A 57,671-nucleotide genomic window follows, 5' to 3' on the forward strand; every position below is an offset into this window, starting at 1 on the left:
GGTTGAGTCATGATCGTCTCCTTGTCTGTTAGTTTTGTCAAAACCATCAAAACAAAGAGCGGGATCTGGCTCAACCTTTTTCTTCATCTGGCGTTACCTATTTTACACCAACCTTTGAGACGCTACCAATATCAATACGGTATCAATACGGAATCAATACGGATTTAATCCGTATTGATTCCGTATTGATACCGTATTGATATTGGGAGCCAAGCAGGGCGTACCGCGCAAAATTTAGGCCATAACGCATATCTGATCTTGCTTTGGGGTGACCTGGGCTGGTGGCTTGGGAAAATCCGGACTTGACACAAAGCGCCCCGCGCGCGAAGGTGAAAAGAAAAAGCGAGCAGTGGGAAGCAAAGGATGAACAGAGCGATAGTTTTGGTGAGCGGGGGCATGGACAGTCTGGTAAGCGCCGCAGTGGCCGCGCGGGACTGCAGGGAACTGAGTTTCCTGCACGCGAGTTACGGCCAGCGGACCCAGGCGCGGGAACTGCAGTGCTTTAAGGCGATCAGCGCGCACTACCGGCCCCGCCGCAGCGAGGTGCTGAACTGGGACTGGCTGGCCCGCATCGGCGGCTCGGCTTTGACCGATCCGAACCAAGAGATACCCACCCAGGGTCCGGGCACGGAGATCCCCACAACTTATGTTCCTTTCCGCAACGCCAATCTGCTCTGCGCGGCCGTGGCCTGGGCCGAAGTGATCGGCGCGGACGCCATCTACATCGGAGCCGTGGAGGAAGACAGCAGCGGCTATCCAGATTGCCGGGAAGTGTTTTTCGAAGCTTTTGAAAAAGTGGTCGCCAGCGGAGGGAAAAATGCCTGGCCGATCCGGATCGTCACGCCGGTGCTGCACCACAGCAAAGCGCAGATCGTGAAGCTGGGGCTGGAGCTGAAAGCGCCGTTCGAACTGAGTTGGAGCTGTTACGCGGACAACATCGCGGCCTGCGGAGTTTGCGCCAGCTGCCGCCTGCGCCTGAAAGCTTTCGCGGAAGCCGGACACAGAGATCCCATCACCTATCGGGAACAATGATGCAACAAGACATGAATAAAAAGAACATCCTGATCATCCTCACCGGAGGCACGATCTCGATGACCTCCAAGGGCTCGCTGGGAGTGGTTCCCAGCTCTGAATTGGCGGACTTGCTGCGCGAGTTTCCGCAGCTGGACAGCGTGGCCAAAGTGGCCGTGAGTGAACACCTGAATTTACCCAGCCCCTACATCACCCCGCAGATGATGCTGGAACTGGCCAAGCTGATCGACCTGAAGATCATAGACTACGACGGAGTGGTGATCACGCACGGCACGGACACGCTGGAGGAAACAGCCTTTCTTTGCGATCTGGTGCTCACCACGCGCAAACCGGTGGTGTTCACCGCCGCCATGCGCAGCGGCAGCGACATCGGCCTGGACGGTCCGCGCAACATCATCGGGGCCGTGAGAGTGGCATCCCATCACGATTCTGCCGACAAGGGGGTGTTGGTGGTGATGAACGACGAGATCCACACCGCCCGGGACGTGGTGAAATCCGATACTGGAAAGGTGGACGCCTTTCGCAGTGTGGGTTACGGCCCGCTGGGCAGCGTGGATCCGGACGCGATCGTTTACCACCGCAGCGCGCTGTTTCGGGAAAACGTGTGGACGGACAAGCTGGACACCGCGGTGGACCTGATCAAGGCGGTGGCCGGAATGGATGGAAAACACATCCACAGCTCGATCGAGGGCGGCGCCAAGGCCATCGTGATCGAGGCTTTCGGACGCGGAAACCTGCCCCAGAGCCTGATCCCGGACATCCAGGCCGCGCTGGACAATAACATCCTGGTGGTGATCAGTTCGCGCACTTACACTGGCAGAGTGCTTTCGGAATACGGCTATGAAGGCGGGGGCAAACACCTGGCCGACCTTGGCTGCATCCTGGCCGGAGACCTCAAAGGCGTGAAAGTGCGGCTGAAACTGATGACACTTTTCGGCAAGTACAACGATCCGGACGTGGTGAAACGCTTTTTCATGCAGAGCAGGAATTAGATGAAGAGGATCGCGCTGCTGGGGCCGGCGCCGCCTTTCCGGGGCGGGATCTCGCAGTTCGCGCTGATGCTGGCGGGGGAGTTTCTGCAGGAGGGGTATGACGTGCGGATGTACACTTTTGACCGGCAGTATCCCAAGCTGTTGTTTCCGGGCGGGGAGCAGACCACCAGTTTTGCCGATCTGCCGGAAATCCCGGTGGAAAGAGTGTTCACACCCTATCTGCCCCAAACCTGGACCAAGGCGGTGGAGCGCATCCGGGAATTTCAACCCGATCTGCTGATCACATCATATTTCCTGCCCTGGTTCGCGCCCTCCTTTGCCTGGATCTGCAAGCGTTTGCCGAACACGCGCAGGATCTGCCTGGCCCACAACATCGATTTCCACGAAAAATGGCCCGGGGCTGATCTGCTTTCCGGAAAATTCTTTCAGCACTGCGAGCGGATCGTGCTGCTTTCCGAGGCCTGTCTCAACGATCTGAAGCGGAAAATGCCCGAAAGTATCTCTCGCAAAGCCCTGCTGGGCTTTCACCCCATCTACGGCTGTTACGGCACCAGCGAAGGAATGACCACAGCCGAAGAGCCCAAGCAGCCGACCGCCCTGTTTTTTGGACTGATCAAGGCCTACAAGGGTTTGGATGTACTGCTGGCGGCGCTCAAACAGGCGCGCAGACGCGTTCCGGACCTGAAGCTGATCGTGGCCGGCGAGGTTTACGGCAAGGCGGCCAAGTATGAACACCTGATCCGCGAATTGGGGCTGAGCGAGGCGGTGGAGGCGCGTTTCCACTATATAACCGATGACGAGATAGCGGAAGTTTTCGGTAAGGCGCAGGTTTGCGTGCTACCCTATAAAAGCGCCACCCAGAGCGGCGTGATCGCCACCGCCTACAGTTTTCAGATGCCGGTGATCGCCTCGGATGTGGGCGGTTTGAGCGAATACATCAGCGAGGGAGACACCGGTTTGCTGGTGCCGCCGAACAACCCGGAAGCCCTGGCCGCAGCTTTGATCCGCTTTTTCGAAGAAGAGGATTTGCGCGCGCGCATGAGCGCAAGCATTCCTTCCTACATAGAGAAGTTTTCCTGGCCGAAACTGGCCGCCCTGATCCTGGAAGCCTGATGCGGATATTGCTGATCAGCTACTACTTTCCGCCCTGCGGCGGCGCGGCCGTGCAGAGATGGCACAAATGGCTGCCCGTGCTGGTGGAAAGCGGATTTGAGGTAACCGTGCTGACCACCGCGAACGGAGACTATCCGGTGCTGGACCCCAGCCTGGAACAGGAGATCCCGCCCCAGGTGAAAGTGTTGCGCAGCGGCGCGCCCAGCCCAGCCAAGCTCTGGAAAGCGATCTTCGGGCAGCGGAGTTCCGTGCCCTACGGCGATCTCAGCAGCGGCAGGAACGCGGGTTTTTTGCAAAAGGCGTTGATCTGGGCGAGGCTGAACCTGATCATCCCGGACGCCCGTAAATACTGGAATACCTCCGCGCTAAAGGCCGCGATGGCTTTTTTGCGCGAGCATCCCGTCGATGCCGTGATCACCACCGGCCCGCCCCACTCCACGCATTTGACCGGTCTGGAGCTGAAAAAGCGGCACCGGATCAGATGGATCGCCGACTGGCGTGACCCCTGGAGCACGGTGTACTATCTGAAACTGAATCCCCCAGCCGGCTGGAGCAGACGCCGGCACCGCGCCCTGGAACGCAAGGTGGCGCAGTCGGCGGATTTGAACATCGTGATCTCCAACCATCTGGCAGAGCAGCTTCCGAGCTCCAACACCGTGGTGATCCGCAACGGCTACGACGCCGGCAAATTCGTTACCAAAGGCCCGGACGAGAAAACAGGGTTTAAGAAGTTCAGGATCAAGTATGTGGGCAACCTCACCGCGGGCCAGAAACTGGCGGAAGCGGCCAGCATGATCGGGAAAGCCTTTCCGGACGGAGATTTCGAGCTGATCTGCGTGGGCGGCAAGGTGGACGCAGAACAGCAGAGGCGCCTGGATGAAGATATACCCGGAAGCTTTTTCCGCAAAGATTTTGTGCCGCATCAGCAGGCTTTGGAGGAAATGGCGGACTGCGAGCTGCTGCTGCTGCTGATCAACTACTATGAGGGTTTCGAGGGCATGCTCACCACCAAGCTCTATGAATACATCGCCTCCGGCACGATGATCTTCTGCCTGGGTCCGCACGGCGGCGAAGCCGAGGAGCTGATCAAGCTTTACAGGGCCGGGGTCTGTTTCGACCTCCGCGAAGATGCCGCCGCGGTGAAATTTCTGGCCGCTCAGCGGGACGCCTGGAAAGCCGGCAAGAGCCTTAAGAACCAGACAGATACAAGCGAACTGAGCGCGCAGAACCAGGCCGCGAAACTGATATCGGCCCTAAAGGCAGAGAAAAAGAGTTGACAGAAAAAGGCCTCATTTATTTTGGATTCATACGATTAACAAAACCAGAGGTTTAAAATGCCCCAACACAAGTCCCCCATTAAAAGAATGAAGACCGACGCCAAGCGTCAGGCCCGCAACAACTATGTGAAACGCACCCTGAGGACCCTGGACAAGCAGATCCGCACAGACATGACCCCGGAAGAAAAGGAAAATCTGCTGAACAAAGTCTATTCCCAGCTGGACAAAGCCGCCAAGAAAGGCGTGATCCACAAACGCACCGCCTCCCGCCGCAAAGCGCGCGTGGCCGCCCTCGTCAGCAAGGACAATTCCAAAGACTGATCCGGCCGCGATCCAGGCCGGAAAGCCCGGCCGCCAGCCGGGCTTTGAACATCAGGGGAGGGAGTTTCCCTCCCGCAAATCCGCATAACAGATGAAGCGCAAGCGTAACTGGCTGGTCCGCCTCCTGCGCGTCATCCTCTTTGCCCACCTGGGTTTCTGGGCGATCATCGCCATTTTCTGCCTACTCTACAGCTTCATCAACCCACCCCTCACCCCGCTGATGCTGCAGCGCCTGCTGGTGCGCGGATACGACTGGCACAAGCGTGAATACATCGAGCTGGAGGACATTCCCCAGCGCACGGTGAAGATGACCATTTCCCTGGAAGACGCCAATTATTACGAGCATTTCGGTTTCGAGTGGGACATGATCCAAAAAGCGTGGAAGCGCAACCAGCAAGACGGTGAGATCCGCTTCGGGGCAAGCACCATCAGCAACCAGGTGGCCAGAACCATCTTCCTGACCACAGACCGCAACTATCTGCGCAAGTATCTGGAGGCGCAGGTGACGCTGCTGATGGAAGCGCTGATGAGCAAGGACAGGATGCTGGAACTGTATCTGAACTATGTGGAATGGGGCCAGGGCATCTACGGCATCGAGACTGCCGCGCTTCACTATTACGGCAGAAGTTGCCCGGAGCTGAGCAAAGACCAGGCGATGCGGCTGATCAGCATTCTCAGCAATCCGGTGGACTTCAGCCCCCAAACCTACAGCAGCTCGCGCTCCGCGCGGCAGCGTTACCGGATGCTGCAAAGATACTATTAAAAGGCATTCGTGGAAGAGAAATTCCTCTATCACATCTGGGACGCGGGGCATCTGCTGACACCGCTGAAAACAGTGAGCGGCAAAAACGTTCAGGTGAGCTACCAGGGACAATTCAACACAGCCAGGGGCCCGGATTTCCGCAACGTGATCGTGAACCTGGACGGCGAGATCCTGCGCGGAGACGTGGAGATCCAAGTGAACAGCTACGACTGGACCGCGCACGAGCACCACGAGGATGTTTATTACAACAACGTGATCCTGCACGTGGTGATGAACGCCGGCCTGCAAAAATACACGATCAAGGAAAACGGCGAGGCGATCGAGATCCTGGAACTGAAAAGCCAGGTGAGCGACGAGATCCGCAAGCTGCTTCAAACGCCGGAAACCGCTTCCGAGGAAGAACGCAGCACCTACTGTGACCTGCTCTCCGCGGTGGATAATGACACTTTGGAAAGCATCCTCAGCGCCTGGGGCCTGCGGCGCTTCAAAAACAAGGCCCGGCGTTTCAGCGCGGCCCTGTTGCTGAGCGATTTTGACCAAGTGCTGTACGAAGGCATGATGGAAGCGCTGGGCTACGACAAGAACAAGCACAACCTGCTCAGCCTGGCGCAGGCGATCCCTCTGAACGACATCCGCGCCTGGCAGCGCGAAGGCCTCAGCGCTTTGGAACTGGTGGCGATCCTGTGCTGCAGCAGCGGCCTGCTCGAGCGTTGCGCCAAGCAACTGGACGCAAGGCTGGCCCAGCTTCTCACCCAGGCTTACGAGCGGCAATCCTTCTTCGCGCGGCGGCTGCAGATCGACTGGCAGCTGTTCCGCATCCGTCCGCTCAGCCATCCGCTTTACCGCATTTTCGCCATGGCCAGTTTGATCCATAAAACCTCGGAACAGGGGCTGATGGAGTTTTTCAGGGAAAGGGTGCTGGCGGACAAGACGGACGGCAAAAAAATTTTTCAGGCCTTTGCCGGGATCTTTGCCGACGCCGCTTTACCGGGCACTGAAAGACTGCCCCGGCCGGGAAAAGGACTGGTGGGCAACATCTATGTGAACATCTTCCTGCCGGTGAGCTACATGTATTGTGAAAAGCACTCCGACACCGAGACCCGGGAACGGATCATCCGCTACTACAGTGAATTCCCCGCCTTGCAGGAAAACCACGTGACCCGCTTCATGTGCCGCTACCTAAGCCCCGCGCATATGCGGGCCGTGAACCGCAAAACCTTGCTGCAGCAAGGACTGATGGAGATCTTTCATCGCTACTGCCGCCATCATCTCTGCGCCGAATGCCAGGCGGCCAAGCCTTGAGGCCGTAAAATGCGACAGCATGAATTTTTGATTGACATTCAGGCGGCGCGCGCCAAGGGTGGAACCACCCTCCGTGAACCCCAGAAAGCCATGCCGGACAAGCGACAAGCCGGCAACAACCATAATTGAATCGAGGAACTTGAGATGAAGAAACTGCTGATCGTTTTGCTGGCCTTCGTGGCCGCGCTAACCGGAGTTTCCTGCAACAGGGAAAAGAACAAACTGCCCGACGGCACGGATAAAGTATCGGAATACAACGCCATCCCGTCGTTCAAGGCCGTGTTTTTGGCTCTGGACAAAGTGGAGCCGGGCGATCTGGACTCGCTCAAGCCAACCGAGTACAACCTGACCCAGCAAGACACTCTGCTTTCCGCCTTCGTTTGGGGCTCTCTGGTGGCAGACGCCCAGCTGGCCGTGTCCGGCAGAAATTCGGCCTGGCTGAATTCCATCCTGGCCCAGCTGAAATCCCTGGCGCCGGAGATGCACAGGCAGACGGATTTGGTGGCCAAACTTGAGCAAAGCGTGAAGCCGCTGCTGGCCTCAGGCGATTGGGAGCAGACGGAACAGCTTTTTTATGACCTGCAAACAACCACGGACCAAACCCTGATGGATCAAAACCGCTGGAACGCCTACACGCTGGCTGCCCTGGGCAGTTGGACCCAGTCCGTGAACCAGATCGGCGGCCTGATCGCCAAAAACTACAGCACCGAGAAATCCCTGGTGCTGAAATCCCCCGCCTGGGAAAGCCTGGCCGACAATCTGCTGCTGCTGGATTCACCCCGGCTAACGCCAGCCTTCACCCAGGCCCAGGAACTGCGGGACATGATGAATTCCGCGGGGCAAAATGCCTTCACTCCAGAGCAGGTGGCAGCCATCGTTGCGGCCACGGACTCCATCCGGCTGAGTTTGAGCACTCCCTGAAAAGGAAACTGATATGAAAAAAACACTCACGGGCCTGCTGCTGGCGCTGCTGGCCTGCGTGCTGACCGCGGCCGCGGAGCAGCCCGCTTTTTCCGTGCAAGACAATCCCTGGGATGACGGGACGTCGGTGCTGGTGAAATGGGACCTGGCTACTGGCGCGGATTCCCTGAGCCTGCAAAAAGCCGATTCCCTGGGCGTCTTTCAAGAGATATTCAAAGAGTTCGCGCAGACCGGCCAGTACACCGATTCCAGCCTGGAGATCGGCAAGGATTTTCGCTATCGCCTTGTTGCCTACAACCAGGCACGTGGCGACAGCCTGGTTTATCAAGGTTCCGCGCGCACCAAGGCCCAGTGGTTCGACATGAACAAGCTTTCGTTGCTGATCCTGCTGGTGCTGATCTGCGGCGCCATCCTCTATTACATCTTTTCCGCCCGGCGGGGCAAAGACCTGTTCATCCGCCGCATCAGCGGCCTGGACAGCATGGACGAGGCGATCGGCCGCGCCACTGAAAAGGGCAGGCCAATCCTCTTTGTGCCCGGCATCAGCGATCTGGGCGACATCCAAACCATCGCCGCGCTGAACATCCTCAGCCACCTGGCCTATAAATCCGCGGAATACGGAACCGAACTGCTGGTGCCCTGCCGTTTCTCGATGGTGCTTTCCGCCGCCCGCGAAACGGTGAAAGAGGCCTACCTGAAAGCGGGAAAACCGGATGCCTACCGCGAGGACAAGGTTTTTTACGTTACCGACGACCAGTTTGGCTTTGTGGCCGGCGTGGACGGCATCATGCTGCGCGAACAGCCCGCGGCGAACTTCTTCCTGGGCGCTTTTTGGGCTGAATCGCTGATCCTCACAGAGACCGGTTTTGGCACCGGGGCCATCCAGACAGCCGGGACCGGCCAGCCGCACCAGATCCCGTTCTTCGTGGTCTCCTGCGACTACACGCTGATCGGCGAGGAACTTTACGCCGCCTCGGCCTACATTTCCCGCGACCCCCAGCAACTCGGCAGCCTCAAGGGCCACGATTTTGGCAAGCTGCTGGTGATCCTGCTGGTGTTGGCCGGAGTGGTGATGGAGATCATCGGGGCAGGCTGGTTCAAGCAATTCTTTGAAGGAGGCAGTTGAACATGAAACGCAACCTACCCCTGATCGTGGCTTTCGTCTCCGGAGTGGTGATCCTCATAGCCGGATTCATCCCGCGGGATCCCTTTCCCAGAATAGAATCCACCCTCATCGACTGGTTCATGATCATCTCCAGCTTCGCCATCCTGTTGGGACAGGCCAGCCTGCTGCGCATGAACGTGATCCGGGTGGCGGAAAAAGCACCCAACTGGCAGTACTACCTGGCAGGAATAATCAGCTTCGGGCTGATGCTGGCCTTCGGCCTGCTCTGGGGCATGGAAAAGACGCCCGGACTGCTGGGTCAGGGGCAGGGCATCGTGAGCCAGCTGGGGGTGAAACCCTTCGACTACCTCTTCGAAAACGCCTTCATCCCGCTTTCCTCGACCATGTTTTCACTTCTGGCCTTTTACATCGCCTCCGCGGCCTACCGCGCCTTCATCATCCGCAACTTCGAATCCAATCTGCTGATGCTCACAGCCGTGATCGTGATGCTGGGCCGCACCAGCTTCGCCCCCATGCTCACAGGCTGGATCCCGGATTCCTTGGGTTGGCTGCGCCTGCCGGAACTAACCAATTTCATCATGCAATATCCCAACACCGCGGCGCAGAGGGCGATCCTGATCAGTGCCGCGCTGGGCATTGTGGGAGCTTCGCTGCGCATCATCCTGGGCATTGAACGCTCCTATCTGGGAGGCGGCAAATGAAGATGCCCGAAAGATCCGTGGTGGAGCGCAGGATAGTGTTTCTGCTGCTGGTGCTGGCCGTGGCGCTGCCGATCATCTTTCCCCTGGGCCTCAAAACCCAGAGCACGCCGCTCACAGAACAGGTTTACGATCTGGTGAATTCCCTGCCCGCCGGCGTTCCCGTGATCATATCCTTCGATTATGACCCTTCCACCATCACCGAACTTCAGCCCATGGCCGAGGCCGTGATCGAACACGCTTGGAAAAAGGGACACAAGATCATCGCCACCGCGATGTGGCCACAGGGCCCGCAGGTGGCGGAAATGGCCTTCAAGGATGTGCAGGCCAGAATGGAAAAGCAAAACCCCTCAGTGAAAAAGCACATCTACGGCGAGGATTTTATCAACCTTGGCTACAAACCCGGCGGCCTGGTGACGATCCAAGGCATGGGGCGCAGCATGGAAGCCATCTTCCCCACCGACACCTCGGGCCTCAAATATGCCGAGATCCCAATGCTGAAGCCGGTTCGGACCCTGAAAGACATCCGCTATGTGATCTCGCTCTCCGCGGGCGATCCAGGCCTGCGGGACTGGATAATGACCGCCAACGGCAAATTCAACGTTCCGGTAGCCGGCGGCACCACAGCCGTGAGCGCGCCCGGATTTTTACCCTATGTGAATGACCAGAAACAGCTGCACGGGCTGATGGGCGGCCTTAAAGCGGCCGCGGAGTACGAACTGCTGCTGGGCTATGAAGGAACCGCGAGCCTGGGCATGAACCCTCAATCCGTGGCCCACATTCTGATCCTGGCCTTCATCCTTTTCGGCAATATCCGGGCCTGGAAAAAACGCAAGGCCGACAAACTCGCGCAGGAGGCCAGGCATGGCTGATATCATGACCACGGTTGGAATCTGGCTGGCGGCTTTCTTCACGCTCAGCATCTTCAGTTTCCTCTATAAGGACAACCCCTTCTACAAATTCGCGGAACAGGTCTTCGTGGGCCTCTCCGCCGCTTACTGGCTGGTTTACACCATCTACAACATCCTCATCCCCAATCTCTTCGACAAGTTGTTCACTGATTTTGCCGGCAACTGGGTGCTGCTGATCCCGATGCTGCTGGGCATCATGATGCTGCTGAGGATGTTTACAAAACTGCAGTGGCTCAGCCGCTATCCGCTGGCGCTGATGGTTGGCACCTCCGCGGCGATGTCGATGCTGCTGAGCTTTAAATCCGACTTTGTGGAGCAGATGGCGGCCACGATGATCAATCCTTTCAAGTTCGCCTCCGCTGTGGACGTGGTGGGCAGCATCATGGTGATCGCCGGCACCCTCTGCGGCGTCTTTTTCTTCTATTTCAGCAAGAAGCAGGAAGGCTTTTACAAGGTTCCTTCCAAGATCGGGATCTGGTTTTTGATGGTAAGTTTCGGAGCCTCTTTTGGCTACACCGTCATGGCCCGTATCTCTCTGCTGATCGGCCGGCTGGATTTTCTGCTGCGCGATTGGCTGCACATCATCAAATAGCAAGGAGTTCATATGCTGCAACTGCATCACCGCTTTATACAAACGGCCAGGAAGCAGGGCAAAAAGATCGCGGTCCACGACCAGGCCACAGGGAAGGATTTCTCCTATGGCAGAATGCTCATCGCCTCTCTGATCCTGAAAGAAAGCCTGGCCAAGATCAGAGGCCGCTACGTGGGCATCCTGCTGCCCACTTCCGTGGGCTGCATGCTGGGCGTTCTGGGCACACTGATGAACGGCAAGATCCCCGTGATGATCAACTATTCCACCGGCGCGATCGAAAACTGCCTCTACGCCCGGGAAAAATGCAGCTTCAAGACCATCCTCACCAGCCGTAAGCTTCTGGACAAGCTCAATCTGGAGCCGATCGACCACATGATCTTCGTGGAGGATATCCTCTCCGAAGTTACGATCGTAGACAAGCTCAAGGCCGCGGCGCTTGCCAAACTGCCCTTCGCCATTCTGAAAACACTTGTGCACAGCGGCCCCGAGAGCGAAGTCTGCGTGATCCTCTTCACCAGCGGCAGCGAGAAAGAGCCCAAAGCCGTGCAGCTGACCCACCTCAATATCAGCAGCAACGTGGAGGGCGCTTGCCAGGTTTTCGATTTGCACCCGGAAGACGTCTGCATCAGCATGCTGCCCCTGTTCCACGTGTTTGGGCTCACCATCAATCTGTGGCTGCCTGTGATTTTGGGCAACACCATGGTCGCCCACCCCAATCCACTGGAATATCAGACCATCAGTTCCCTGGTGCGCAAATACAAGGTAACCTACATGGCGGCAACGCCTTCCTTCTTCTACGGTTATCTGCAGAAATCCGAGCCTGGCGATTTCGCCAGCATCCGCTTCGCCATAGCCGGTGCGGACAAGCTGCAGGATAAGGTCTACGAGGGCTTTCTGAAGAAGCACGGCATCGCCATTTTTGAGGGTTACGGCACCACGGAAACCTCTCCCGTGATCTCTGTGAACCGGCCTGGCGCCCACAAACTGGGCAGCATCGGCAAACCCCTGCCCGGGGTGAGGGTGCGCATCGAAGACATCAACACCGGCGAGACCCTTGGTCCCAACCTGGAAGGCAAGATCCTGGTGAAAGGCGAGCTGGTGATGGAAGGTTATCTGAACGATATTGAGGAAACCTCCCTGCGCATTCGCAACGGCTGGTATGACACCGGCGACATCGGCATCATCGATTCCGACGGCTTCCTCTGGCACCGGGGCCGGCTCAAACGCTTTGTGAAAGTTGGCGGGGAAATGGTTTCACTGGTAAAAGTGGAGGATGTGCTCAGCCATCTGCTGCCGGAAGACGTGATCTGCTGCGTGGTGGACATTCCCAATCCCACCAAGGGCGCGGATGTGGTGGCCGCGGTCGCCAATGGCAATTTCGACATGCACAAAGTGCTGAAACAGCTGAAGAAAGAGCTGCCCAGCATCGCCGTGCCACGCCAATTCTACGTGATAGACGATATCCCAATGATGTCCAGCGGCAAAGTGAACTTCCGCGAAGTGGAAAAGATCTGCCGCACACGCAGCGCGGAAGGGGAGAAAAAATAGCCCGGCAAGCTGATCTGTCCGCCATGGCCAGCCGGATGCCAGAGCTTCTGGAAGAACTGCGCGCCGTGGCGGAGCAGATAAATCTGCGCGGCTGGGCCGAAGCCAACGCGGGCAATGTCTCCGTGAACGTGAGCGCCGAGGCCACCGAACTGTTCGGAGGCGATTTCGCTTGGTATCTTGTCTCCCGCGGAGGCAGCCGCTATCGCCAGATGGCCAGCGACCCACTCTCTCAGATGCTGCTGGTGCGTGTGGACAGAACGGGTGAAAAACACTTTCCCGTGGAAGCCAGGCCAACCTCGGAATGGGGTTGCCACAAACTGCTGCAGAGGCATTTTTTGGATACCGGCCGACCCGACAAAGTTGTGTTGCACGCCCATCCCAGCAGCATCGTGCTGCTCAGCCAGTTGGATGTGTACCAGGATGAATCGGCCCTGAACTCTTTGCTGAGAGATGCTTTGGCCGAACTTGAACTTTTCCTGCCGGAGGGGATCGCCACACCCGCCTCAGCCCCTCCCGGCTCACAAGAATTGGCGGAAAAAAGCCTCGGGACCATCAAACAACACAAAGCCCTCATTTGGCAGGGACACGGACTGGTATGCACCGGGATTTCACCCAACGCCGCGCTCGACCATCTGGAAGTGGTGGAAAAGGCCGCCACCATTGCGCTGTACAAATTTTTCTTGACGAAAACGGCCCCCTGAGAAGAGTTTCTTCTCAACCTTATTAGGAGGTTCCTCATGCGTAATATATTACTTACTCTGCTGTGCCTGATGCTCTCAGCGCTCCTGCTTGGACAGGTTACATACAGCGAAGCCATACTTGCCGCGGCGAACAGTGGCAACCCTGAAGGCCAGTTTCAGCTTGGCATGTGCTATCAGGACGGCCTGGGCGTGGAAAAAGACCTTGCCGAAGCCGTTAAATGGTACACCTTGGCTGCCGGACAAGGCCATCCCGGCGCCCAAACCAATCTGGCATACTGCCATTACAACGGTATCGGAACCGAAATCGACAAACAACAGGCCGTGGAATGGTTCCGCCGCGCGGCAAACCAGAATGTGAATGCCGCCCAATACGGCTTGGGCGTTTGCTATTTCAACGGTGAGGGGGTAACCCAAAACCAGCGTGAAGCCGTTAAATGGTACGATCTGGCCGCCGCAGGGGGCAACGTGAACGCCATTTACAGCCTCGCCCGCTGCTACTATGACGGCACCGGGGTCACTCAGGACAAAGCCGCCGCCGTGAGCTTTTTCCGTCAGGCTGCCGACAAAAATCACATCCCCGCCATCAACGACCTCGCCTATTGCTATAAATTCGGCGAAGGGGTGGAAGCCAATGCCAATGAAGCCGCGGCCTGGTATGCCAAAGCCGCCGCCGCGGGTGACGCGTTCGCCCAATACAACCTGGCCCAGGCCTACGCCACTGGCGAAGGGATGACCCAGAACACGGAAAATGCCCTCAAGTGGTACCGCAGCGCGGCGGACCAGAATTATCCCGAAGCGCATTATCAGCTTGCCCTGAACTATATGAGCGGACCCGACCGCAATGCCGGGGAAGCCATCAAGTGGCTCACCAGCGCTGCCGAACTGGGGCACCGCGAAGCCCAGTTCATGCTTGGCCAGATCTATTTCAGCGGTGAAATGATCCCCAAGGACATGACCGAAGGCGCCAAATGGTATCTCCGCGCCGCTGACCAGGGACATCCCGGCGCCCAGTATGAGATCGGCAACTGTTATGCCTTTGGCGAAGGCGTTACCGAAAATGCCTACGAAGCCTTCTTCTGGTATTCCCTGGCTGCCGCCAACGGCGAAACCGACGCCGAACAGGCCCGTGGACTGCTTTCCTCGATGTTCACCCCCCAGGATATCGACAATCTGCTCCTCCGGGCGGAATCTTGGTACAGCCAACACTATTCTGAATGATTCCCTGAACCACGCGGACCAGATGCCTGGTCCCGCTTGGGAAGACATTAACACCGGCGCGCCTGCCGGTGTTTTTTTGTCTGAACGCAAGGTGAACTGAATTCGATTTTCCGACTCTCCGCCCTGAGCCCCTGCCCCTCCGCCCCCTGTTCGCCTCCCGCACACTTCCCGCCTGAGATATGGGAAGTGTGCGGGAGGCGAAGGGGAGGTGAATGGGAAGTGTGATAAGGGCGATACACCCATTTTCCGGCGATAAAGTCCGTAACCTGGTTACGCGCGCGAACAGCTTTGCTATTGACAATTTGCCGCAGTTTTGAGATTGGTGCTCCAAACCTACAAGAAGGAAAACGTGATGAGCAAGAAAGAACGCACGGCGATAGAGCCGACGCGCGCTGATAACTACGCGGAGTGGTATCAGCAGGTGATCAGGGCAGCCGACCTGGCTGAAAACAGCGAGGTGCGCGGCTGCATGGTGATCAAGCCCTGGGGCTACGCGATCTGGGAAAACATCCAGAAGTTTCTGGACGAAATGTTCCGGGAAACGGGACACCGCAATGCCTATTTTCCGATCTTCATTCCCAAGAGTTATTTTGAAAAGGAAGCCGAGCACGTGGAAGGCTTTGCCAAAGAGTGCGCGGTGGTTACCCACAGCCGGTTGGAAGACGACGGCAAAGGCGGCTTGAAGCCAGCCGGAGAGCTCGCGGAGCCTTATATCGTTCGTCCCACCAGCGAAACGATCATTGGCGCTTCCTTCGCCAAATGGGTCAATTCCTACCGCGATCTGCCTCTGCTGATCAACCAGTGGGCAAACATCGTGCGCTGGGAAATGCGCACCCGCCTCTTTCTGCGCACAACGGAATTTCTCTGGCAGGAAGGCCACACCGTGCATGAATCCGAAGCTGAAGCGATGGACGAGACCCTTAAGATGCTGGATGTTTATGCCAAATTCGCGCAGGATTATCTGGCCATTCCGGTGATCAAGGGCGAAAAAACCGAAGGCGAGAAGTTTCCCGGCGCTGTGAACACCTATTGCATCGAAGCCATGATGCAGGACCGGAAAGCCCTGCAATCCGGCACGTCCCACTTTCTGGGGCAGAATTTCGCCCAAGCCTCAAACATCCGTTTTCAAAACAGGGAGGGCGAATTCCAGCACGCCTGGACAACCTCCTGGGGCGTGTCCACCCGGCTGATCGGTGCTTTGATCATGGCCCACAGCGATGACAACGGCCTGGTGCTGCCACCCAAGATCGCCCCTTCACACATCGCCATCATCCCCATCTACCGGGATGAAGAGGAACACGCCGCCGTGATGGCCCTGGCCAGCAGCATCAACGAAGCTTTCAAGCATACAGATTTTGAAGGAGTGCGGGTTTACACCGAACTCGACGACCGCGAACTCACTTCCAGCGAGCGCAACTGGCACTGGATCAAGAAAGGGATCCCGCTGCGGATCGAGATCGGACCCCGTGATGTGGCCTCCAACACTGTCATGGTGGCCCGCCGCGACCAGGGACCCCGCGAAAAGCAATCCGTGGCCGTGGAAAATGTGGTAGAATACTGTCTGCAAGCGCTCAGCACCATGCAGCGGAACATTTTGGAACGAGCCCTGCGCTTCCGCGAGGAAAACACCGTCAGCATCGACGGCAAGGACGCCTTTTACGCCTGGTTCACCCCGAAAAACAGCGCGCAGCCTGAGATCCACGGCGGCTTCGCCCTGGCCCACTGGTGCGGAAACAGCGCTTGCGAGGAAAAGATCAAGGATGACCTGAAGGTAACGATCCGCTGCATTCCCTTCGACACCGAGCCGGAAACCGGCAACTGCGTCTGCTGCGGTGAGCCTTCCGAACGCCGGGTGATCTTTGCCAAGTCCTATTAAGATGCACAAAAGCGCCATCATCACCATCGGCAACGAGATCCTGCTGGGCAAGACCCTCAACACCAATCTGGCCTGGCTGGCCGGCGAACTTGCCCTGCTGGGCCTGCCGGTGGAGTTTTCCCTCACGGTGAAAGACGAGCCAGAGGCCATCCGCCAGGCCCTCCAACAAGCTTGGGGAAGCTGCGACGTCGTTGTCACCACCGGCGGTTTGGGTCCCACGAATGACGATATCACCAAGCGCGAGATCGCCGCTTTCTTTGGGGCCGAACTGCGTTTCGATCCTGAAATCTGGGACAAGGTGCAACAGCTTTTCGCGGCCAGAAACCTGGCCACACCGCAGATCAACCGCAACCAGGCCCTGGTGCCGGAAGGTTTCACGGCCCTCCCCAATTTGCGGGGAACAGCGCCGGGACTCTTCCATGAACAGAGCGAAAAGAGCTTTTTCGCCTTTGCCGGCGTACCGCTGGAAATGAGGCATGTCTTTTCGACCCAGGCCAAACCGTTGTTGAGACAAAAATACGGCAGTGCAGAGGCCATCCACCAGGAAACCCTGCACACCTTCGGCATCTCCGAATCAGCTTTGGCAGAGCTTTTATCGGGCTTCGCGCCGCTGGCTGAAGTCAGCATGGCCTGGCTGCCCCAGACCGGCCGGGTGGACCTGAGATTTTACGGTGGCGACCTGAGCAAGGTAACGGCAAGCGCGGACAATTGCCTCAGGCTGGTTGGCGAACACGTTTGGGGCCGCAACGCAGATACGCCCGTGAGTGTTCTACACGGTCTGCTCCGGCTTCACAAGCTCACCCTTACCGCCGCGGAATCCTGCACCGGAGGCCTGTTGCAGAAAATGGTGACCGATCAGGCCGGGGCGTCCGATGTTTTCCTTGGTGGCGTGATCAGCTACTCCAACGCACTCAAGCAGAGCCTGCTGCGGGTGAAGCCTGAAACCCTGGCCGAAAACGGCGCGGTGAGCGAAACCTGCGCCCGGGAAATGGCTGAGGGAATAAAACACTTGACAGAATCCCAAACCGCCATTTCCATAACCGGAGTGGCTGGTCCGGATGGTGGCACCCCCCAAAAGCCGGTCGGGACCGTTTGTTTTGGTTTTTCAGTTTTAAACAGGGCGTGGAGCCTGACCCAAACCTTCAACGGAGACCGGGAATCCATCCGGCACAAGGCAGCGGAATTCGCTCTGCTTCACCTGATCAAACATTTGCAAGGAACCAGGATTTGAAAGTTCTGATCATCGGCAGCGGCGGCCGCGAACACGCGCTGGCCGCGGCCTTGGCCAAAGATAGTCACGATATATCCGTCGCCCCGGGCAACGCCGGGATCGCGCGGGAGTTTGACTGCCTTCCCCTTCACTCGATCAACGAGGTGCTGGATTGGTGTAAAGAGGCCCAGCCCTCATTTGTGCTGTTTGGGCCCGAGCAACCTCTTGCCGCGGGTTGGGCGGATATTCTGGAAGAAGCGGGGATTCCCTGCGTGGGACCCGGCCAGGCTGCCGCCAGGATCGAGAGCAGCAAGATCTTCGCCAAGGACCTGATGGCCAGACACCACATCCCAACCGCTTCCTGCCGCTGTTTCGCCAATCCCGGCGCAGCCCGGGAATACATCACGGGCAAACAGAAATTTCCATTGGTGATCAAGGCGGACGGCCTGGCAGCGGGAAAAGGGGTGACCGTCGCGCAGACAAAAGAAGAGGCTGTGCAAGCTTTGGCGGCTTTTGACAGCAGAATCGTGGTGGAGGAGTTTCTCAAAGGTTGGGAAGTGTCGCTGTTCGCGGTGACCGACGGCGAAAGCTTCAAGACCACCCTGTTCGCGCAGGACCACAAACAACTGCTGGACGGCGATGCCGGGCCAAACACAGGCGGAATGGGAGCATATTGCCCGGTAAGCGAAGCGGAACCCTACCGCGCGCGGATCGAGGATACCATTGTCGGCCCCATTCTTAAAGCCATGCGGGATGAGGGCTGCACTTACCGTGGCTTTCTCTACTGCGGGTTGATGATCACATCCGAGGGACCCAAGGTGCTGGAATTCAACTGCCGCCTGGGCGATCCCGAAACCCAAGCCCTTCTACCCTTGCTGAAAACATCTTTTACCAAGGTTTGCCAAGCCGTTCTCACGAACCGGGTGAATGATCTGAACTTGGTTTGGAGCGGACAGAGCAGCGTGTGCGTCGTGCTGGCCTCAAAAGGCTATCCCGGCAGCTATCAGAAAGGTTTTCCCATCTCTTTACCCCAAAACCTTAACAGCCTCGCGCGTTTCAACGGTGTCGATTCCTCCTCTGCCGGACTGGTCACATCCGGGGGCAGGGTGATGGCGTTGGTGGGTTTGGGGACCGACGTGGCGGAAGCGCGCCGCGAAGTTTATCAGGACATCGAAACAGTCAACTTTGAAGGCAAACAATACCGTGGGGACATAGCCCTGCGCGAGAACGTTCTCTAAGGATGGAGAGTACATGAAATTTTACCTTGTCTTGGCCTTGCTGCTGCTTCCCCTGGTTTTTTTGGGAGCGCAGGTAAGCGTCGTCAGCCAGTCCGCCGACGAATTGGTCCTGGAATTCAACCTGCCGGAGTACAAGATCGGCCGTCAGAGCCTGAACGGGGTGACTTGGGACAGGATCGAAACCGACTCGGGCAACGTGCACGCCGTGGAGGGGTTTCCAGAGCTGAGAGCATTCGGCGAAGCCATAGCCATACCCATCGACGGAGACATCTCGGTGCAGGTTCTGAACGTGAAAAGCAGCATAATTAAAAACGTCAGCCTCAAATCCGTAGCCAGGATGACCGTGGTGAACGAAGAGGTTGAGTACGAGCATTTTCAGGATCCCAGGGCCTACCGGAGCGCGCAGCTCTACCCGGCCAGCATCACCAGCGCCGGGGAAAGCGCGTTTGTGGGGGACCGCAGATTCGTGCCGCTGCAGATCTTTCCCTTCCAATACCGCGCCACAACCAAAGAATTGGTTGTGAACACCAGTTTCACCATCCGGGTCCAGATCTTTGGCAGCAAATCCTCCACTCCAAACTGGCAGATGAGCGAAAATCCGGTCGATCAGGCTGGAGACGCCTTTTTCCTGAACAACGCGAGTTCCCAAAGCTGGCGCCTGCCCAAGAAGCGCGACAACAGCCACGCATCGCCCAAGAATGGAACCTCGCAGGTTAACGCCGTGCAGTTGGTGGCGAACCAGGAAGGCATCTACAAGATCACCTTTGAGGATCTCAACGACTTCATTCTGATGATGTCTGATTCCCTGGATGTAGAGATGGCCTGGCTGCCAGATACAGTGGACCCCCGTTTGCTTGAACTGACCGATGAGTACGGCTCCATCCCCATTCATTTTGAGGGCGAAGCCGACGGCAGCTTCGATCCCGGCGATTTCTTCGAGTTTTTCGGAGACAGGCATTATGGCGATGAAGGCTATCAGGACGATTATACCGATGAAAACGTGTACAGCCTCTATTACAAAGGCACCCTGGGCGCCCGGATGGCGGTGGAGAACGGCGGACTGATCGTTTCCAACGCCGCTCAGTACATCATTCCCGACGCTTATGAGCATACTGTGCACATAGAACAGCAGCTGGTTGCGGACAAACTCGGCAACTCCTGGACCTCGGCCAATCCCAATTTTTACCGCGAAGACATCTGGTTTTGGAGAAAAATAAACGCCCCGGACCTGGACATAATCCCCTTTGAACTCCAGTATCCCAAGGACAGCACCGTGCGCACAGCACAGGTGAAAGTTTCTTTGTACGGCCTCACCTACGCGGCGGCCGTGCCTCCCGGTCAGTATGACCACAACGCCACCGTGAGGATAAACGAGGCCATGATCAACACCCACAACTGGGTGGGGCAACGGGAACAGATCTTCGAAAACGCCGGTCCTGTGGCAAACTCCTATTTCCGCCACGGCACCAACCACATGTATATCAGTCTGGCGGGCAATACGGTTTCCGGCGACCGGGAGCAGGTGCTGTTCGACTATCTGGAACTGAAGTACTGGCGGGAATACAGGACCAGTGAGGACAAAATCAAGTTCACAAAACCCTCCAACCGTCCAGCCGGTCTGTATCAGTTCGAGATCGGCGGTTTCAGTACCAATGAAGTTTCAGTGTACAAGATCGGATCCAGCATATTCAATAATTGCCAGATAGAACCGTTCAGCGTGGACGGCTTCGCGCCCTGGACAGTTTCCGTGCAGGACAGCGTTTCCTCCACCGAAGTTGAGTATTACGCCGTGTCTGAAACGCAAAAGCTATCACCAGTGGAAATGCGGCTGGACCTTCCTTCCTCCTGGCGCAATCCGGACAACGCAGCCAATGTGATCGTGGTGGGCAGACGGGACTTCGTTTTTTCGGAAGGCGGCGACCTGCTGGCCAGCGTTTGGGAATCCGAGGGACACACGGTTGCCAGAGTGGATTACCAGGATATCTTTGACGAATTCAACCATGGCATCCGCTCCGCTGAAAGCCTGAAAGAGATGTTCAGCTATGCCTACAACAACTGGGGCTCGCCGCAGCTGAGCCACGTGGTGCTGTTGGGCGAGGGTGTGGACGATGAAAGGGACAGCAGTCCAGCGCGCGTTTACACTCTGGTGCCCGTGAAAAAAACCTGGACCAACGAACACGGCGCCACCGCCAGTGATGGCTGGTACGCCACGATCGTGGGTACCGATGTGGTGCCGGACATCGCCGTGGGCCGGATCAATGCATGGAAACCGGAGCAGGTGCTGGACTATGCGCAAAAAGCATTCAACTACCGCAACAATCTGCTCACCAACAGGCTCTGGAACAGCCACGTGACCATCACTTCGGGCGGCAAGATCACAGACGAGGACGACCTTTTCGCCCAGCAATCCGAAACCATCAGGCGCCGCAACATACCTCAGGATTACCGCGCAACGAGGGTTTACACTTCAACTCAGACAGTAAGCAACGAGTACTTTGGCGTTACCTTTGACCTAAAGGACGCCATCAATTCCGGCACCCAGTACCTGCATTTCATAGGCCACGGCGGCGGACGTATCTGGGCGGACTACAACCTCTTCAACTTCAATGACGTGGCCACCCTGAACAACCAAACCTATCCCATCGTGGTAAGTTTGGCCTGCTATGCCTCTTCCTTCGACACCAACGGCATCGCGAGCATCGGCGAGGCCCTGGTTATGCAGCCCAACAAGGGGGCGATCGTGACCTTGGGCTTCAGTGGCCTTGGGTATATGTTTCAGGACCTGGATTGGGGACTGGCGCTAACGGAAGCCATTTACAAACATGACTTCAACACCTTTGGCGAAGCTTACCAATTCGCCCTCACCAGATTCTATGCCACCACCACGCTTTCCGCGGCCCGCTATGCGCTCACAAACGCCGCCGCCCTGTTGGGCGACCCGCTGATCAAGACCACCAAACCCCTTGGAAATATCCCGGTCCAGGCAGACAAATATGTGGCCATGCCTGGCGACACCTTGTTCGTGACCGCACAATTCCCTCCAGACGTTACCGCGGCAAGATTGTACATTATGAACGGCAACGAGGTTGAGGTCAACATCCCCTACGATCTGCCGGTGATAAACGGAAATTACAATGCTTCTTACATTATCCCCGCAGACGTCGATCCACCCTACGGCCGGGAAATCCATGTGGCGGGATATTCACCCGCCCGGGAGTATGTGGGTAAAAGCGGATTTGGCGTGGGACGGGCCGCTTTGACGCATCACTCCATCCTTCCTGCCAATCCTACCTGGAACGATTCGGTGCGATTCGTGTCCAGGGTGTTCAGCAACGAAGACATCGTCTCGCTGGTCTGCAAAGCCAGAACCGATAGTGCCGGCACCAACAGCAACTGGGTGACCCTGCCGATGGAAACTTATCCTGAGGTCGAAGACGGATATATCACCACAGGATACATGAGCCGGCAGGACACCGGAGAGGAAATCGCCTTCAAATATTTGATCACCACCACCAGTGGCACTTACGAGTCGTTCATAAACCACTATGTAACACGGGGACCCGATCTCTCCACCATTGACATCAAGCTGGAGTGCACTGAGGCTGGACGTTTCATCAAAGTGCTGGTAAAGAACGGCGGTAATGCCGCTTCCACCACCACCGACCTGCGGCTGTACGTAACGCCTGTTTCCGGAACCCAGACCCTCTTCTCCACCCAGGACTTACCGCCTCTGGCAGTAAATGAGGAACGCTGGGAAAGCATCTCGCTGGACGGCCTGCCCCAAGGAAACCTGATCTTTCAGGCCAGGGTAAACTCCTCCTGGGTCTTCCCGGAATGGCACGGCCCCGACATCCCCCAGATCTTCACTGATAACTTCGACATCAACAACACCATAACCCTGGCCACTGATTTCAACTATTATTCGGCAGATGCATCAGGAGCTTTGTTCAGCAGCCTGGACGGCAATGTGAGCTGCGAGATCCCGACCAACCTGGTGCCTGCCGGTCAAAGCGCTGTGTTCTACATCAACAGCGTGGGTGTGCATGAAGCCCAAAACCAGCCCGATATCTCACCGATCAAACTGCTCTCGTTCGACAGCGTTACCACCTCTTTGCCGTCCAACGCCTACGAGATCCGGACCATGGACCCCGCTCTGGTGGATTCGACCGATACCTTTGTGAACAACAAGCAGATCAAGTTGAGTTTTTTCTATAGCGAGGATGACGACGAAACTCAAAGCCTGGAAGGCGAAAACTCATACAAGATCTACCGCTGGGAAAACTTGGGCAACAAGTGGATCCTGCAGGGGGGAAATGTTTCCAGCAGCGAGAACAAGGTTGTGTTTGAGGTAAAGCGGCAGGGGATATACACGATCTACAGAAACCGTGACAGGATCCGCCCCTCCATCGATGTGAATGTGCAGGACCAGGAATTCACTGTGGGAGGCTATATCTCAGCCACGGGGACTTTCTCTCTGGTGCTGAGCGACGCCAACGGCATCGACCTCTTTGACAACACCATCAGACTGTATCTGAACGGCGGCCAGGTGCCTGATACCGATTATGTTACCACCATCAACACGGACAACGTGAACCGCATACCGATCAAGTATCAGCTGAACCTCAGCCAAGGTACCTACAGTTTGGTTCTTGACTGCAAGGATGTGAACGGAAACTACAACACCCGTGAGATCCAGTTTGTGGTGAATGAAACCTTCGACCTGAAAAACGTTGCCAACTACCCCAACCCCATCATGGGCCGGGCGATAGACCCCAAAAACGATGGCCGGACCCGCTTCACCTATGTGCTCACCGATGACGCTGACGAAGTGACCATCAAGGTCTACACCGTTTCCGGCAGACTGGTGAAAACTTTCTCCAACCTGCCCACTGGAGTGGGTTACCATGAATACCCGCGCACAGTTTATGGCTGGGATTGCAAGGACGATCAGGGTTTTTATCTGGCCAATGGAACCTATTTCTACCGGCTCACTGCCAAAAAAGGCAACAAAAAGATCGAAAAAACGATCAAAATGGCGATACTCAAATAGAGGTTAAACCATGAAGAAAACTGTCCTCACCATATTGATGGCCCTGCTCGCTGCAGCCTCTCTCACGGCGGGAAGGTACGCGGGTGATTTCATGATGATCGGCGCGGGAGTCCGCTCCCTGGGCATGGGCGGGGCGTTTGCCGCCCTGGCAGATGACGGATCGGCCATGTATTGGAATCCTGCGGGACTATCCCAGATCCGTAAGTCTGAAATCTCCGCTATGCACGCTTTCCTCTACAACGGACTGGCTTCCTACGATCACATCACCTACTGCCAGCCCCTGCCCAGCGATGTGACCATCGGACTGAATGTTACCCGTTTGACAGTGACCGACATCCCCGTTTTTGCCGAATCATACCTGATCGGCACCAATGTGGACGAACGGATCAACAACAGCGCTTATCAGCTACCGGGGATCCCAGACGGAGAATTCAACAGCACTGACGATCTATATCAATTCGCCTTCTCCAAGCATCTACACTATGATCTGAGCCTGGGCTGGATGTTCTTCGACATTCCCCTGGACCTACACGCGGGCGCCAACGTTAAGTTCATCAAACGCAACATACTGCAAAACCAGGGCAGCGGCACCGGCATCGATTTCGGTTTCAAGCTGAGAACCGACCTGGACGTTCTGTTCGACTGGGAAGCCTTGGGCAAATTCGATTTTGGGCTGAACTTCCAGGATATAGCCGGTACGGACATCAGCTGGGACACGTACTCTGAACATAAGGATGAAGTGCTGTTCAACACCAAACTGGGAGTGGCAGTATCCCAACCTATCACTGCCCTGGATTCAGAGGTCATCCTGGCCTATGACTATGACTACGTTTACGATGGCTGCAGCCATTACGGGGTCCAGTGGTCTTACAAGAACATCGGCGCTCTGAGAGCAGGTTATTATGACAAGAATTTCACCTGCGGTGCCTCGGTCAATCTGTATGGCGTCGGAGTTGATTATGCCCTGGTGACCAATCCGGTCGGAATCACAAACCGGATCGGGTTGCGAGTGAATTTCTAAAGGGAGCTAAGCATGAAAAAGTTTTTACTGATCTCAATGCTGGCAGTGATCCTGCTGCTGGGTGCCTGCGCGGGAACGGATGAGGGCGATGAAGACACTACCCCACCCATCCCACCGGTCCTCACACCTCATCACGGAGACACTGGCGATCCGCCTGTCGTTTACGAAGGCCAGACCATTTACATCAACGACGAGAACAACGGAATAGATACAGTTCCTGACGGTGATTGGATCCGCGTGAGTTGGGAACCTTTCAAAGACACCGACTTAAGCCACGTAAAGATCTGGCGCTACAGCAATTTTGAGACTGAACCTGTTTTGATCGACTCCATCTCAGCCACGCAAGACTACTATTTGGACACTGACAACCAGCTTACTGAAAGGGTATGGTACTCATATTACGTCGATTTGGTCGATCTGGCCGGCAACGAATCCCGATCTGACACCACATCCTACGCCCTGCTTTCCAAAAGCTTGCTGCTCTCACCCGAGAATGGAGCTACGATCGCACCTCTGTCCAATCCTCTTGACTCTCGCTTCAAGTGGAACCGCAGTGGCACAGCAGGCAAATTCAGATTGCTACTCATGGACGAAAGTTACAATTACGTCTGGCATCAGGATTTGTATGTGGCGCTTGAAGTTGATCCCCTTGTCATAAGCATGCCTGTTAACTTGGCCTCAGAGTATTCCGGCCAGACCCTGCGCTGGAGAGTGGATTCCTTTGATTGGGACCAGGAAATGCAGGCCTACATGGGTTCAGAATCCTTCGAGCGCATCGTTCACATCCAATGACAGCCAGGCCTAAGCTAATGAGATTCAAGTCCCTAAAGGCCAGGCTGGAGTTTGCTGCCGTTACCCGGGGGAAAATTTGTCTTGACGTAATTCGAGAATCGGGAAAAATAACGTAAACTGGAAAAATGAGGATATGTTGAAAAAGCTCCTGCTATCTATGATCATACTGGCCGCATCGCTTCTTTTGGTTGCGCAGACCGGCAATTCAGCTGCCACCATGAGCAGTAGTTCCGCCTATAGCTATGACGGCAGCCGCAGCGGCGTGGAAAAGCTCAAAATGAATGTGTACATTCTCGGACGAGTGAGCAAACCCGGCCTGTACCTGGTGCCTGACGATACCGATTTTCTTACCCTGCTGGCCCTCGCGGGAGGCCCGTTGGAAGACGCGAAACTATCCAAGATTACCATCACGAGAAAGGGATCGCCGGTATCTGAAATCGAAACCAACCTCCCGGACAGTTTGTCTGCAGACGGGGATTCTCTCATGGCTGTTCAGACAAATATTCCCGCAGGAACAGGCAGCGCGGTCACAGTTGCCGATCCAGACAAAGAAGTACCCACTTCGGATGGCGAGATCATCACTATCAATTTTCGAAAGTACTTGGAAACCGGTAACGTTTATCATCTCAAAACGGTCAAAGACCTGGGACAAGCATCAACCATCCCGCTGCAGCTGCAGCCGGGAGACACGGTCATGGTGGGTGGGGAGATCTGGTACTGGTTCGGCAAGGTTGCGGACATCTTGTCCAAGGCGGCCATTGCCTTAAGCGTCTACAACCTCATTACCAATCTGTAACCAGGGGTCAGCTATGGATCAAAACAACCAACCCAGCTCAGTTCCGCAGCCAGAAGAGATCAAGATCAGCGATTATTTGCGGATCTTGCTGCAATACCGCTACCTGATCATCCTCATTTTTGTGATCGTGCTCGCCGGCACAATTATCTACACTCTCCGCCAGCCCCGCATCTATTCTGCCTCTGGCAGGATCCTGATGGAAAACCAGAACTCCGGCGCGGACATCCTGCTGCTTACCAATCAGGGTGGCAGCAAGAACAGCATCAACAACCAGATCGAGTTGATGCGCAGCAAACCGATCCTGAATGCCGCCTACGAGATCATGAAAAAGAACCCGGACTGGGAATCTTATCCGATCAGCGGTTCAGCCTATCCGGCCGGCAGCCTGCGCAGGGTTCAGATAGAATCGAAACGCGATACAGACATCCTCAACCTCTCTTTTGAATCCACGAACCGGGGAGAAGCCATGGCGGCGGTGAACGCCATCGCCGACGCGGTGCAGCAGCAAAACACCCAGATGGCCAGGCTGGAATTCACCACCATCCGCGAGTTTCTGGGCGAGCAACTGGACCTTATCTCTCGCCGCCTCCAGATTTCTGAAGATGATCTGCGAGCGTTTAAAAACGAAAACAAGCTGATCGAGATCTCTGAAACCACCAAGAAATGGATCGAACAATCCTCAGAAGTGGAGTCTGAATACGAGGCCACGCTCACCGACCAGGCAGTGAAGGCCAAGACCTTGGACGTGCTGCGCAAACAATTGCAAGACCAGGATTCTTTGCTGGTGGAGGTGGAAAATGTACTGCAAGCGCCTTACATAGAGGAATTACGCAAGCAGATCACCGATACCCAAGCCACCATAGCCCGGCTCAGAACGAACGAAAACTATTCTGAAAACCACCCTCAGATGAAGCTCCTGCAGGAAGAGCTGGCCAAAACGAAAAACACTCTCGACACCGAGATCCAGAAATTCATCGCCATCTCCCTGAGCCAGGACCCCCTGTCCGTGCGCAATGACGTGCTGATGAAAATTGTCCAGGCGGAAGTTGAATTGGAGATGGCCCGGACGATGGTGAACGGCTTGGAGCAGACCAAAGCCATTTACGATGATCGCCTGATCACCTTGCCGGACAAAGAGTTGGAATACGCCCGCCTGTTGCGGAGCATGACCCTGGATGAAAAGATCTACGGCATCATGATGGAAAAATATGAGGATGCCCGCATCGCTGAACAAGCCAAGATCGGTAACATTCGTGTTCTGGATTATGCCGAAATGCCGGGCGCTCCGATCAAACCGCGCGTGTCGATGAACATGCTGGTGGGACTCATTCTCGGCCTCGGCCTCGGCATTGGCGCCGCCTTCCTGGTTCATTCCCTGGATACCAAGCTCCGCACTCTGGAAGACATGGAAAACTACGTCCGCCTTCCCATCATGGGCACCATTCCCATCATCCAAGAATCGGAATCCCGGATCATGGAATTCAACAACATGATCGAGCAGGCCGAAGGCGAAAACAAGGAACAGCTTAGCAAATCGCTCCATTTCGTGATGATGCAGTTGGTCTCGCACTACGCGCCAAAATCGCCCATCGCCGAATCCTACCGTACCCTCCGTACCAACATCCTGGCCAAGAAGCCCGCCGGCAGCACCACTCTACTAGTCACTTCCTCCGGTCCCAAGGAGGGTAAATCCACCACGATCGTGAACCTGGCCATTACCCTGTCTCAGATGAACGCCAAGGTGATCCTGGTCGACATGGACATGCGCCGTCCCATGATCCACAGCAAGTTCGGGGTGGAAAAAGAAAACGGCCTCAGCGATTATCTGATCGATAACGACGTTCCTCTCGAACAAGTGGTCAAGGCCTCCGGCATCCCAAACCTGGATGTGATCACCAGCGGTTTCATTCCGCCCAACCCCTCTGAACTGATCTCTTCATCTCAGACCGACAAACTGATCGAAGATCTTAGGGCCCGCTACGATTTCATTCTTTTTGACACACCGCCCATCATTGCCGTCACGGACGCCCTCATTCTGACCAAGAAAGTTGACCTCACTTTCATCGTGGTCCGCTGCGGCTTCACCGAGAAAGGCATCATCAAGCGCACCAAGGAACTAATGGAAAACATCGACGCCACCATCGACGGCATCATCGTCAACGGCGTCTACGTCCAGAAGTATTACAGTAAACAGAACTACTACTACTATTACTACTACTATTACTATTACTATGGAGAAGATGTTCCCCAGAAACAGAAAAAAAGCGCAGCTCGCTTCCTACGCAAAAATAAATCTGTTTCTTGAGGTCCTCGGGAAGCTCCCCGACAACTATCATGAGATCGAGACACTGCTCTGCAGTGTCTCGCTCTGTGATACGCTCAAATATGTTTTGACAAAAAGGCCGGGTGTAAAATTGTGGTCTAACTTGCCTGAAATGGCTGTAGAAAGCAACTTGGTCTTCAAAGTGGCGCAGTATCTGCTGAACGAGTTCAAGCCGGAAACGGGAGTTGACATCCACTTGGAGAAAAGGATCCCCATTGCAGCCGGATTGGGCGGTGGAAGCAGCAATGCTGCTGTCACCCTGCTAGCCCTGAACGATCTCTGGGGATTGAAGTTGACCCGTGCCGAAAAGGAACTCATCGCCGCGCGTTTTGGCAGCGACATTCCCTTTTTTTTGCATGGCGGCACTGCCTGGGCCACCCACCGGGGCGAAATGATCGAGCCGCGGCCGGACCTCCAGCTGGAGCTCCTGCTGGTGAATCCGGGAATCCGAATTTCCAGCGCGGAAGCCTATGCCTTGGTCCCTGCCGAAACCAGCGGAGACAGAAGACGTCTGGAGCAGCCTAATGGCCACAACTGGCTGTTCAACAGGCTGGAACCCGGCATCCGGCAAGCTTACCCAGCGGTGGACCGGGTGTTGCGCGATTTGACAGACGCAGGTGCCGCCGCCGCGATCATGAGTGGAAGTGGCTCCACCTGCCTGGGAGTTTTTGAGGATGCCGCGAAGATGCGGGCCTGCCAGCGACATTTTGACCGGATAGGTTACTGGACACAAATAGTAAGGACGATATCTAAGAAAGAGTACGAAAGTGAACTCGAAGCTTAAACTGTTCACAGGAAAAGCCAACCGGCCCCTGGCCGAGGAGGTGGCACGCTTTGCCGGGGTGCCCTTGGCTGATATTGATCTGTTCAAATTTGCCAATGATGAGTCCTTCGTAAAGATCAACGACAACGTTCGGGGCGCAGACGTGTTCATCATCCAGCCTACCTGCCGGCCGGTTAATGACAACCTGGTGGACCTCCTGATCATGATCGATGCCCTGAAACGCGCTTCCGCCCAAAGGATCAACTGCGTGATACCCTACTACGCTTATGCCCGTTCGGACAAAAAGGACCAGCCCCGGGTGCCCATCACGGCCAAACTGGTGGCTGACCTGCTCACGGTGGCTGGAGCCGACAGGGTCATCACAGTGGACCTGCACGCGGAGCAGATCCAGGGATTTTTCAACATCCCGGTCGACCATCTTTACTCCATCCCAACTTTCGCCCGCTATTTCCAAAGCATGGAGATAGACAATGCAGTGGTCATATCCCCGGATTCCGGGGGTGCCAACCGCGCCCGTGCCTTGGCCAAGAGACTCAACTGCGGCTTGGCCATAGGCGATAAGCGCCGCACGGGAAATGACGATCAAGCCATTCTGTTGAACATAATTGGAGATGTGGCCGGAAAAACGGCCATCCTCTTCGATGACATCATCGATACCGGCGGCAGCCTGATGAAGATCGCCGACGTGCTGAAGAATTACGAAGTGAAAAAGATCTACGCCGCCTGCACTCACGGCGTGCTTTCCGGAAAGGCAGTTCAAAACATTGAAAACTCGCCGCTGGAAAAACTCTTTGTCACCAACACCATCCCCCTTTCCGCGGAAGCGACCAACTGCTCCAAGATCGTGCAGCTGTCCATAGCGGAAATGCTGGCCATAGCCATCAAGAAAATACATATAGAGGAATCTCTCAGTATTCTGTTTAAATAGATATTGAGAATGGAGGAATAAGTGATATTTACTCTCGAAGCCCAACCCAAGCAAACCAGCAAGAAAAGCGAACTAAACGCCCTGCGCCGTCAGGGAATGATCCCCGCGGTGCTGTACGGAAAGTCGGTTGAATCAACACCGATCGCGATTGATCGCGGCAAGTTTCAGCAGTGCTACAAGAAAAGCTTCAATGAGCTGGCCTTTTACGAGATAGTCCTGAATGGTACCAAATACCATACCATCCTCAAGGACAAACTCATCCACCCTGTCACCCGTAACATCCTGCACATCGATTTCATGGTGGTGGAAGAATCCGCGCAAATGGAATTCGAAGTCCCCATCCAGTTCGTGGGCGAAGCAGTGGGAACCAAGGAAGGCGGTTTTGTGGATGTGATCCAAAGATCGGTGAAAATCACCTGCCGGGCCAAAGACATTCCGGAAGAGATCAGTTTGGACATCTCCGCGCTCAAGGTAGGAGACGCCCTCCACATCAAGGATCTTCCCGCCGGCAACTGGCAATACAAAGACCACTCCGACATCACGCTGGTGGTGGTGCATGCCAAGAAAACCGAGGAAGCACCCGCTGCCGCTGAAGCTCCCGCTGCCGAGGAGCCCAAACCTGAACAATGAAGCTGATTCTGGGATTGGGGAATATCGGCCGGGAATATGAACTGTCCCGCCATAACGCCGGTTTCCTCTGTCTCGAGCTTTGGGCCGGGCAACACAGCATGAGTTTCAAGCATGGCCGGCACTTCGATTTTCTCCGCCACCGCGGCGCCTGCCTGATCAAACCCAACACTTACATGAACAGGTCTGGCCAAGCCCTCGCGGCAGCTCGCGGCAAATGGAAGGTCTCCGAGGCCCTGGTGATCCACGACGACATCGAACTGCCCCTGGCCAGTCTGCGGGTCCGGAATGGCGGTGGGGATGGCGGCCACAACGGCATGGGATCTTTGCTGGAAATCCTTCCAGCTGAAGACCTAAAACGGATCCGGGTGGGGATCGGCCGCGATGGCTCCAACCCCAGGGATTACGTTTTGGACAGCTTTTCCCCAGCGGAGCTGCAACTGTTGCAACCCACTCTGGCAAAGGTTTGTGAACTAATTGACATCTATATAAGCGGCGATTTCAACTCAGTGTTGAACGCCTACAGCATCTGGAAAAAATCCTGTTCCGGGGAGCCAAACCCCGGAAACAATGGTCCAAAGGAGAAAGACAATGGTAAAGAACTATGAACTTATGGTGATCATCTCACCTAAGCTCAGCGATGAGGAAGCCGCCGCCCTGAACGAAAGCATCCTCAACCTCGCCAAGGAACAAAACGGAGAAATCGTGAAAACCGACCTCTGGGGCAAGCGCATGCTGGCCTATCCCATCAACAAAAACACTGAGGCCCACTACTTTGTGAATTACCTCAGCATGGACGCTGCCGGTGTGAAAGGCATCAAGCAGCAACTGAACATCAATGAGCAGGTGCTCCGGCACATGTTCATCGTCAAGGAACAATAGGAGGAAAAATGGCAGATCTGAAAGTACCCCGGCTGAACAGAGTGCTCATCGCCGGCCGCATCACCAAAGAACTTGAGTTAAAGTACACCCCCAAGGGAAGCCCGGTTGTGAATTTCTCGGTGGCCATGGACAAGCGTTTCAAAGACGAATCCGATCAATGGCAATCAGTGCCGGTTTATGTGGATGTGGTGGCTTGGAACCAAACGGCCGAGAACCTCTGCAAGCAAGCCCACAAAGGCACCGCCGTTTTGGTGGAGGGAAAGATCGACGTAAGGTCTTATGTGGACCAGAACAACGTTAACCGCAAGGTTTTCGAGATCATCGCGGACTTTGTCCAAACCCTTGAGTGGAAGCCCAGGGAAGAGGGTGGAGACACACCACCTCCGCATGAAGAACCGCCTCATGCCGGCAGCGACGCCACCAACGACGACGTACCATTTTGATTTGGAGTAGAGAATGAACCTGACCGACAGAAAAAAGAAATTCACCCGCAAGAAATACTGCCGCTTCTGTGCCAATAAAGAGCTTGTGATAGATTACAAGAACCTGGACACTCTGCGCCAATTCATTTCCGATGTGGGCAAGATAGATCCCGCCCGCATGACCGGAACCTGTGCCAAGCACCAAAGGAAGCTTACCACCGAGATCAAGCGCGCCCGCCAAATGGCGCTGCTTCCCTTCGTGATCGAATAGTGCCCGTCGTCGCCTTGCTCCTGGGTGCCCTGGCAACCATAAGCCCCTTTCTGGGCTTGCTTCTGATGCTGATCAGCCTCCGCGGTTTGTTGCTGCGGAGTGAGGGAAAACCGCAGTCCAGAGCTTTACTCTGGTTGGTTTTCCCGGTCTTGCTGGCCGCTTTTTCTTATCGGCAGCCGGGATCATTGCTGATCGTTTCCGATGCTGTTGTTGGCGCCGGATTGGTTTCCCTACTTTACCTGCACAGCCTCACCCGGCAGGATAAAGCCGCGGTGGCGCTGGCCCACGGAGCAATTTTGGTGATCGTGTATGGCGCGGCGAGGTTTGTCCTCTTTCAAACCCAACTCCTGGCCGTACATGAGCAGGCCCTGGCAGAAATGAACAAACTCCTGCCCCAGATGATGCAGATGGCGGAAACCCAAAACACCCTGGCCCTCACGCGCCTGCTGCTGCCGGCCAGCTGGACCGTAACGCAGTTGATGGCCCTCACGGCCGGGCACCTGATCTTTCTGCATCTGAACGGGGTCCGATCCATCCTCCGGGAATTCAGCCTGCCTGCCTGGTACAATCTCTTGATCCTGGCAGTTTTGCCGCTGTATTTCTTTCCCCCGCTGCGCGAAGTTTTGGTGAACACCCTGCTCGCCTTGTGCGTTTTGCCACTGGTGCAGGGTGTGGGCGTGCTCCTGAACTGGTTGTCACGCCTGGCCTCCAACGCTTTTGTCACCTTGCTGGTGTTCGCGCTGGCCATATTCAACCTGATCCTGGTCGCCCTGTTGGGATTTGCCGATATCTGGCTCGATTTCAGGAAATTAAGAACTAAAGGAACCTACGCATGAAAGTCATCCTCCTCAATCACATAGAAAAGCTGGGAAAAAAAGGTGAAGTCGTCTCCGTGAAACGCGGTTACGCCAGAAACTACCTTATTCCCCGCGATCTGGCCATGTATGCCACCCCCCAGAACATGAAACACCTCAGCGCCATCCAGAATCAGGCTGCGGAAGAAGAAGAAAAGCTGGTCGCGGAGCTGAAAAAGCTTGACGCCAGGATCAGAACCCTCAGCCTTGTTTTCGTCCGCAAGGTGGACGAACACGACAGCATGTTCGGCTCTGTGTCCGAGACAGACATTGTGCATCAACTGGCCGCGCAGGACGTGAATGTCCATAAGTCCGCGGTCCTGATGGACAAGCACATCAAGAGCCTGGGCGAAACTGTCGTTCAGATCCGTTTGCACAAGGATATCGTGTCGGAACTGAAAGTTTTGGTCGAGAAGGAAGCGAAAGAAGAAGCTGTCGAAGAACAGGTCGTCGCCCCTGAGGCGGTGGAAGAAACCTCCCCCGTGGAACCTGAACTCCCGGCTGAAGCGGAAGCGGACCTGCCCGAAACTGATACCGAGGAACCAAAACCGGCCGACGACGAAAATTAAATTGGGAGAAACCCATGAAGAACACTCTGTTTAACATCACCAGAGTCCTGGCGGTGGTCGCGATGATCGGCGCTTTGTCGCTGATCGGCGCGGGCAATCCAAAAGTTTTGCCCTTTTCCATCCTGTTCTTTGTAGCCGTGTTCGCGATAGTTTACCTGCTGAACAGCAACGCCAAGAAGAACGAGCGGGAAGGAAAAGCTGGTGCGGGTGCCAAACCGATGCTGCAAGTCATCGCCGTGGTACTTTTTGTCGCGGTGGCCTCCATACTGGGCTACCTCCGTCACGGCATCCTGGGCTATGTGGTGGTATTCGCCGTGCTCGCAGCCATCGTGGGGCTCATCTTTGTGGCGATCAAGAACCGCCAGCGTCACTTTGAGCTCACCACCTCCAAACCCCTGTTGAAATATGTCCTGGGTGGGATCACCGGGATCCTGGCCATAGGCCTGCCCGCGGTCATCGTGCTCACCGGCGATCTCTTCAAGCTTGAGGCCACTTCGGTGATCATCACCATCGTCGCCATCCTGGTGTTCATTGCCCTGATCGTTTTAGCCTTGGTTCTGATCAACCGCAAGGGAGGCCTGGGCGCTGCGGTGGCCGGATACGTTCTGGTCATCCTGGCGGCTGTCCTTCCCGGGATCATGGTGCTGATGGTCACAAATGACTCCGGCGCCTTTGCCAAAACCTACCTGGCGGCCCTAATTGCCGCCGTCATGGCCTATTTCACCTTCACCCAATTTGAAAAGATCGACTGATCCGGCTCCGGCCGGATCGGTCTGTTTTCAGCCCCAAGAAGGTGAACTGACGTGGCTTTCAGTCCGGTTTCCAGCCTGCTGAAGCAGGTACTGGTCCAGATCGGTGGCGATAAATACCAGCCTTTCATTTTGCTCTATCAAGGCTGGAAGGATATCGTGGGAGAACTCCTGGCCTCGCGTTCCCACCCCTTCCGCTTTCACGATTCCATCCTTTACGTGGCCGTGCAAAACAATTCCTGGCTGCAGGAGCTTTATCTGCGCAAAGCTGAGATCCTGCGCCAATGCCGGACCAAGATACCCCAGGAGATCAGGGACATCATCTTTCTCATCAGGAGTTGAACATGACGAAAGTGCGGATCGCGGCCTCGGTTTTATCCTGTGATTTTGCTCATCTGGAGCGGGAACTGGCCGAGGTTGGCAGCGCTGATCTGCTGCATCTGGATGTCATGGATGGGCATTATGTGCCCAACCTCACTTTCGGCCAGCCCCTCATAGCCAGGATCCGGCAATTGTCTGATCTGCCGCTGGACGCGCATCTGATGGTCACCAATCCTGCCGCCTACGTGGATCCGCTCGCTGACATCGGAATAAATTGGCTCAGTTTCCACCAGGAATGCGAATATCACGTCCACCGGCTGGTGCAACAGGTCAAAAGCCGCGGCATGAAGGCCGGGATCGCCCTCAACCCTGCCGTGCCGGTCTCCACCTTGGATGCCATCCTTCCCGAGCTTGACTATGTGCTGCTGATGAGCGTCAATCCCGGTTTTTCCGGCCAGCAGTTCATCCCCTCAGTGCTGGATAAGATCAGCATCCTCAGAGAGCTCATCGCCCGCCGCAACCTGCCCACCCTCATCGAGGTGGATGGCGGAGTAAACGCTCAGAATGCCCCCGGCCTCATCTCCGGCGGGGCCAATATCCTCGTTTCCGCCTCCCACATTTTCGGCTCAACCGATCGCGCCGCCGCCATCCACTCTCTGCGAAATAGTTGAGTCCCATGCTCATGAATTCCATATGCTGTTACGCGAACAGGCCCCAAGCAAGCAAATATCGCCTGTTTCAACTATTCACTCCGCTTTTCTGGGGAACCGCACACTACCCCTCCTTGATCCTGAATGCTCCACCGCCTGCAAGCTCCCCGCATGATTCCCGCCTCAAATGCGGCCATCATGCGGGAGGCGAACGGCGTGCGAACAGGCCTGGGTTTGGAACGAGACCAGAAGCAAACCATTGCCCAGCAACACCTTGATGACAAATAACTACAGGCAACAGGACCCCTAATGTTTAGCAATCTCTCCGAAAAACTGGATAAAGTCTTCCGCAACATCCGCGGCAAGGGCTACCTCACCGAACAGAACATCAAAGACGCGCTGCGGGAGATCAGGCTGGCCCTGCTTGAGGCGGACGTCAATTTCCGCATCGTCAAGAATTTCGTGGCGGAAGTGGAAAAACGCGCGCTCGGCGCCGAGGTGATGAAATCCCTCACCCCGGGCCAGCAGGTGATCAAGATCGTGCACGAGCAGCTGATCGCGCTGATGGACACCGAGGGCTTCGAACTCAAGGCCTACAACAACAAACTCACCAAGATCATGCTGGTGGGTTTGCAGGGCTCGGGCAAAACCACTGCCTGCGCCAAGCTGGCCCTGCATTTCCGCAAGAAGAACCTCAAGCCGATGCTGGTGGCCTGTGATGTTTACCGTCCCGCCGCCGTTGATCAGTTGCAGATCCTGGGCAAACAAATCAGCATCCCCGTGATCGCCCAAGACAGCAAAGACGTGCTGCAGATCGCCGACACCGCCCTGCGCGAGGCTCAGAAGGACCTCATCAACCTGCTGGTCTTCGACACCGCGGGACGCCTGCACATCGACGAAGTGATGATGGACGAGGTGGTTCGGCTCAAATCCTTTATTAAACCGGATTACATCTTCTTCGTGGCGGACGCCATGACCGGCCAGGAAGCTGTGAACGTGGCCAGGGAATTTTACGACAAACTGGCCTTCGACGCGGTGATCCTCACCAAGCTGGACGGGGACGCCCGCGGCGGCGCAGCCCTTTCCATCAAAGCGGTCACGGACCGCCCGGTGGCCTACGTGGGCATCGGCGAAAAACTCAGCGACCTTGAGGTTTTCTATCCGGATCGCATGGCCTCACGAATTTTGGGCATGGGCGACGTGCTCAGCCTCATCGAAAAGGCCGAAGAAGCCGTCGACGCCCAGGAGAGCGAAAAACTGGCCAGGAAGATGCTCAAGAACCAGTTCACGCTCAACGACTTTCTCAAACAGCTGCAGAGCATCAAAAAGATGGGCTCCCTGGAATCCATCATCAGGATGATCCCAGGCCTGGGCCACAAGCTGCCGGCAGACCTGAAGATCGACGACAACGCCCTCAAGCACGTGGAGGCGATCATCCAGTCCATGACCGACCGGGAACGCGAAAAACCGGACATCCTCAACGGCAGCCGGAGATTGCGCATCGCCAAAGGCTGCGGCCGCAGCGTGATGGAAGTGAACCGGCTGCTCAGACAGTTTGAGGACATGAAGAAGATGATGAAGAAATTTTCCACCCCGCAGGGGATGAAAGACCTCGAAAACCTTATGAGTAAATAACCAACGTCAGGAGGAATACTGATGAAAAAATTCCTGTTGTTCCTGTCTCTAAGCATGCTGCTTGTATTTGGCTTGGCAGCGGAGACGACCACCCTCGGAGGCGGCAGCAATTCCGTCACCGTGCTATCTTCTTCAGGATCCGAGACCGTGCTGCAGTATCAGATCGGCAGATTTGAGCAAACTCGGGTTCAGATCGGGGGCGAGGATTGGTATCACATCAACCTGCCCAAGGAAGGGATCACCCAAGACAAGGGTGCCCCCCAGCTGCCGGTCTTCAACCGCAGCATCATCATCGACCCCACTGCCCGGATGAGACTTGAGCTCTCGGACGTGCAGTACCAGGATTTTCCCGTCGCCGTGGCCCCGTCCAAAGGGGTCATCACCCGCGACATCGATCCGGCTACCGTCCCGTACAGCTTTGGGGATGTGTATCAGCGGGACGAGTTTTACCCGCAAAATGTGGCGGAACTTTCCGAACCCTACATCATGAGGGATTTCCGGGGCATCGTGGTGCAAACCACGCCTTTCGCCTACAATCCCAAAACCAAAACTTTGCGTGTTTACACCTCCTACAAGGTCCGCGTTTATGCCAGCGGCCAGGATACCGTGAATACCCTCACCACCGACAGAAGCAGCATCTCCCGTGATTTTGTTTCGCTCTATGAAAACCGTTTCCTGAACTGGGACAGCTTCCGCTACACCCCGGTGGACGACAGCTTCGGCAAGCTGCTGGTGATCTGCCACACCAACTACATGAGCACCATCCTGCCCTATGTAAATTGGAAGATCCAGAAAGGCATCCCCACGGAACTGGTGCAGTGGTCCACCATCGGCACCACCGCCGCCCAGCTGCAAACCTACATCCAGAACCGCTACAACGCGGACAGTGAACTCACCTATGTGCAGCTGGTTGGCGACGCGCCCCAGATCCCTTCCCTGTCTTCCGGCGGCGGCGGTTCCGACCCCACTTTCTCCTTGGTTGCTGGTTCGGATAACTATCCTGATATCTTCATCGGCCGTTTTTCCGCCGAAACCACAGCCCAAGTCACAGCCCAGATCAATAAGGCCATCGCTTATGAGCGGGATGTGACCACCTCCGACACCTGGCTGAGCCGGGCCATGGGCATCGCTTCCGCTGAAGGCGGCGGCTCGCTCGGTGATGAAGGCGAATCCGACATCGTTCATATGAACAACATTCGCACCGATCTGCTCGGTTACGGTTATACATCTATTGACCAGATCTACGATCCGGGCGCTTCGGCTTCCACCGTGACCACCAACGTCAATGCCGGCCGCGGTTTCATTAACTACGTGGGCCACGGCGCTGACACCTACTGGGTCACCACCGGGTTTAGCAATACCAATGCCACAGCGCTCACAAACGGCACTAAGACACCTTTCATCATGGACGTGGCCTGCGTGAACGGCAATTTCGTCTCCATCACCTGTTTCGCGGAAGCCTGGCAGCGCAACGCCAATGGCGGTTCCGTAGCCATCTACGCCAGTTCCATCAACCAAAGCTGGAACTCACCCATGCGCGCTGAGGATGAGGTGACCGACCTGCTCATCGCGGAAGCCAAATACACCGTGGGTGGCCTCTACTACAACGGCTCCTGCGAGATGATGGATGTTTATGGCACCGACGGCGTGAACATGTTCAAGACCTGGCACATCTTTGGTGACGCCAGCCTCTCCTCACGCACCAAGACCCCCATCGCCATGAGCGTTACCCATCCCTCCAACATCACCTCCGGCACCACCTCCGTGAGCGTTTCCACCGGGGTCAACAACACCTTGGTGGCCATCACCTACAACAACGTGATCTACGGCCGCGCCTTCACCAACAGCTCCGGCAACGCCACCATCACGCTCACCAGCCCGCCCACCGGAGTTTTGAACTACACCATCACGGCCACCGCGCACAACCGCGTGACCTATGTGGGCACCATTGCCCAGACCGTGGCCTCCGGACCCTGGATGGAAGTGACCGCCGCGAACTTTGACGACGCCAACAACGACGTTCCCGAATACAACGAAAGCGGCTACTTCGACGTTACCTTCAAGAACTCCGGCACCAGCGCCGCCTCCAGCGTTTCCGCCACCCTGAGCTGCGCCACCAGCGGGATCACCGTCACCGACGCCAGCCACAGCATCAGCAGTTTGGCTGCCGGCGCTTCCACAACCGCGGACAACGCCTACGCCATCGCGATAGCCAACAACGTGGCCAACGGCACCGTGGCGGAGTTCACTGTAATCATGACCATGAGCGGATACGGCCCCTGGACCTACAACTTCAGCAAGACCATCAACGCCCCCGCCCTGGCCTTTGGCAACATGACCATCAGCGATCTCAGCGGCGACAACGACGGCCTGCTCGATCCGGGCGAAACCGCCACCATCGCCATCGTGCTGAACAACACAGGCGCGGCGGCCTCCCTGGCCGGCACCGGAACCCTGAGCTGCGGCACCTCCGGCATCACCGTGGTGAACGGCAGCGCCAGCTTCAGCGCCATCTCCGCCGGCGGCTACGCCACCCTCAGCTTCACGGTGACAGCTGCCTCCTCCATGACGGAAGGCACTCTGGCAGCTTTCGTCTTCAACGCCGTGGCGGGTCAGTACAGCGCCAACACCACCGTGAACGTGGAAGTGGGCGCTCCGCTGGAAGTGATCATCGGCAATGGCACCTCCACCCAGAGCTACCCCATCGACCGCTACTACAACTACTCCGGCCACGAGGCCATCTACCTCGCCTCCGAGATCGGCACTCCCGGCACCATCAAATCGATCGGGTTCTACAAAGCCAGCGGCACCGACGTGAACACCATAGAGGCCGTCACCGTCTATATGAAGAACACCAGTTCCACCACGCTGTCCACCGGCAATTATTCCACCAGCGGTTACACCCAGGTTTACAGCGGCATCTGGCCTAACACCGCCACCAGCGGCTGGATGGAGGTGAACCTGCAGAACCAGTTTGCCTATGACGGCAGCAACCTCTCCATCCTCACCATCAAGGGATATCAGTCCTATATAACCAGTTATCCATACTGGACCTACACCACCGCTTCCGCCACCCGGGCCAGGCAGAACCGCAGCGACAGCTCTCAACCCACTTCACTGACGGCATCAACCAACCTGCCTAACCTGAAGCTGAAGCTCTTCCCCGCCGCCGGCATACTCTATCCGCCGCAGAACCTGGCTGCCACGGCAACCCACGGGTCGGTAACCCTCACCTGGCAGGCCCCGGTGAGCGGAACCCCCAACGGCTACAAGGTCTATAAGAACAACGCCGCCCTCAGCACTGTGACCGCGCTCACTTACACGGATACGGCCGTAACCGACGGCACCACCTACAGCTACAAAGTCTCCGCCCTCTACGGCAGCGACGAATCCGATCCCGCGGCCACCGTGACCGCCACCCCCAACATGCACGCGCCCACCAACTTGGTCGCCACCGGCGGCAACTCTGTGGTAATGCTTTCCTGGACGGCCGCGACCGGACGCGAAGCTGAGGATACTTTCACCCTTGGTTCCAAAGACCGCGCCATCAGCAGTTACCGGATCTACCGGAACGGCGCCGTCCTCACCACCGTGACAGGGACTTCCTACAACGATACCGGAGTCACCAACGGCACCACTTATAACTACTACGTGACCACCCTCTACACAAACCCAACGGGTGAATCCGCGGCCTCGAACACCGCCTCGGCCACCCCCAACGCGGTCACCGAAGCCATCATCGGCAGCGGGACCGGCTCCAACGGTACCACGATCGCCTGCCCCATCAACGTATATTATGAAAGCCTGCACGGGCAATCTGTCTTTACCGCGGCAGAACTGACCGCCGCCGGTGTGACCGGTCCCATCCAGATCACACAAATCGGCTTCAACGTGACCGGTCTGCCCACCCTGGCCATGCCGAATTTCGTGGTCCGCATGGGACACACCACTTCCGCCAACGTGGCCAGCTGGATCTCAACCGGCCTTACCCAAGTCTGGTCTTCTGCATCATATCTGCCCACCAATACTGGCTGGAATATGCTGACTCTCGCCACTCCCTTCACCTGGAACGGCACCGACAATATCCTGATCGACACCGCCTTCGGCGACATCGGTGACTGGGAGCAGAGCGGTACCACCCAATACACCAATGTCACCAACGGTTATCGTTACGTGCGCTCCGACGACGCGGACCAGACAGACGTCTTCACCGGCGGCTCCACCTCCACCTACCGTCCCAACGTCAAGCTGGTCCTGCTTCCGCAGGTCACCGGACCCGCCATCGCGGTCAACCCGGCCTCCGTTTCGGAAACGGCGGTGGAAGGCAACAGCACCACAGCCACGGTGACCGTGACCAACTCCGGCACGGCCGCCCTGACCTGGAGCACGCCTTCCAGCTTTGCGGCCTGGGGAACGGTTAGCCCCGCCTCCGGAACCGTCGCGGCCGGCGGCAACACCGTGCTGACCCTCACCCTGAACGCCGCGGCGCTTACGGCCGGCAGCTACAACGCCAATATGGTGATCACATCCAACGCGGCCAACACCCCCAGCCTCACCGTTCCGGTCAGCTTAACCGTGGAAGCCTATGTGGAGCCCAGCGATATCCGCTTCATCGCGGAATGGGAACCCGCCACCGGCACCATCATTGCCTACTCCGGAGGTTTCGGCCTGCCCTATTCCATGATCGCCGACCTCTCCACCCGCGGCGAAGTTTACGTTTTGGTCACCTCCAGCACCCAGAGCACAGCTAGCAGCCTGCTCTCCTCCAACGGCGTGACCATGAGCAACGTCAGCTTCATCGTCCGCGACGGAGTCAACACCTACTGGACCCGCGACTACGGCCCCTGGAGCATCTTCGACGCCAACGGCGAGATGGCCATTGTGGACTTCCGCTACAACCGGGTCCGGCCCTATGACGATGCAGTCAACGCGGTGCTGGATGACGAGTTTGGCTTCGGTTATTATTACATGCCCATGGTGGCCACCGGCGGCAACGTGATGACCGACGGCCAGGGCAAGATGATGTCCACCACCCTCATCCAGAATGAGAACGACGGCGTGCAGACAGCCGCGGTCACCGAATACGACTACACTCTGGCCGAGATCGCAGACGTGGTGGAGCAGTATCTGGGCGTGGACGAGTACTTCATGTACACGGACCCTCTTTCCAACTCCTCCATCGACCACATCGACTGCCACGCCAAACTGCTGGATGTGGACAAGGTCATGATCGCGCGCGTGCCGGTTGGCCATGCCAACTACACCGCGCTGGAAAATGTAGTGGATTATTGGGAGACCAAGACCTCCAGCTACGGCACTCCTTACCAGATCTTCCGCGTTGACCAGACCAGCAGCAACGAACCCTACGCCAACTCCTTCATCTTCAACAACAAGATCTACGTCCCGCAGGCAAGTTCGACTGCCTCCGCGGCTGACCTGGCCGCCATCGCAGCTTACCAGGCCGCCATGCCCGGCTACACCGTGCAGGGCTACTACAACAGCTCCTTCATATCCGACGACGCCGCCCACTGCCGTGTGAACACTGTCTTCGACGAACAAATGATCCACCTCGCGCATGTGCAACCCACCTCCGCGACCGCCAACAGCAACGTGACCATCGATGTCGAAATCAGCCACAGCAATCCGCTGAACACGTCATCCACTTACATCGCCTACCGCCACAGCACCACGGGCCAATGGCTGACGGTGCCCCTCACCCTGGTCTCCGGAGATGACTGGACCGCCAGCGTGCCCACCCCCGCCTACGGCGAAATCCTCTACTACTACATCCTGGCCACGGACAACACAGCCCGGACAGCAAAGATGCCGCTCTGCGGCGCTGACGATCCCTTGGAACTGCTGGTGGACACCGCCGGCAGCAACACCGCCCCCACCATCGCCCTTCCTGCCAGCTTCACCTTTGCCGAAGACGGCAGTCTGGTGGTGGATTTCAGCCAGTATGTGGATGACGTGGATAGTGATCCTCTCACCCTCAGCTACAGCGGCGATGACCAGGTCAATGTGGCCATCAACGGACTCAGCGTGACCTTCACCGCCGATGCCGACTGGTATGGCACCGACAACATCAGCTTCACGGTCAGCGACGGCACCGACTCCGCCAGCGACAATGTGAACGTGATCGTCACCTCGGTCACCGATCCGGCCGTCATGGTTGTTGCCCCGCTGAGCCTGGCCTACGGCGAGGACGAGGTCGGCAGCACCAGCGTGAAGACCTTCACCATCACCAACACCGGCGAAGCCGCCCTCAACGGCAGCATCACCACCCCCACCGGTTACAGCGTGGCCGAGGCCGGGCGCTCGGAAAGCCTCATCACCGAAGCAGGCGAGAATCTGAAAACAGAACGCAACACCCTCAGCTTCTCCGTGGCCTCCGGCGTGACCGAGACCTACAACCTCACCTTCGCGCCCACCGCGGCCATCGCCTACAACGGCAATGTGACAGTTTCCGGCAACGATCCCGACAATTCGAGCGACCTCATCACCATCACCGGCCTGGGCCATATCACCAACACCGCGCCGACTATCGCTCTGCCCGCCAGCTTCAGCTTCGAAGAAGACGGCAGCCTGGTGGTGGATTTTGGCCAGTATGTGGAAGACGGACAAACCCCGGATTCCGGACTCAGCCTCAGCGTGAGCGGCAACAGCAACGTGACCGTAATCATCGACGGACTCAGCGGCACCTTCAGCGCGCTCGAAAATTGGAACGGAACTGAGACCCTGACTTTCACCATCGGTGACGGGGAACTCTCTTCCAGCGATGACGTGAACGTGATCGTGACCCCGGTCAACGACGTTCCGACCATTGCCCTGCCCGCCAGCTTCAGCTTCGAGGAAGACGGCAGCCTGGTGGTGGATTTCAGCGGCTACGTGATCGATGTGGATGGAGACCCCCTCAACCTCAGCGTGAGCGGCACAAGCAACGTGACTGTAAGCATCGACGAACTCAGCGTCACCTTCGGCGCGCCCGAAAATTGGAACGGAACTGAGACCCTGACTTTCACCATCGGTGACGGAACCCTCTCCGCCAGCGACGCTGTGAGCGTGATCGTGGCCCCGATCAACGACGCGCCCACTATCGCTCTGCCGGAAACCTTCGAGTTCGACCAAAACGGCAGCCTGGTAGTTGATTTCAGCCAATACTTGGATGACATCGACGGAGACGCCCTCAGCCTCAGCAGCAGCGGCAACAGCAACGTGATGGTCAACATCGTCGGCCTCAGCGTAACCTTCACCGCACCCACCGACTGGATCGGCACCGAAACCCTGGCCTTCACGGTCAGCGACGGCAGCGCCAGCGCCCAGGACGAAGCAGACGTCACAGTGATCCTCACCCACCTTGACACACCGATGATCACCTCCATCGTCAAAACCGCCACCGGCATCCAGATCGAGTGGCAGCCTGTGGCCAACGCCAGATCCTACCGTGTGTACCGCAGCTTCGATCCCTACGGGGATTACACGGATTTCCGTGGCACCACGGCCCTCACCGAATTTGTGGACAGCGACATGGATGTGTATCCATACGCGTTCTACAAGATCGTGGCCACGGACCTGGAATACGAAAGCAAATAAGCAACGAAACCCATAATCAACAAGCCCGGCCAACCAGCCGGGCTTGTTTTTTGCCAAAGTGTCAGTGGGCGCTATTTGATCCGTGCCACCCGCCGCGTCGCGCTTTGCAAACCAGCGTCCAGCCGCAGCAGATAGAGCCCGGAGGGAACTTCCCGGCCCTGGTCATCCCTGCCGCCCCAGCTGAATCGAAACTCTCCGGCTGGCAATTGTCCGCAGTCCAGATGCCGCAGCGCCTGGCCCCGCAGATTGTAAACCGTAACAGATGCGGAACTTTTGGCAGGTAGGGAAACTTCCAAAAAACAGTCAGCGGCAAAGGGATTGGGAAAAGCTGTCAGACTGGGCGCGGCCACAGGCGGGATCTCCTCCGGAGGCGCGGAAACAACAGGGAACTGCAGATCCAGCGCCATGTAGTTGATATTTCCCCAATCGATCTCATGCGAGGGCGGCAGCGCCGCGCCCCAGTTGTGGTCATCCAGAAACATCAGCCAGAGTCTCTTCCAGTCTCCCGTCAGGCCTGGCGTGGCCAGAGGCAGCAAAGCGTCGGAGGGATATACATACATCGGCGTCATGCCCGCCAGTTCAGGGTTTGCCACCCCGCTCAGCACCGCCGGCTCGCTCCAATGCGTGCCCTGGTCCGCGCTCAGCGCCAGATAGATTTCCGGGTCGTCTTCATAAGCCGCGTACTGCAAAGAATCAGCCGGGTGAAGATTGTACATCCGCGCTTTGTAGCTGTCCTGCCAGAGGCAGGCCATGCTGCCGTCTGCTCCGCCTCCGGTGAGGCGCAGATAGTTGTAGGCAAAAATCATCATCATGGTTCCGGCCATATGCTCCGTGTCCCAATGGCTGAAGGGAAACTGGAAACGCATGTCAGGCTGCTCCTGGTTCAGGGGCCAGTTGTCGTAATTCAGGTTTCCGTCCGTATCCCAGGGCATCCACCAGAGGTCGTCGGAACTGGTGCCTGCCACGGGATAGACCTCGCGGATGGCGAATTGCTGCGTGTCCGGATCAAACGCAACTTCCCTGACCGTGAACAGATCCGGGTTCAGATAGCTATCCTCGCCTATCGTCAGGAACCAAAGCCCGGGAAAATGCAGCACTCCGTTGGCGTCGATCAGCAGATTGAAATGCCCGGAACTGCCAATGCTGTAATAGATCTCGTCATCCGGTACAGCTGTTTGGTTTGGCGGCTCGCCCTGGTAAAAGGCGTGGCGCATCAACCAGCTATTCCAGGGATTGTAGGAGGGAATTTTGCTGGAGTGGCTGTAATGCTGCCAGGTGCCGGCGCCGTAGTTATCGCAGACAAAGACGTCGAGGTCCGGTTCGTAGATGTCCTCGTAGGGATCAGGATAATAAGAAGAATGGTAGCCCGCATAATAGATGCGGCCGTCATCCCCCACCGCGAAGGAGCCGCACATCCTGCGCACAACGGTATCCGCCTCCGCGTGCCAGGTATCCAGCACAGGAATGGTGGTGTAGGACCAGTTCAGCGGCTGCAGCGCGTCCAGCAGGGCGGCGTTGAAATCCGCGTAGGCGATCAGCACGTTCTCGGAAACATTTCCACCCACTCCTCCCGCGGCGAGGCGATTCCTGCCCAGAATGTAAACCCGGCGCATGCCCGGGTTGGGTGAGGGACCGGTTTTGATGCTGGGCCAGACAAACTCGTCGTTCTCGTGTCCTGCTGGCAGGGAGGGAGGATCGAAGACCGGGATCCGGTCGCTGTAGATGCCGGGAAAACTCACGGGATCGTGCTCGTGCATGAACACCACTTCCAGTTCGGTGTCCGCGTCGTGGCTCTCGTGCCAGGAATAGAGCGCTTTTCCGGTGCTTTGGTCCCAGGCCAGGGAAGCGTAGCCCATCTGCACATCCACATCCTGCCAGGGATCCACCACCGTCTGCAGCTGCCCCGCGGCATCGATGTAGCTGAAATAGACCTTGCGTAAACCGCTGTAACTTCCCCGTCGCGCGTGATAGGCCATCACCCGGCCGTTGCCCAGGTCAGGTGAAAATTCCGCCATCGGCAGGTCGTGATAACCTCCGTTCATGTAGTCGTAAAAGCTCTGGGTAACCGTTACTGGAGGAACGGAAATCTCATACAGGGGGATTTGGGCGCAAAGCATTCCCACAGCAGTTCCCAGCCCAAACAATAGCAAAGCAAAACGTTTCATAATAACCTCGCCGGGGCGGCCATGCATTTCTGGCAAAACATCCCGACCACCCTGTGGATACAATTCTCTTCACCCCCCCCATTGTCAAGTAAAATATTCACGTCTGTGCTTAATAGGTTCGGCATTGCCCAGTAATGCCCGGCCGACTTTTCCTTGACGCGGTTGCCATCCGGGAAATCCTTTGCCTCAGAACGTCTGGAGTGAGAAGAAATGGATGCCAGCAATACTGAAAAGCAAAATGGATCAGACCTCCGTCTGATGCCGGAAGCGCTGCGCGGGGCTTTGCGCGAACTTTACGCCTGGGACGCCCCACCGCTGTACTTCGCCGGAGGCCACGCCTGGTCGGATGGTACGGTTTACCGCTATTCCCGCCAGGGGGAAGACCGCCTGCTCAAGGTGATGCCCGCAAGTTCTGAACGCTCCCTGGCCAGTGTGGCCGAGCGGCAGGCCTGGCAGGAATGGCTCAGTTTGAATGGCGTGGACACAGCGCCCCCTCTGCATTCGGAGGCCGGCAGCCTGGCCGTGGCCGTTAACTGCGAAGGGCAGGAATACATCGTTTACGCCTGGCGCCTGGTGCCCGGCGAGCAGGTCCAGCTGGGCGACCCGCGCGATTGTGCCGATTTCTACCGGCGTTGGGGCACCCTGTTGGGAAAGATGCACCGCCTGGCCAAAAGCTGGCCCCAGTGGCGGCATTCGGCCTGCCTCGACGCAAGTGGCAGCCCCCTGATCAGCCGGGAGCGCGAATGGGAAATTTTCCACCGCTGGTTTCAGGACGATGGGGTACGCGCCGCCTGGGACAGGATGAAACTCGCGCTGGACACATTGCCCGTCACGCGCGAAAATCACGGTTTCCTGCACAACGACCCCCATCCCGGCAACATCCTCGCTGAAAGCGGCCGCCTCATCCTGATCGATTTCGATGTGGCGAATTATCTCTGGTTCATGGTGGAAATCGCCATCTGCGTTTACAGCGAGTATTCCCGGGTGAATTTCCATTCCCCCTGGGCGCGGCGCGATGCCGAGCTGGACTCCATTTTCATCACCCCCTTCATGCAGGGCTATGAAAGCGAAAACACGCTGACCGCCGGGGAATACGGCCGCGTGGAACTCTTTCTGAACTACCGCCGCTGCCTGATGTTCGCTTGCTTCTATGAACAGATCAGGGATAACGCCCCCGAGCATCTGGCCCGGATGAAGCAGGACATCATCCAAGCCAGGAAATATTTGCCTGAGGACAACTGGTTTGCCCGCCGGGCTGCCCAAAGCTGAAATTCCCTCCTTCGCTCCCAATATCAATACGGTATCAATACGGAATCAATACGGATGAAATCCGTATTGATTCCGTATTGATACCGTATTGATATTGGGAGCCATGCAGGATACTGGACAGAATTTCTGCTGAATGTCCAAGGTCTCGGCAGGTAAATCTTCCTCCGCAAACAGGCGGGGAAGCGCCAGCCTGACATCCTTCAAATCCTCTTCCCAAGATACTTATGGCGATTTGTTAAGAAAAACTTACATAAAAAACCTTGCCAGAATAACCCCGTATCCGTATTTTTGCGCTTCAATGACGTGGATGGATGTATGAGCTTGATTTATATCGTTGAAGACTCGCCGGACGTGCTGTCCATCGAGCAAACTTTGTTGGAAGGCTCCGGCTATAGGGTGCGGAGCTTCCGGGATGCCAGGTCTTTGCTGAAAGGACTGACGGAAGAAATTCCGGATCTCCTGATGCTGGACCTGGCGCTTCCCGATCGCGACGGGCTGGAAGTCTGCCGCGACCTCAAATCCGATCCCGTGTTCCGGTCCATCCCCATCATCATGGTAACGGGACGCATGGAGCATCAGGACATCGTTACAGGGCTGGACCTGGGCGCGGAAGACTATATCTGCAAACCATTCGACAAAGACGAACTCACAGCCCGTGTGCGCGCCATCCTGCGCCGCGGCGGCGGGGTGAATCTCAGCGGTACCCTGGAAATAGCTTCCGGCCTGCGTTTGGACCTGCAACGCCAGGAATTGCTCACCGCCACGGAAAAGATCTTCCTCACTCCCTCGGAATTCCGCATCCTGCATCTGCTGGCCACCCGCCCGGATTGGGCTTTCCGGCGCAGCGAGATCCTCGACCACCTCTGGGGCGACGACAAGATCGTGGTGGAACGCACCGTGGACGTGCATGTGAGCAATTTGCGCGACAAACTGGGAGTCCACAGCGGCTTGATCCAAAAAGTGCACGGCGTAGGCTATAGCTTCAATCCGAAACCGGAGCAGGGCGAAGAAGAAGACTGATACTCATTTCTGGCCTGAGTCCCTTCCACTGCCCATACGTCAGATGAATACGGTTCACTTTCAAACCGAGAGGGTAAAGCCCGGAGGGCGATAGATCATAGCGAGGGTGTGGAGTGAGCGTGGCGAACGGAACCCCTCGACGTGAGAGTAAGTCACACATTTCAATACCCCCAAAACCCCAGCCCAGGCTCACAGATCTGTGAGCCTGGGCTGGGGTTTTGGGGGAAAATGAACTGATTCAGCTTTTCGGCAATCGAGGGGCTTACGCGCCCTCGCTATCATTCTGTCGCCTTCCGGGCTGATTTCAAGCTGAGCAGTTTCACCCACCTGATGTGAAAACGAGCCTTTTTTAGCCCAAAAAAAAGCCCGGCAAAACCGGGCTTCATCATTATTTGAGACGTGGTGGCTCAGATTTTCAGGTTGAGGGCTTCCACCACCTGTTTCTGGAGTTCGGGTTTTTCCTGGAGGTCGCTGCCCATAAGGTAATCGCGGCGCTGCTGGAAGCGGTCTTTCAGCAGTTCCTGGTATTTGTCCAGGTTGCCACGTTTGGCAGGATCGTAGAGGTCGTAATAGCCAGGGAGGATCTTTTCTACGCTCTCGCGGGTGGGGATCATGGCGCCGGGCAGGGCGGCCCAGGGTTCCCACTGCAGCTGGTCGAGCAGGATGGCGGTCTGGAGGGTGAGCGAGGTTTTGAGCGGAATGGCTTCCAGCGCGTCGTCGGATTCTTTCCAGTAGCCGCGGGAATTGAAGCAATAGAAATCCGCGCCATTGTCGGCCACATGGATGAAGGCCTCAACGTCGCGATAGAGTTCATAAACCCGGAAGGGATTGGCGAAAGGCTCGAAAACCAGTTTTTTAAGGTCTTCCTCGGTGACGTTCTCGGCGCGGTTGCGCTGTGTCATGAGCGCGGCGCCCATGGCGATGGCGAGATGTTTGTCCGCCAATTTGAGGATGGGCGGCAGCACGGAATCCTTCATCAGCCAGACCAGGGCTTTGGGGAAGGCGCAGCGGTTCACGTAATTTCCCAGCAAAGCGCGGTCGAGCAGGGCGCGGCCGTTCTGGTTGCGGGTGTCCTGACCCACGGGAAGCCGTTTGCCATCGAGGTTCAGAACCGTGTGGTTCATCACGGCGAGGGTGTATTTCCAGTCCGGATGGTCCGGCGGGCGGCTGTCCGTCTTGTCGAAGAGGGTTGGTTCCCACACGCGGCAGATCTTGTTCTCAAGGTCGATCTGGAAGGCGTCGTCGTGCAGCACCACTTTGGAAACTCCCGCTGGCATGGTGCCGGCGTTGTCGTGGCTGTTCGTGTGGGAGGATTTTCCCGTGCCGGAAAGGCCGTAGAAGGCGATGGAGCGCTTGCCGAGGGCGTGGAATCGGGGGTCATTGCAGGTGGAAAAGTCCAGTTCCTTGATGCCGCCGTGGCAGGCCGCCATGCCAATGCGGATGCCGGAAGTCCAGGCCAGGGTGAGGGTTCCTTTCTTGCGTTCGCCGAAATAGCGCATGCCCAGGTTGACGATCACGTTGTGTTTTTCATCCACGAGGGCCAGCTGAGGCGCGCCAACGTTGTTGTAGAAAGGATCGTCGCAGGTCCATTCGTTGAAAGCGACAATGATGACATCCTGGATGGGCAGTTTGGGGCTGGCTTCATACTGCTCTTTGAGCTGCTCGTAGGGCGCGAAGTTCAGCAGCCAGTTGTAAACGTTGGCCACGTCGCTTTCCGTGGTGATGAAGGTGGCTTTCAGCATCAGATCCTTGTCCATGCCAAGGATCGCCTCCGCCTTCACCAGCGGATAATGCTGCATTTGCCAGACGGCTTCGCGGAAGTCGCCCTCCAGCTTGTTTTTCTTGCTGGCATCAAGGCGGTGATAGAACCGGCGGGCCTTGGCGGTGCGGCCAATGATGTTGCCGTGGCAGTCGTCCAGCACCTTGGCATCGGCTGGAAGACCGTGCAGTTTAACGAATTCAGGATAGACGGGAAGGTCGGTAACGGTTACGCCGGGTTGTTTTTTTGCCATTTCATAGGCTTCGCGGATGTCGATCTTGCGCACGTTGTGAGAGTTCATGAGTGTCTCGGCGATGGCGCGGATGGGAGACATCTCTTTCAGGCTGCCGTAGTATTCGGCACTGCTTTTGCTGGCCATGTTTCCTCCTGGGATGGCTTTATTTTATGTGTTTATTATCAGTTCAGGGAGCGGATCAGATCACGCCGAGTTCCTTGCCGATGGCGCGGAATTTGTCCAGGGCGAAATCCAACTGCGCGTTGGTGTGGGTGGCCATGAAGGACGTGCGGATGAGACAGGAATTCGGTGGCACGGCCGGGGGCACCACGGGATTGATGAAGACACCCTCCTCGCCGAGGCGTTTCCACATTTCAAAGGCGACCTGCATCTCGCCCACATGCAGCGGGATCACGGGCGTGCAGGACGTGCCGGTGTTGTAACCCATGGCCTGGAACTCTTTCAGCATGTAGTGGGTGATCTCCCAAAGGCGTTCGATCCGCTCGGGCTCCGACTCCATGATCTTGAGGGCCGCCAGCACGCTGGCCGTGGAGGCCGGAGGCAGCGAAGCGGAGAAGATCAGGGCGCGGGATTTGTGTTTCAGATAGTGGATCACATCCTCGTCGGCGGCGATGAAGCCACCCACGGAGGCCAGGGATTTGCTGAAGGTCCCCATGATCAGATCGGTTTCGGCGGTGAGGCCAAAATGCGCGGCGGCACCAGCCCCCCTGTTGCCCAAAACGCCCAGGGAATGGGCTTCGTCCACCATCAGGCTGGCACCGTATTTTTGGGTGAGTTTCACGATCTCCGGCAGGTCGGCGATGTCGCCTTCCATCGAGAAGATACCGTCCACGATGATCAGGCTGTTCTTGCCTTCGATCTTTTGCAAAACCCGCTCCAGGGAGGCCATGTCGTTGTGGTTGAAACGCAGCATGGTGCCCAGGGAGAGCGCGCAGCCGTCGATGATGGAGGCGTGGTCGAACTTGTCGGTGATCATGAATTCGTCTTTGTTCACCATCGCGGAGATGCAGCCCACGTTGGCCTGATAACCGGTGGGATAGGCCAGGGCGGCACCTTTGCCCACGAGGCGGGCCAGTTCCTCTTCCAGCTGGATGTGGATGTCCAGGGTGCCGTTCAGGAAACGCGATCCGGCACAGCCGCTGCCGTATTTTTTCACCGCGGCGATGGAGGCTTCCTTCACCTTGGGATGGATGGTGAGCCCCAGATAGCTGTTGGAGCCCAGCATCAGCATTTTCTGGCCGTTGCAGATCACCTCGGTATCCTGTTCCGAAGATATTTCGCGGAAGTAGGGATAGTAGCCGGAGGCCATGGCGCGCCTGGCGTCTTGGAAGGAGTAGCATTTGTCGATCAGACTCATTTATACCTCATATCAGATGATGCGGAATTCTTTCAGGTTTTTTTGCAAAGCGGTGAGCAGGCTGAAGCTCATGTAAACCAAAGGCACGGAGAGCAACATGCCGAACACGCCGCCAAAATAGCTGCCGGCCAGCACGGTGAGGATCACCAGCAGAGGGTGCATTCTCATGGTTTTACCGATGATGGCGGGATAGACCACATAGTTGTCGATCTGCTGCACCAAAAACATCGCCAGGCCCATCCACAGGATCGTTATCGGTTCCATTCCGCTGAACAGGATCACCAAAGCGGCGAGGATGCCTCCCAGCCAGGGACCGATGTAGGGAATGATGTTGGTGAGGCCGGCTATGGCGCCGATCACCACGGCGTAGGGCACCCCCACCAGGCTGAGCACGAAAGTGGACATGATGCCCACGGCGAGCATTTCCAGCAGGATGGCGCGAAGATATCTGCCCACGTTCTCGTCGAATTTCCGGAGCAGGATCAGGGTGATCTCGAAATATTTGTTGGGCACCAGGCTCATCATGCCGCGACGGATGGGTTTTTTGTCGCTGAGCAGGAAGAACGAAAAGATGGGCAGCATCAGCACCATGGCCAGGGTGCCGAGAATGGGCTGATAGTTGGAGATCAGCAGCTGGGGAAATTCGCTGACACTGGTGACGGCCGTCTGTAAAAAAGTTTCGAAGCGCGTGAGCAGACTCATCTGGGGAACCGAGCGGTCGAGGTTTTCCACCAATTCATGCAGCGACCTGAAGCCCGGCAGGTCCAGGATGGTCTGCAGCAGAGGCCGGTCCGTGCGGCTGAGCAGGGCCAGGAACTGGTTGCCTTCCCTGATCAGCATGGGCACGTAGGTGACGATCAGCCAGGCCAGCAGCCCAATGGTGGCCAGATAGACGATCAGCGTTCCCAGCCAGCGCGGCACCCGTTTGTATTCCATCCAGGTGATCACGGGGTCCACGAAATAGGCCAGCACCAGCGCCAGCAGCAGATACATCAGCAGCGGGCGGTAAAAAACGAAGGCCAGGGCGCAGGCTGCCAGGATGATGAGCGTGAAGATGAGGCGATTCCAGTTCATGAGTAGGTTCAGCGGGCGTGATCCCGGATGAAGCCGCCCATAAAACAGCAACAGGCTTGCAGCAGTTTCACTCCGAGGGCGGGGTCGCGGGTCAGAATTTCCTGCAGATCGTCCTCTGAGAGGGCCTTCAGTTTCAGGTCTGTGAGGGCTTTGGCGCTGCTGAGGCGTTTTTTGCCTGAAAACAGGTCCAGCACCCCAACGAACTGGTTTTTCTTCAGCACGGTGGAGGCATCACCGTCAAAAAGAGGCGTAAGCTCCATTTCACCGGATTCCACAAAATAGATCACCTCCAGCGGGTAACCGCGCTCAAACACGCTCTCCCCCGCGCGGAATTCCCGGCTGTGCAGAAAACTCGCCACCAGAGAGCGCTGATGTGCGTTCAGGTCTTTGAAAAGCGAATAGCGCAGCAGATGTTTATGCTCATCCCGGGGGTTGAGCAGGCGCTGGAACCATAGCAGTAGTTTTGAGGCCAAAGTGTTCTCCTTCAAGTGCTGATCAGGGGCACGAATGTGCAGCCGCCGTGTTCGCTGGTGGTGTAGCCTGCGGCGGTGCGGACTACTTTGTGCAGTATCTGGTAATAGCCCTGGCCCACCGGTACCACCAGGATCCCCTCCGGGGCGAGTTGTTCCTTGAGGCGCGGGGGGATCTCCGCGGCCGCGGCGCTCACGACTATCTTGTTGAATTCCTTGAAGGCCGGATAGGCTTTTTGCCAGCCTAGGGCGCCGTCGCCGATGCGGAAATGGATGTTTTTGTAGCCCTGTTCCTTAAGCAGGCCTTGGGCTTTGAGAGACAGGGCTTCCAGCCGCTCCACGGTGCAGACGGTTTGCGTCAGTTCTGCCAGCAGAGCGCTTTGATAGCCGCTGCCGGTGCCGATCTCCAGCACCGTGTCCGTCTCCTTGAGTTCCAAATATTGCAGCATGATGGCGATCATCAGCGGCTGGGAAATGGTTTGGGCCAGTTCGATGGGCAGCGGCTGGTTGCGGTAGGCATAATCCCTGTACTGCGGAAGCACATAGACCTCGCGCGGCACCTTGGCGAACGCGGACAATACCCGTTCGGCGGTGATCCCTGAACGGGCCAGGTCCTGCACCAGAAGAGCGCGCTGGTCTTCAAACCGCATCAGGCCTTCTCAAACTGGAGCAGGTAATTCGTCTCCAGCCATTCCAGGATGCCAGGAAATGCCTCGCCGTGGGTGAGGCTGATGCCCAAAGGCGTGATGGAGATGTAGTTTTCAGCGATGGCCTCTGCGTCTGTTCCTTTCTGGATCTCCCAGGCGGGAAGGTCGCCACCGATGCGGTAAACAAAGCCGTCTTCAAGTTCTTCGACCACCGTGATGAAATTGTAATATCTGCGGTGCCCGGTGTTGGTGAGCCGTACCCCCCGGACCGCTTCAGGGGTAGTGTTGGGAAAATTGATGTTCAGGATGCCGCGCTCGGGAATGAGGGCGTCCACCCCCAGTTCCAAGAGTTTCACCATCCAGCCGGCGGCGGTGTCAAAGTTCTGGCCCTGATAGGAATTGATGGAAACGGCGATAGCCTTGTAGCCGAAGAGGCTGGCTTCCAGGGCGGCAGCCACCGTTCCGGAGTAGAGCACGTCCTCGCCCATGTTCTGGCCGGCGTTGATGCCGGAGATCACCAAGTCCGGCGCTTTGGAAAGGATCTTCTGGGTGGCCAGCACCACGCAATCCACTGGAGTGCCGTCCACGCTGTATTCGTTGGGCTGCAGCTCTTTCATCCGCAGGTCCCGGCGCAGGGTTATCGAATGTGAGGCAGCACTGCGCTCGCGGTCCGGGGCCACAATGGTCAGTTCGTGTCCGGCCGCCTTGAGGTGCGAAGCCAGGACCCTGATGCCCGGAGCGAACACTCCGTCATCGTTGCATAACATTATCTTCATTACATTACTCCATAAATCTCGCCTTGCGCGGGTTCAGCGCATGTACACCAGCACCACGGCCAGAATGATCGCAGCCATGGCCAGAAACACCCAGTGCTCAGCTATGAAGGTCCAAAATGTGTGCCGGTGGCGGCGTTTACGCCGTAGTCCTCCGGCTGACACGTGGACGTTCTTTTTCGCTCCCAGCTTGGGAATGGGCAAGCCGCGTGTTTTATTATAAGCCTTTTCCGCCTCCGTAAGCCACTTCACTTTGCCGTCACCCATCCGGTAAGGTTTGTAACCCAGTTCCTCATAGTGCTTTTTATGCACCGCGGGAACGTCTGTGATGCTTGCCGGATCTAGCTCTTCGACTATTTCGAAGCGTTTCGTGTTCATATGGTATCCTTTGAAAAAGTACCTAAATTTGGGTAAATAATTCTGTCAAGCACTATCTCAGGCAGGCCTTGCGCCTGTTTTCCCGGGGAAGATTTGCATGGGGAGGGAGGCGAAAATCTGCCCCGGATGGGTGAAAGATGACCGCTTTTTCGGATCCGGCCCCGGGGGAGGCCCCAAGCTGAATTCCATCTTGGCACAGAAATATTGAGTTTAGGCTTGAAAATTGTATGCGGGAGGGGCAGAATTTTGTTTTCATGGAGAACCACTGAAATGCCCAAACGACCCTTGCTGATCCTTATAACCCTGCTGCTGGCCGCGGCAATATTTCCCGTTCTTGTATGCGCCGACCAGATTTTGCCTGGCGACCAGCTGCAGATCTACGGCCGCTTCACGGAAACGCCGCCGCCGGTGGGTCCCGTGCGCCCCATCGCGGAGTTTGAGCCCGCCTCCCATGTACTGATCCGCTATCCGCTGGGCATTCCTCTTACTCTGGTGGAGCAGCTTTCCAACACCGCGGAAGTGCTCTGCATCGTTTCTTCGGCCTCGGTGCAGAATACTGCCGCCACCGCTTTCAACAACGCAGGCGTGAACATGGCCAACGTGGATTTCATGATCGCGGCAACGGATTCATATTGGACCCGGGATTTCGGGCCCTGGTTCATTTTCGACGGCAACGGCGATTACGGCGTGGTGGATTTCAAGTACAACCGGCCCCGGCCCAACGACAATCTCATCCCCCAGGTCTTCGCCACCCAGCAAGACTTGGCCTACTTTGGCATGAACCTCTACCAGACCGGTGGAAACTACATGTGCGATGGCCTCAACACAGCCGCCCAGACCACCATCGCCTACACGGAAAACCCCAGCCTCACCCAGGCCCAGGTTGCGCAGAAAATGCACGACTATCTGGGCATCGAAAACTTCCACGTGCTGCCCGATCCCAACAATACCTACATCGACCACATCGATTGCTGGGGTAAGTTTCTCGCCCCGGACAAAGTGCTGATCCGCAGCGTGCCCGGTTCTCATTCCCAGTATGACGAGCTTGAGCAGACTGCGGCCTATTTTGCCGCTGCCAACTGCGCTTGGGGCTATCCCTACCGGGTCTACCGGGTCAACACTCCGCAAAACCAGCCCTATACAAACTCCCTGATCCTGAACAAAAGGGTGTTCGTGCCAATCATGAACAGCACCTACGACGCGGCAGCCCTGCAGGTCTATCAGAACGCGATGCCCGGATATGAGGTCATCGGAGTTACAGGCTCGGGTTCGGCACCCTGGGAATCCACCGATGCCCTGCACTGCCGCACCCACGAGATCCCGGACCAATATATGCTGGAGGTCAGGCACCAACCGTATCACGGCGAGTACGAGGCCTCTGCAGGGTGGGCCTTCAG

General features: G+C 56.8%; 48 protein-coding genes (1 of these 48 running past the window's edge). 40 read left to right on the top strand and 8 right to left on the bottom strand.

Going from position 1 to position 57,671, the window contains the following annotated elements:
* Positions 1-363 precede the first annotated feature (363 nt).
* The 37 genes from queC (at position 364) to LHW45_05590 (ending at position 45,106) form a co-directional block, all read left to right on the top strand.
* Positions 364-1,032, top strand: coding sequence for a 7-cyano-7-deazaguanine synthase QueC (gene queC / locus LHW45_05410; GenBank protein MCB5285010.1), 669 nt, complete (start codon positions 364-366; stop codon positions 1,030-1,032).
* Positions 1,032-2,024, top strand: a complete 993-nt coding sequence (locus LHW45_05415; GenBank protein MCB5285011.1) for an asparaginase — start codon at positions 1,032-1,034, stop codon at positions 2,022-2,024. The genes queC and LHW45_05415 overlap by 1 nt, the downstream gene beginning before the upstream one ends.
* Positions 2,025-3,137 (top strand): glycosyltransferase family 4 protein, encoded by a 1,113-nt coding sequence (locus LHW45_05420; protein MCB5285012.1) that lies wholly within the window; start codon positions 2,025-2,027, stop codon positions 3,135-3,137.
* Positions 3,137-4,414, top strand: coding sequence for a glycosyltransferase (locus LHW45_05425; protein ID MCB5285013.1), 1,278 nt, complete (start codon positions 3,137-3,139; stop codon positions 4,412-4,414). The genes LHW45_05420 and LHW45_05425 overlap by 1 nt, the downstream gene beginning before the upstream one ends.
* A 57-nt stretch (positions 4,415-4,471) precedes the next feature.
* Positions 4,472-4,735 (top strand): 30S ribosomal protein S20, encoded by a 264-nt coding sequence (gene rpsT / locus LHW45_05430; GenBank protein MCB5285014.1) that lies wholly within the window; start codon positions 4,472-4,474, stop codon positions 4,733-4,735.
* A gap of 91 nt (positions 4,736-4,826) precedes the next feature.
* Positions 4,827-5,498, top strand: coding sequence for a transglycosylase domain-containing protein (locus LHW45_05435; GenBank protein ID MCB5285015.1), 672 nt, complete (start codon positions 4,827-4,829; stop codon positions 5,496-5,498).
* A gap of 9 nt (positions 5,499-5,507) precedes the next feature.
* Positions 5,508-6,800 carry a DUF2851 family protein gene (locus tag LHW45_05440; GenBank protein ID MCB5285016.1) on the top strand — a complete coding sequence of 431 codons (1,293 nt, stop codon included), beginning with the start codon at positions 5,508-5,510 and terminating at the stop codon, positions 6,798-6,800.
* A gap of 144 nt (positions 6,801-6,944) precedes the next feature.
* Positions 6,945-7,721, top strand: coding sequence for a hypothetical protein (locus tag LHW45_05445; protein ID MCB5285017.1), 777 nt, complete (start codon positions 6,945-6,947; stop codon positions 7,719-7,721).
* Positions 7,722-7,734: 13 nt separating this feature from the next.
* Positions 7,735-8,847: a hypothetical protein gene (locus LHW45_05450; GenBank protein ID MCB5285018.1), complete on the top strand. Its 1,113-nt coding sequence runs from the start codon at positions 7,735-7,737 to the stop codon at positions 8,845-8,847.
* Between the two features lie 2 nt (positions 8,848-8,849).
* Positions 8,850-9,548: a hypothetical protein gene (locus tag LHW45_05455; GenBank protein ID MCB5285019.1), complete on the top strand. Its 699-nt coding sequence runs from the start codon at positions 8,850-8,852 to the stop codon at positions 9,546-9,548.
* Entirely contained in the window at positions 9,545-10,417 is an 873-nt protein-coding gene (locus LHW45_05460; protein ID MCB5285020.1) for a hypothetical protein, read from the top strand. The genes LHW45_05455 and LHW45_05460 overlap by 4 nt, the downstream gene beginning before the upstream one ends.
* Positions 10,410-11,048, top strand: coding sequence for a hypothetical protein (locus LHW45_05465; protein ID MCB5285021.1), 639 nt, complete (start codon positions 10,410-10,412; stop codon positions 11,046-11,048). Before LHW45_05460 ends, LHW45_05465 begins: the two co-directional genes overlap by 8 nt.
* Positions 11,049-11,060: 12 nt before the next feature.
* Positions 11,061-12,596 carry an AMP-binding protein gene (locus tag LHW45_05470; protein ID MCB5285022.1) on the top strand — a complete coding sequence of 512 codons (1,536 nt, stop codon included), beginning with the start codon at positions 11,061-11,063 and terminating at the stop codon, positions 12,594-12,596.
* A 35-nt stretch (positions 12,597-12,631) separates the two neighbouring features.
* Positions 12,632-13,297 (top strand): class II aldolase/adducin family protein, encoded by a 666-nt coding sequence (locus LHW45_05475; GenBank protein ID MCB5285023.1) that lies wholly within the window; start codon positions 12,632-12,634, stop codon positions 13,295-13,297.
* A gap of 36 nt (positions 13,298-13,333) precedes the next feature.
* Positions 13,334-14,515, top strand: a complete 1,182-nt coding sequence (locus LHW45_05480; GenBank protein MCB5285024.1) for an SEL1-like repeat protein — start codon at positions 13,334-13,336, stop codon at positions 14,513-14,515.
* A 352-nt stretch (positions 14,516-14,867) separates the two neighbouring features.
* Positions 14,868-16,391: a proline--tRNA ligase gene (gene proS, locus LHW45_05485; GenBank protein MCB5285025.1), complete on the top strand. Its 1,524-nt coding sequence runs from the start codon at positions 14,868-14,870 to the stop codon at positions 16,389-16,391.
* A gap of 1 nt (position 16,392) precedes the next feature.
* Positions 16,393-17,622 (top strand): competence/damage-inducible protein A, encoded by a 1,230-nt coding sequence (locus LHW45_05490; GenBank protein MCB5285026.1) that lies wholly within the window; start codon positions 16,393-16,395, stop codon positions 17,620-17,622.
* Positions 17,619-18,839, top strand: a complete 1,221-nt coding sequence (purD, locus tag LHW45_05495) for a phosphoribosylamine--glycine ligase (protein MCB5285027.1) — start codon at positions 17,619-17,621, stop codon at positions 18,837-18,839. Before LHW45_05490 ends, purD begins: the two co-directional genes overlap by 4 nt.
* Positions 18,840-18,852: 13 nt before the next feature.
* The gene (locus tag LHW45_05500) at positions 18,853-23,889 is read left to right on the top strand and encodes a C25 family cysteine peptidase (protein ID MCB5285028.1); all 5,037 of its coding nucleotides are present in this window, start codon (positions 18,853-18,855) and stop codon (positions 23,887-23,889) included.
* A gap of 10 nt (positions 23,890-23,899) precedes the next feature.
* Positions 23,900-24,910, top strand: coding sequence for a hypothetical protein (locus LHW45_05505; protein ID MCB5285029.1), 1,011 nt, complete (start codon positions 23,900-23,902; stop codon positions 24,908-24,910).
* 12 nt (positions 24,911-24,922) lie between these two features.
* On the top strand, positions 24,923-25,702 hold the full coding sequence (locus LHW45_05510; GenBank protein ID MCB5285030.1) for a hypothetical protein: 780 nt from the start codon (positions 24,923-24,925) through the stop codon (positions 25,700-25,702).
* A 136-nt stretch (positions 25,703-25,838) separates the two neighbouring features.
* Positions 25,839-26,498 carry an SLBB domain-containing protein gene (locus LHW45_05515; protein MCB5285031.1) on the top strand — a complete coding sequence of 220 codons (660 nt, stop codon included), beginning with the start codon at positions 25,839-25,841 and terminating at the stop codon, positions 26,496-26,498.
* Positions 26,499-26,511: 13 nt separating this feature from the next.
* Positions 26,512-28,803, top strand: coding sequence for a polysaccharide biosynthesis tyrosine autokinase (locus LHW45_05520; protein ID MCB5285032.1), 2,292 nt, complete (start codon positions 26,512-26,514; stop codon positions 28,801-28,803).
* On the top strand, positions 28,739-29,605 hold the full coding sequence (ispE, locus tag LHW45_05525; protein ID MCB5285033.1) for a 4-(cytidine 5'-diphospho)-2-C-methyl-D-erythritol kinase: 867 nt from the start codon (positions 28,739-28,741) through the stop codon (positions 29,603-29,605). The genes LHW45_05520 and ispE overlap by 65 nt, the downstream gene beginning before the upstream one ends.
* On the top strand, positions 29,589-30,533 hold the full coding sequence (locus tag LHW45_05530; GenBank protein MCB5285034.1) for a ribose-phosphate pyrophosphokinase: 945 nt from the start codon (positions 29,589-29,591) through the stop codon (positions 30,531-30,533). Before ispE ends, LHW45_05530 begins: the two co-directional genes overlap by 17 nt.
* A gap of 21 nt (positions 30,534-30,554) precedes the next feature.
* Positions 30,555-31,163, top strand: a complete 609-nt coding sequence (locus tag LHW45_05535) for a 50S ribosomal protein L25 (protein MCB5285035.1) — start codon at positions 30,555-30,557, stop codon at positions 31,161-31,163.
* Complete coding sequence (gene pth, locus LHW45_05540; protein MCB5285036.1) at positions 31,160-31,768, top strand: aminoacyl-tRNA hydrolase; 609 nt, start codon at positions 31,160-31,162, stop codon at positions 31,766-31,768. The genes LHW45_05535 and pth overlap by 4 nt, the downstream gene beginning before the upstream one ends.
* Complete coding sequence (gene rpsF, locus LHW45_05545; protein ID MCB5285037.1) at positions 31,752-32,042, top strand: 30S ribosomal protein S6; 291 nt, start codon at positions 31,752-31,754, stop codon at positions 32,040-32,042. Before pth ends, rpsF begins: the two co-directional genes overlap by 17 nt.
* Positions 32,043-32,050: 8 nt before the next feature.
* On the top strand, positions 32,051-32,485 hold the full coding sequence (locus tag LHW45_05550; protein MCB5285038.1) for a single-stranded DNA-binding protein: 435 nt from the start codon (positions 32,051-32,053) through the stop codon (positions 32,483-32,485).
* A 13-nt stretch (positions 32,486-32,498) separates the two neighbouring features.
* Positions 32,499-32,735 (top strand): 30S ribosomal protein S18, encoded by a 237-nt coding sequence (gene rpsR / locus LHW45_05555; GenBank protein ID MCB5285039.1) that lies wholly within the window; start codon positions 32,499-32,501, stop codon positions 32,733-32,735.
* Complete coding sequence (locus LHW45_05560) at positions 32,735-33,571, top strand: hypothetical protein (protein MCB5285040.1); 837 nt, start codon at positions 32,735-32,737, stop codon at positions 33,569-33,571. Before rpsR ends, LHW45_05560 begins: the two co-directional genes overlap by 1 nt.
* Positions 33,568-34,158 (top strand): 50S ribosomal protein L9, encoded by a 591-nt coding sequence (gene rplI, locus LHW45_05565; protein MCB5285041.1) that lies wholly within the window; start codon positions 33,568-33,570, stop codon positions 34,156-34,158. Before LHW45_05560 ends, rplI begins: the two co-directional genes overlap by 4 nt.
* A 14-nt stretch (positions 34,159-34,172) precedes the next feature.
* Positions 34,173-34,910: a hypothetical protein gene (locus LHW45_05570; protein ID MCB5285042.1), complete on the top strand. Its 738-nt coding sequence runs from the start codon at positions 34,173-34,175 to the stop codon at positions 34,908-34,910.
* A gap of 51 nt (positions 34,911-34,961) precedes the next feature.
* On the top strand, positions 34,962-35,249 hold the full coding sequence (locus tag LHW45_05575; protein ID MCB5285043.1) for a DUF721 domain-containing protein: 288 nt from the start codon (positions 34,962-34,964) through the stop codon (positions 35,247-35,249).
* Between the two features lie 2 nt (positions 35,250-35,251).
* Positions 35,252-35,899, top strand: coding sequence for a ribulose-phosphate 3-epimerase (gene rpe, locus LHW45_05580; GenBank protein MCB5285044.1), 648 nt, complete (start codon positions 35,252-35,254; stop codon positions 35,897-35,899).
* Positions 35,900-36,187: 288 nt separating this feature from the next.
* On the top strand, positions 36,188-37,513 hold the full coding sequence (gene ffh, locus LHW45_05585) for a signal recognition particle protein (GenBank protein MCB5285045.1): 1,326 nt from the start codon (positions 36,188-36,190) through the stop codon (positions 37,511-37,513).
* A 21-nt stretch (positions 37,514-37,534) separates the two neighbouring features.
* Entirely contained in the window at positions 37,535-45,106 is a 7,572-nt protein-coding gene (locus LHW45_05590; protein MCB5285046.1) for a C25 family cysteine peptidase, read from the top strand.
* Between the two features lie 71 nt (positions 45,107-45,177).
* On the opposite strand, the gene LHW45_05595 is transcribed toward LHW45_05590, so the two are convergent.
* Complete coding sequence (locus tag LHW45_05595) at positions 45,178-47,271, bottom strand: T9SS type A sorting domain-containing protein (protein ID MCB5285047.1); 2,094 nt, start codon at positions 47,269-47,271, stop codon at positions 45,178-45,180.
* 210 nt (positions 47,272-47,481) lie between these two features.
* On the opposite strand from LHW45_05595, the gene LHW45_05600 reads away from it, so the two are divergent.
* Together LHW45_05600 and LHW45_05605 are read left to right on the top strand one after the other, a co-directional pair.
* The gene (locus tag LHW45_05600) at positions 47,482-48,540 is read left to right on the top strand and encodes a phosphotransferase (GenBank protein MCB5285048.1); all 1,059 of its coding nucleotides are present in this window, start codon (positions 47,482-47,484) and stop codon (positions 48,538-48,540) included.
* Between the two features lie 315 nt (positions 48,541-48,855).
* Positions 48,856-49,560, top strand: coding sequence for a response regulator transcription factor (locus LHW45_05605; protein MCB5285049.1), 705 nt, complete (start codon positions 48,856-48,858; stop codon positions 49,558-49,560).
* Positions 49,561-49,967: 407 nt separating this feature from the next.
* Here LHW45_05605 and LHW45_05610 read toward each other — a convergent pair whose 3' ends face one another.
* Genes LHW45_05610 through LHW45_05640 form a run of 7 tightly spaced genes read right to left on the bottom strand, consistent with a single transcriptional unit; the run spans position 49,968 to position 56,274 of the window.
* Complete coding sequence (locus tag LHW45_05610; protein ID MCB5285050.1) at positions 49,968-51,698, bottom strand: phosphoenolpyruvate carboxykinase (ATP); 1,731 nt, start codon at positions 51,696-51,698, stop codon at positions 49,968-49,970.
* A gap of 55 nt (positions 51,699-51,753) precedes the next feature.
* Positions 51,754-52,932, bottom strand: a complete 1,179-nt coding sequence (locus LHW45_05615) for a pyridoxal phosphate-dependent aminotransferase family protein (GenBank protein ID MCB5285051.1) — start codon at positions 52,930-52,932, stop codon at positions 51,754-51,756.
* 12 nt (positions 52,933-52,944) lie between these two features.
* Positions 52,945-54,006 (bottom strand): AI-2E family transporter, encoded by a 1,062-nt coding sequence (locus LHW45_05620; GenBank protein MCB5285052.1) that lies wholly within the window; start codon positions 54,004-54,006, stop codon positions 52,945-52,947.
* An 8-nt stretch (positions 54,007-54,014) separates the two neighbouring features.
* On the bottom strand, positions 54,015-54,479 hold the full coding sequence (locus LHW45_05625; protein MCB5285053.1) for a cyclic nucleotide-binding domain-containing protein: 465 nt from the start codon (positions 54,477-54,479) through the stop codon (positions 54,015-54,017).
* An 11-nt stretch (positions 54,480-54,490) separates the two neighbouring features.
* Positions 54,491-55,126, bottom strand: coding sequence for a protein-L-isoaspartate(D-aspartate) O-methyltransferase (locus LHW45_05630; GenBank protein ID MCB5285054.1), 636 nt, complete (start codon positions 55,124-55,126; stop codon positions 54,491-54,493).
* Entirely contained in the window at positions 55,126-55,899 is a 774-nt protein-coding gene (gene surE / locus LHW45_05635) for a 5'/3'-nucleotidase SurE (GenBank protein MCB5285055.1), read from the bottom strand. The genes LHW45_05630 and surE overlap by 1 nt, the downstream gene beginning before the upstream one ends.
* Positions 55,900-55,932: 33 nt before the next feature.
* On the bottom strand, positions 55,933-56,274 hold the full coding sequence (locus tag LHW45_05640) for a hypothetical protein (protein ID MCB5285056.1): 342 nt from the start codon (positions 56,272-56,274) through the stop codon (positions 55,933-55,935).
* A 270-nt stretch (positions 56,275-56,544) separates the two neighbouring features.
* On the opposite strand from LHW45_05640, the gene LHW45_05645 reads away from it, so the two are divergent.
* Positions 56,545-57,671: the 5' portion of an agmatine deiminase family protein gene (locus tag LHW45_05645; GenBank protein MCB5285057.1), read on the top strand. 898 nt of this gene lie beyond the right edge of the window; 1,127 of the gene's 2,025 nt are visible here — the first part of the coding sequence; the start codon lies at positions 56,545-56,547; its stop codon lies beyond the right edge, outside the window.

The organism is Candidatus Cloacimonadota bacterium (assembly GCA_020532085.1).
Classification (GTDB): Bacteria; Cloacimonadota; Cloacimonadia; order Cloacimonadales; family Cloacimonadaceae; genus Syntrophosphaera.

Bases quoted from the DNA above. Each gene is read 5' to 3' on its own strand.
- LHW45_05470 (MCB5285022.1), top strand. From the start codon at position 11,061: ATGCTGCAACTGCATCACCGCTTTATACAAACGGCCAGGAAGCAGGGC.
- rplI (MCB5285041.1), top strand. From the start codon at position 33,568: ATGAAAGTCATCCTCCTCAATCACATAGAAAAGCTGGGAAAAAAAGGT.
- rpsF (MCB5285037.1), top strand. From the start codon at position 31,752: ATGGTAAAGAACTATGAACTTATGGTGATCATCTCACCTAAGCTCAGC.
- LHW45_05550 (MCB5285038.1), top strand. From the start codon at position 32,051: ATGGCAGATCTGAAAGTACCCCGGCTGAACAGAGTGCTCATCGCCGGC.
- LHW45_05610 (MCB5285050.1), bottom strand. From the start codon at position 51,698: ATGGCCAGCAAAAGCAGTGCCGAATACTACGGCAGCCTGAAAGAGATG.
- LHW45_05435 (MCB5285015.1), top strand. From the start codon at position 4,827: ATGAAGCGCAAGCGTAACTGGCTGGTCCGCCTCCTGCGCGTCATCCTC.
- rpsT (MCB5285014.1), top strand. From the start codon at position 4,472: ATGCCCCAACACAAGTCCCCCATTAAAAGAATGAAGACCGACGCCAAG.
- LHW45_05455 (MCB5285019.1), top strand. From the start codon at position 8,850: ATGAAACGCAACCTACCCCTGATCGTGGCTTTCGTCTCCGGAGTGGTG.
- LHW45_05445 (MCB5285017.1), top strand. From the start codon at position 6,945: ATGAAGAAACTGCTGATCGTTTTGCTGGCCTTCGTGGCCGCGCTAACC.
- LHW45_05460 (MCB5285020.1), top strand. From the start codon at position 9,545: ATGAAGATGCCCGAAAGATCCGTGGTGGAGCGCAGGATAGTGTTTCTG.
- rpsR (MCB5285039.1), top strand. From the start codon at position 32,499: ATGAACCTGACCGACAGAAAAAAGAAATTCACCCGCAAGAAATACTGC.
- LHW45_05500 (MCB5285028.1), top strand. From the start codon at position 18,853: ATGAAATTTTACCTTGTCTTGGCCTTGCTGCTGCTTCCCCTGGTTTTT.
- pth (MCB5285036.1), top strand. From the start codon at position 31,160: ATGAAGCTGATTCTGGGATTGGGGAATATCGGCCGGGAATATGAACTG.
- LHW45_05490 (MCB5285026.1), top strand. From the start codon at position 16,393: ATGCACAAAAGCGCCATCATCACCATCGGCAACGAGATCCTGCTGGGC.
- LHW45_05425 (MCB5285013.1), top strand. From the start codon at position 3,137: ATGCGGATATTGCTGATCAGCTACTACTTTCCGCCCTGCGGCGGCGCG.
- queC (MCB5285010.1), top strand. From the start codon at position 364: ATGAACAGAGCGATAGTTTTGGTGAGCGGGGGCATGGACAGTCTGGTA.
- LHW45_05505 (MCB5285029.1), top strand. From the start codon at position 23,900: ATGAAGAAAACTGTCCTCACCATATTGATGGCCCTGCTCGCTGCAGCC.
- LHW45_05415 (MCB5285011.1), top strand. From the start codon at position 1,032: ATGCAACAAGACATGAATAAAAAGAACATCCTGATCATCCTCACCGGA.
- LHW45_05640 (MCB5285056.1), bottom strand. From the start codon at position 56,274: ATGAACACGAAACGCTTCGAAATAGTCGAAGAGCTAGATCCGGCAAGC.
- LHW45_05480 (MCB5285024.1), top strand. From the start codon at position 13,334: ATGCGTAATATATTACTTACTCTGCTGTGCCTGATGCTCTCAGCGCTC.
- surE (MCB5285055.1), bottom strand. From the start codon at position 55,899: ATGAAGATAATGTTATGCAACGATGACGGAGTGTTCGCTCCGGGCATC.
- LHW45_05605 (MCB5285049.1), top strand. From the start codon at position 48,856: ATGAGCTTGATTTATATCGTTGAAGACTCGCCGGACGTGCTGTCCATC.
- rpe (MCB5285044.1), top strand. From the start codon at position 35,252: ATGACGAAAGTGCGGATCGCGGCCTCGGTTTTATCCTGTGATTTTGCT.
- LHW45_05520 (MCB5285032.1), top strand. From the start codon at position 26,512: ATGGATCAAAACAACCAACCCAGCTCAGTTCCGCAGCCAGAAGAGATC.
- LHW45_05620 (MCB5285052.1), bottom strand. From the start codon at position 54,006: ATGAACTGGAATCGCCTCATCTTCACGCTCATCATCCTGGCAGCCTGC.
- LHW45_05590 (MCB5285046.1), top strand. From the start codon at position 37,535: ATGAAAAAATTCCTGTTGTTCCTGTCTCTAAGCATGCTGCTTGTATTT.
- LHW45_05475 (MCB5285023.1), top strand. From the start codon at position 12,632: ATGCCAGAGCTTCTGGAAGAACTGCGCGCCGTGGCGGAGCAGATAAAT.
- LHW45_05420 (MCB5285012.1), top strand. From the start codon at position 2,025: ATGAAGAGGATCGCGCTGCTGGGGCCGGCGCCGCCTTTCCGGGGCGGG.
- LHW45_05615 (MCB5285051.1), bottom strand. From the start codon at position 52,932: ATGAGTCTGATCGACAAATGCTACTCCTTCCAAGACGCCAGGCGCGCC.
- LHW45_05450 (MCB5285018.1), top strand. From the start codon at position 7,735: ATGAAAAAAACACTCACGGGCCTGCTGCTGGCGCTGCTGGCCTGCGTG.
- LHW45_05570 (MCB5285042.1), top strand. From the start codon at position 34,173: ATGAAGAACACTCTGTTTAACATCACCAGAGTCCTGGCGGTGGTCGCG.
- proS (MCB5285025.1), top strand. From the start codon at position 14,868: ATGAGCAAGAAAGAACGCACGGCGATAGAGCCGACGCGCGCTGATAAC.
- ispE (MCB5285033.1), top strand. From the start codon at position 28,739: ATGTTCCCCAGAAACAGAAAAAAAGCGCAGCTCGCTTCCTACGCAAAA.
- LHW45_05465 (MCB5285021.1), top strand. From the start codon at position 10,410: ATGGCTGATATCATGACCACGGTTGGAATCTGGCTGGCGGCTTTCTTC.
- LHW45_05510 (MCB5285030.1), top strand. From the start codon at position 24,923: ATGAAAAAGTTTTTACTGATCTCAATGCTGGCAGTGATCCTGCTGCTG.
- LHW45_05600 (MCB5285048.1), top strand. From the start codon at position 47,482: ATGGATGCCAGCAATACTGAAAAGCAAAATGGATCAGACCTCCGTCTG.
- LHW45_05630 (MCB5285054.1), bottom strand. From the start codon at position 55,126: ATGCGGTTTGAAGACCAGCGCGCTCTTCTGGTGCAGGACCTGGCCCGT.
- LHW45_05595 (MCB5285047.1), bottom strand. From the start codon at position 47,271: ATGAAACGTTTTGCTTTGCTATTGTTTGGGCTGGGAACTGCTGTGGGA.
- ffh (MCB5285045.1), top strand. From the start codon at position 36,188: ATGTTTAGCAATCTCTCCGAAAAACTGGATAAAGTCTTCCGCAACATC.